The organism is Actinomadura madurae (assembly GCF_900115095.1).
Taxonomy (GTDB): Bacteria; Actinomycetota; Actinomycetes; order Streptosporangiales; family Streptosporangiaceae; genus Spirillospora; species Spirillospora madurae.
Map to the genome: position 1 here is coordinate 115,343 of NZ_FOVH01000015.1, position 54,887 is coordinate 170,229.

The window sequence follows — 54,887 nt, forward strand, 5'->3', positions numbered from 1 at the left end:
CCGCGGCACCCCGCTCCGCTCGATCAAGGGCGGCCCGCCCGACCTGCGCTCGATCCCGGAGGGCTGCGTGTTCCAGGCGCGCTGCCCGAAGGCGCAGGACGTCTGCCGCACCGCGCGCCCCGGCCTCGTCCAGGCGGGGGAGCGCGCCGCGGCCTGCCACTTCCCGGAGGAGCCCGCCGATGACTGAGACCGACGACGCGGCGACGACCACCGAGGCCGCACCGATCATCGAGGCGGCGGGGCTGGCCAAGACCTTCCGGGTGCCGAAGAACGCCGACGGCAAGGACCGGCTGCGCGCCCTCGACGGCGTCGACCTCACCCTCGGCCGCGGCGAGACGCTCGGCCTGGTCGGCGAGTCCGGCTGCGGGAAGTCGACCCTCGCCCGCGTGCTGCTCACGCTGGAGCGCCCGGACGAGGGCACGCTGCGGTTCGACGGCGTCGACCCGTTCGGGCTCAAGGGGAAGGAGCTGCTGGCCTGGCGGCGGCGCGTCCAGATGGTCTTCCAGGACCCGTTCGGGTCGCTCAACCCGCGGATGACCGCGGGGGAGATCATCGCCGAGCCGTGGCGGACGCACCGCGACGTCGTGCCGTCCCGGTCCGGCCGGGAGAAGCGGGTCCGCGAGCTGCTGGACATGGTCGGCCTGCGCGCCTCCGACGCGTCCCGCCACCCGCAGGAGTTCTCCGGCGGCCAGCGGCAGCGCATCGGCATCGCCCGCGCCCTGGCGCTCGGCCCCGAGGTCATCGTGTGCGACGAGCCGGTCTCGGCACTCGACCTGTCGGTGCAGGCGCAGGTGCTCAACCTGCTGGACGAGCTGCAGCAGCGCCTCGGGGTGTCGTACGTGTTCATCTCGCACGACCTGTCGGTCGTCCGGCACGTCGCGGACCGGGTGGCGGTGATGTATCTGGGCAGGATCGCCGAGTCGGGCCCGGCCGAGGAGGTCTTCGAGCACCCCCGGCACCCCTACACGGCGGCTCTGCTCTCCGCCGCCCCGGAGCCGGACACGCGGGAACGCGAGCGGTCCGGCCGGATCATCCTGGAGGGCGAGGTGCCCTCACCGCTCGACCCGCCGTCGGGCTGCCGCTTCCGCACCCGCTGCTGGAAGGCCGCCGACACCTGCGCGACCGAGCCCCCCGAGCTCGCCGCGGGCCCCGTCCCGGCGCACCGGGCCGCCTGCCACTTCCCGCTGAGCCCGGCCACCTCACCGTCCTGACAGGTGCGGGCGCCTCCACGCCCGGAGGCGCCCGCGCCTCGGTCAGCGGGCGGACCGGACGACGTTGCGCAGAGGGCGGCCCTCGGCCAGGGCCGCGACGTTCGCGGCGATGTCGCGGGCGCGGTTCTCGAAGGTGTCGCGGGTGTGCCCCGAGTTGTGCGGGGTCAGGACGGTGTTCTCCAGGTCCTCGAACGGGAGCGCGGCACCCCCTCGGCCGGCACCGGCGGTCGGCCACCACACGTCGATGCCGGCGCCCGCGATCCGGCCGTCCGCAAGGGCGTCGTAGAGGGCGCGCTCGTCCACGACCGGGCCCCGGGCGACATTGACCAGGAACGCCGAGGACCGCATCGCGGCCAGTTCGGCGGCCCCGATCATGCCGCGGGTGCGGTCGCTCAGCGGCACCGTCACGACGACGACGTCCGAGGTCGCGAGCAGCTCCGGCAGGTCTTCGGGAGGCAGCACGCGGTCCAGCGCCACACCGGGGTCGAGCGGCGCCGCGGGATCGCGCCGCACCGCCTGGACGCGCATCCCGAGCGCGGACGTCAGCCGGGCGACCTCCAGGCCGGTCTCCCCGAGCCCGAGCAGCCCGGCCGTCCGCCCCGCCAGCGTGCCGGCCAGCGGCAGGCCCGGGTCGACGGCGACCGACTCCCAGACCCCGCGCCGGACCAGCCGGTCCGACCGCAGGACCTTGCGGGACAGCATGAGCGTGACCATCACCACGTGCTCGGCGATGGAGCGCCCGTGGTGGAAGGTGTTGGCCACCGCCGTGCCGGGCGGCAGCTCGTCGATCGGGATGCGGTCGTAGCCGGCGCCGGTCACCTGGACGAGCCTGAGCGCGGACCCCGCGCGCGCCATGGCGGGGGTCAGCCGGGAGCCGACCAGCACGTCGGCCCCGTCGAGCGCCCGGACGACCTCCTCGTCCGGACGTCCGGGGATGATCTGCCAGTCGCCGCCCGCGGCGGTGAGGAGATCGGCGAACCGCGCCGTGATGGGGTCGATGTGGACGATCTTCATTGAACCCACGAGGTCTCGTCGTGCGGGGGCGCCGTGCGCTCGATCCGCTCGCGGGCCTGCCGCAGCGCGTCGACGATCTCCCGTTCCCGCTCGGGCGTCAGCCGGGCCAGGGGCACCGAGCAGCTGATCGCGTCGCGCGGCGGGGAGCCGTAGCGCAGCGCGAGCGCGAAGCAGTGCAGGCCGAGGCTGTTCTCCTCCCGGTCGACGGCGTAGCCGCGCTCGCGCGTCAGGGCGAGGTCGGCGTCCAGCTCCGCCCGGCCGGTGAGGGTGTGGGGGGTGGCCGCCTGCCGCTCGGCGGGGATGTGCCGGTCGGCGTCCTCATCCGCCCGCTCCGCGAGCAGCGCCTTGCCGAGCGAGGTGCAGTACGCGGGGAGCCTCCGCCCCACCCGGCTGAACGGGCGCAGGTACTGGGTCGACTCCCTGGTCGCGAGGTAGACCACGTCGAAGCCGTCCAGACGCCCGAAGTGGAAGGTCTCGTCCAGCGTCTCCCCGAGCTGGTCGAGCGCCGGCTTGACGATCCGAAGGTGCGGGTCGGCGTCGAGGTAGCTGGTACCGGCCAGCAGCGCCCGGATGCCGATCCCGTAGAGCGTCCCGGACGCGTCCGTGCGGACCCAGCCGTGCTTGGTCAGCGTCCGGAGCAGCGCGTACAGGCTGCTCCGCGGGACGTTCATCGCCTCGGTCAGCTCCCGCAACCGGGCCGGGCGGTTCTGCCGGGAGGCCAGCAGCTCCAGCAGCTCCAGCGTGCGCGCTGCCGACTTGACCTCCCGCACACCCGAGACCTTGCCGTCCAACGACGGTCCCTCCAAGGGTGCGGCCATCCGGTGCCTCCTGAACGCGGTGAGACGACCACCAAGCCTAATAGATGGGGAGGCAACGGCTACATAGTGAGAAGCCGGGCGTGAGGTCGGACACGAAATGGGCATGACCGATGACACACGGTAATCGAGATCATCTGAGGAAGCCCAGGATGGACGTCGACTCACCACCGCTGGAAGGCCGGTCCGAGGCCCGGACGGTCGTGCTCACCGTCAACGGCCGGAAGCGCGAGCCGCGGATCGAGCCGCGCGTGAGCCTGCTGGACGCGCTGCGCGAACACCTCGCGCTGACCGGCTCGAAGAAGGGCTGCGACCAGGGCACCTGCGGGGCCTGCACGGTCTGGGTGGACGGCCGGCGGGTGCTGGCCTGCCTGACGCTCGCGGTCACCTGCCAGGGGCGGGAGGTCACCACGATCGAGGGCCTCCCGGACGGCGGCGGCCTGCACCCCATGCAGACCGCCTTCATCGCCCGCGACGCGTTCCAGTGCGGGTACTGCACACCGGGCCAGATCATGTCGGCGGTCGCGCTGCTGGACGAGGGGCACGCCGCCGACGACGGCGAGATCGCCGAGTGGATGAGCGGCAACCTCTGCCGATGCGCGGCCTACCCGAACATCAGGGCCGCGATCCGCGAGGTCCGCGACGCGAAGGACGGTGCCCGGCGATGAGGCCGTTCGGTTACGCGCGGGCGGCCGACGTCGGCACGGCGATCGCGACGGTCCGGGAGCACCCGGGCGGGGCGTTCCTCGCGGGCGGCACCACCGAGGTCGACCTCGTCCGGCAGAACGTGCTGCGCCCCGACGTGCTGGTGGACATCAACGACCTGCCGTTCCACCAGGTCGAGGACCTGCCGGACGGCGGCCTGCGCATCGGCGCGCTGGCGCGGATGAGCGACGTCGCCGAGGCGCCGGGGGTGGTGGAGCGGTTCCCTGTCGTCTCCCAGGCGCTGCTGCTGGGCGCCTCGGCGCAACTGCGCAACATGGCCTCGATGGGCGGCAACCTGTGCCAGCGCGTCCGGTGCGTCTACTACCGCGACGCGACCTCGCCGTGCAACAAGCGCGATCCGGGCAGCGGCTGCGCGGCCATGGACGGCTTCCACCGCGGGCACGCCGTCCTCGGGACCAGTGACGCGTGCATCGCCGCTCATCCGTCCGATGTGGCGGTCGCGCTGGTCGCCCTGGACGCGGTGGTGCACACGCGGGGCCCGGCCGGTGAGCGGACCATCGCGATCGACGACTTCTTCCTGCTCCCGGGACGGACCCCGGAGCGCGAGCACCCGCTGGAGCACGGCGAACTGATCACCTCGATCGAGGTCCCCGCGCTGCCGATGGCCCGCCGGTCGGCCTACCTGAAGGTCCGCGACCGCGCGTCGTACGAGTTCGCGCTCGTGTCCGTCGCGGCGGCGGTGGACGTCCGGGACGGGATCCTCACCGCGGTCCGCTTGGCGCTGGGCGGGGTCGCGACCAAGCCGTGGCGGGCGCGGGCGGCCGAGCGGAGCCTCACCGGCGGGCCGGTCGCGCGCGAGGCGTTCGCCACGGCCGCCGCGCACGAGATGGCGGCGGCCGTGCCGCGGCCCCTGAACTCCTTCAAGGTCGAGCTGGCGCGCCGGACGATCGTCCGCGCGCTCGCGGCGCTCACGGACGGGGACGAGCGATGAGCGGATCCATCGGGCAGGAGGCCGTCCGCGTCGACGGCCCGGAGAAGGTCACCGGCACCGCCCGGTACACGGGGGAGATCTCGCCGCCGGGCCTGGCACACGCCCGGATCGTCGGCGCCCGCGTGCCCAGCGGGCGGGTCGCCTCGATCGACACCGTGGCGGCGGAACGCGCCGGGGGCGTCCTGGCGGTCCTGACCCACCACGACCTCCCGAAGGTCGGCCACGTGCCGCTGGTGCCGTCCCTGATGGGCGGGCCGGCGCCGGGTGAGACGTTCTTCCCGATGCAGGACGACACGGTGCACTACGCGGGCCAGCCGGTGGCGATCGTGGTGGCCGGCACGCTGGAGCAGGCCCAGCACGCCGCCGCGCTCGTCGAGGTCGCGTACGCCGAGGCGCCGTCGGTGACCACCATCGAGCAGGGCCGCGCGGACGCCTACGAGCCGGAGAAGATCTTCGGGGGCTTCCTGCCCGCCCGGTCGCGGCGCGGGGACGTCGAGGCCGGGCTGGCCGAGGCGGATCTGCACGTCGACGCCGAGTTCCGGTTCGCCGCCAACCACCACAACGCGCTGGAGGCGCTGACCACCACCGCCGTCTGGGAGGGCGACCGCCTGACGCTGTACGACTCCTGCCAGGGCATCAAGGCCGTGCAGCTGACCGTCGCCGCCCTCCTGGGCATGTCCCCGTCCAAGATCAGGGTGCTGACGCGGTTCGTGGGCGGGGCGTTCGGGTCCAAGGCGATGGTCTGGCCGCACGTGACCCTCACCGCGCTGGCCGCCCGGCACGTGCGGCGGCCGGTGCGCCTGGTGGTGCCGCGGGAGCAGATGTTCACCTCGTGCGGGCACCGCGAGGAGCAGGAGCAGCACGTCCGGCTCGGGGCGCGGCGCGACGGCACGCTCACCGCGATCCGGCACCGGAAGATCTCCGTGACGTCGCCGTTCGACGACTGGGCCGAGCCCGCGTTCGGCGTGTCCTCCCGGCTGTACGCGTGCCCCGCGTTCGAGGGCGCGCACCGGCTGGTGCGCGGCAACACGATGACGCCCACGTTCACCCGCGGGCCGGGCGAGGCGGCCGGGGTCTTCAGCCTCGAATGCGCGATGGACGAACTCGCCGCCCGGCTCGGCATCGACCCGGTCGAGCTCCGGCTGCGCAACCTCACCGACGTGGACCCCGAGACCGGCCATCCCTGGTCCAGCGGCGGCCTCGCCGACTGCCTGCGGCGGGGAGCGGAGCGGTTCGGCTGGGCGGGACGCGATCCCGCGCCCGGGGCCCGCCGCGAAGGGAACCTGCTGATCGGGACCGGCATGGCCGCCGCCGGGTACCCCGTGGCGTTCTTCATGCGCACCCAGCGGGCCCGCGCCCGCCTGTACTCCGACTGCACCGCCGTCGTGTCCACCGCCGTCCAGGAGTTCGGCACCGGCATGACCACGGTGCTGACCCAGGTCGCCGCCGACGGGCTCGGCGTCGACCCGCACGACGTGCGCCTGGAGTTCGGCGACACCGACCTGCCGACCGCCGGGTCCCCGGTGGGGTCCAACGGCGCGATGATGGTCGGCGCCGCGGTGCACAACGCGGCCGCGGCCGTCCGCGACCAGATGATCGCCATGGCCGCAGGCGACCCGGAGTCGCCGCTGCACGGCGCTGATCCGCGCCGCGTCACCGTCACCGGAGGACGCATGACGCTCGCCGGGGACCCCGCGGCGCACGAGACCTACGGCGACCTGATGTCCCGGCACCTCATGAACGACGCCGAGGCCATCGGCAGCTGGGACCCGCCGCCGCTGGACACCCCGTACGGGCTGCTCACCTTCGGCGCCCAGTTCGCCGAGGTCGCGGTCGACGCCGACCTCGGCCTGGTCAGGGTGCGGCGCATGACGGGGGTGTTCGCGCCCGGCCGCGTCCTCAACCCGAGGACCGCCCGCGGCCAGCTCGTGGGGGGCATGCTGTGGGGCATGAGCCAGGCGCTGCTCGAAGGCACCCGCATGGACCCCGGCCTCGGCCGCTGGGCCAATGCGAGCCTCGGCGACTACCTCGTCCCGGTCAATGCCGACGCGCCCGACGTCGACGTCGAGCTGATCGAGGTCGAGGACCGCGTCACCGGCCCGCTCGGCGTCAAGGGCGTCGGCGAGATCGGCCAGGTGGGCTCGGCCGCGGCCGTCGCCAACGCCGTCCGCCACGCGACCGGCCACCGCGTCCGGGAGCTGCCGATCGCCCCCGAGCACCTGCTGACCCACCTGCCCGCACCCGCCTGACCGTCCCCGTTTGCTCGCACCCGCCTGACCGCCCCGAGTCCGGAGGATCCCATGCTGATCGGTGACATCGACGTCCATCCCCTGACCGACGGCACCTTCCGCGCGTCGCCCGCCTACTTCGGCGAGCACGTCCGGGCCGAGGGCCACGAGGACCTGTTCTCCCGCGACTCGATGGCCTGGCTGCCCATCGGGTGCTTCCTGGTCCGGACCGGCGACCGGACGATCCTCGTCGACGCCGGCATCGGCCCCGAGATGCGCGACGACGGCCCCCGCAGGTTCCTCGTCGGCGGGCAGCTGCTGCTCGGCCTGCGCGCCGTGGGCGTCACCCCCGCCGACGTCACCGACGTCGTGTGCACCCACCTGCACGCCGACCACTGCGGCTGGCTCTTCGACAGGAACGCCGATCCGGTCTTCACCCGCGCCGCCGTCTGGTTCGGCGCCCGCGACTGGGACCACTTCGTCGCCAACCCCGAGGTGCTGATGTTCGATCACATCCGGCGCGGGTTCCGCGCCGCGTCCGAGCGGCAGGGCGACCGCCTGCGGCCCGTCGCCGACGACACCACCATCGCGCCCGGCGTCACGGTGACCATGACACCGGGGCACACCCCCGGGCATCTCAGCGTCATCGTCGCCTCCGGCGGCCGCCGGGCGCTGCTCCTCGGCGACGCGATCATCTGCCCGGTCCAGCTCGACGAGCCCACCTGGCAGTCGATCGGCGACGTCGACCCCGAGCTCGCGCGACGGATCCGCGAACGGCTGTTCCGCGAGCTCGAGGACGAGGCGACCGTCGGCGCCGGGGCGCACTTCCCGGAGCTTCGGTTCGGCCGCGTCCTGGCCGGTGAGGGAAGACGCTGGTTCACCTGACACGTCACGATCGGACACGGTCCGGTCCCGCGCCGGTCCAGGCGCGCCACGCGGTCTGCCAGCCGCCGGCGCCGGTGACGCGGGTGCTCGGCCCCGCCCAGGCGATGTAGCCGTCGGGGCGGATGAGGAGCGCGGGCCCGTCGTCGGTGCGGCGGGCCTGCGTGAGCGTGGTGTGGAGGGGCCCGGCGTCCTGCTCGCGGACGAGGACGAACCCCGGGGTGTCGCGCTGGATCGCGGTCAGCGGTCCCTCGGCGAGCGGGACCTCGGTGGCGCGGGTGCCGACCAGGCGGTTCTGGCCCCGGCCGCGCGGGTAGCGGAGGGTCACCCCGGAGAAGCCGCCGGCGACGGCGTCGCGGACGGGACCGATGCCGAGCACCGCGGGCGCCAGCAGGTTGCGGAGCAGCCGGGCCGGGGGCGGCCTGAGCGTGACGGCGCGCATCATGGCGCCGCTCTGGCGCAGGACGCGGCGGCCGATCGGATGCCGTTCGCGGTGGTAGGAGTCCAGGATGGCCGGATCCGCGCCGCCGAGGACGGCGTCGAGTTTCCAGGACAGGTTGGCGGCGTCCTGGATCCCGGTGTTCATGCCCTGGCCGCCCATGGGCGAGTGCACGTGGGCGGCGTCCCCGGCGAGCAGGACGCGGCCGTGCCGGTAGGAGCGGACCTGGCGCTCGTCGCAGTGGAAGCGGGAGTGCCAGCCGTACTCCAGGACGCCGACGTCGCGGCCCATGGCCGTGTTGAGGACGCGGGTGACCTCGTTCTCGTCGATGGGCGCGGTGTCGGGGACCTGGTGGCGCCGGTCCCAGGTCATCGACCGGAACCAGCCGCCCGGGCGGGCCCGTCCGTAGGGGACGAGGAAGCCGAAGCAACCGGGCCTGCTGCCGAGCGTGAGGCCCGTGCCCACGGGGCCGTCCGACAGGCGGACGTCGGCCAGGACGACCGAGGACAGCACCGTCCTGCCGGGAAAGTCGGCGCCCAGGAGGTCGCGGACCGTGCTGTGCGCGCCGTCCGCCCCGACCACGTACTCGGCGCGCCAAGTCGTGGTCTCGCCGCCGTCCTTGGGATGGGCGGTGAGGGTCACTCCGCCGTCGTCCTGGCTGAGGCCGACGACCTCCACGCCGCGCAGCACCGTCGCGCCCTGGTCGCGGGCGTAGCGTTCGAGTGCCTGGTCGACATTGGTCTGCGGTGTGATCATCCCGTACCGGTGCCGGGACGGCAGGCGGGTCAGGTCGACCGCGGCGCCGGCGAAGAGGTTGACGCGCTCGGTGGTGCTCGCCCGCGCCAGCAGGTCGTCGGCCAGGCCGCGGCTGTCGAGGACCTCCAGGGTGCGGGCCATGGTGACGAAGGCCCGGCTGGACGGGTTGACGGTGGGCCAGCGTTCGAGCACGGCGACCTCGCGCCCCGCGCGGGCCAGGTCGCCCGCGGCGGTCATGCCGGTGGGGCCGCCGCCGACCACGATCACCTCCGCGCGGCGGGTCGCCGCGGCGCCCTCCTCGCCGGTCACGACCGCTCCATCTGCGGAGTGCCGGCGCGGTTGACGTTCCCGGGGTTCGCCGCGGCGACGTCCTTCAGGTCGGCGGGGAGTGCGGCCCGCTCGGAGGACGCGGGGTCGGGGAAGGAGCGGCGGATGTCGTCCGGGGTGGTGGCGGCGGCGTGGTTGAAGACGAAGCGGGCGTCGGGCAGCGTCTCGTGCACCAGGTTGACGATGGACTCGAACAGCAGCGTGTTCGGCGGGACCAGCCGCACGCCCGCGCCGATGAGCACGGCGTCGTAGCGCTTGGCGGCCAGCCGTCCGCGGACGGTGTCGAGGGCGGTCTCGCCGAAGTCGATCTGGCAGCCGTCCGCTTCGTAGCCGGCCTCGCGCAGCAGGGCGAGGTTGCCGTCGTGGGCGGCGGCCAGGCTCTCCCGGGTCAGGCTGGCGAAGGCGGCGAACTCGGGGGCGTCGTAGTCGATGACGTCCGGGTGGAGCCCGATCTGCAGGGCGGTCACGGTCACGGTCCCAGTTCCCTTCCTCGAAAGTGATGCCTGCTCCCACCCTGGAGGCCCGGTGTCATCGTGTCCAACGATCATTTTTGCTATCTCCCATCGCGACTTGAGATAGTTCGAGATCTGGCCCGCGACCGTGTGGAGGGACCGATGGAGCTTCGGCAGCTGGAGTACTTCGTGGCCGTGGCCGAAGAACGCAGCTTCACCCGGGGCGCCCAGCGCGCCCACGTCGTCCAGTCGGCCGCGTCGGCCGCGGTGTCCCGGCTGGAGCAGCAGTTCCAGACGGCCCTGTTCGACCGCTCGCACCGCCGCCTCGAACTCACCACCGCGGGCCGCACCCTGCTCGCCCGGGCCCGCGCCATCCTCGCCGAGGCGCGGCGCGCGCACGAGGAGATGAGCCGGCTCAGCGGCGGCGTCACCGGGGCCGTCACCCTTGGCACCATCCTGTCCACGGGCGACTTCGACCTGATCGACGGCCTGAGCAGGTTCCAGCGCGAGCACCCGGACGTCGTGGTCCGCCTGCGGCGGTCCGTCGGGTCCTTCAACGACCACGCGGCGGCGCTCCGCGAGGGGCGCTACGACCTCATGCTGCTGCCCATGCCCGCCGACGGCGCCGCGCTGCTCGGCGGCGAGGTGATCACCGACCCGATCGCGCACCTGCGCCTCGGGCTGGCCTGCCGCGGCGACGACCCGCTCGCCCGCGCCCGGAACGTCGCCTACGCCGACCTCGCGGACCGCCGCTTCATCGACTTCCCCGTGGGCTGGGGCAACCGCTCCATCGTGGACAGCCTCTTCAAGGCCGCCGCCGTCGAACGCACGGTCGCCCTGGAGGTCGTCGACACGACGACCGCCATGGCCATGGTCCAGCGCCGCCTCGGCCTCGCCTTCGTCCCGCAGGAGCAGATCGCCGCGCGGCCCGGGCTCGTCCAGGTCGACCTCGCCGACCCGCCCCCGCTCATCGACCTCGCCCTCGCGCTCTCCCGCGACCACCCGCCGTCCGAGGCTGCCCGCGCCCTGCGCCGGACCCTCCTGGCCGGCGGCTGACCGCGGGCGGGCATCCCGGAGGTCAGACGGCGCGGCCGGGCCGCGTCTCGACCGTGTTCTCCAGGGACCCGAGGCCGTCGATCGCGGTGCGGACGACGTCGCCGTGGCGCAGGAACAGGCCCCGCCCCGCGCCCACTCCCGCCGGAGTGCCGGAGATGAGCACGTCGCCGGGTTCGAGGGTGACGACCTCGCTGGCGGCCGCGATGAGCCCCGCGACCGGGGTGATCATGTCGGCGGTCGACTCGTCCTGCTGGAGCTCGCCGTTGACCCACAGGCGCACCCGCAGGTCCTGCGGGTCGGGGACCAGGAACGCCGGGGTGACGCCGGGGCCGAGCGGCAGCGTGCCGTCGGCGGACTTCGCCGCGAACCAGTCGTAGGAGAAGGCGTCGGCCGGAACTTCGTCCCGCCTGTGCCGGGCGCGGGCGGTGACGTCGTTGGCGACGCAGTAGCCGGCGACGTGGCGCAGCGCGTCCGCCACCGGTATGTCGCGGCCGGCGAGGCCGATGACGACGGCCAGCTCGGCCTCCCAGTCGTAGCGGGCCGGTTCGCGCAGGCGCGGGGCGAGGGGGTCGTTCGGGCCGATGAGCGTGGTGGTCGGCGCCCGCAGGAAGAAGAAGGGCTTCCAGCCGTCGCCGGGGGGACGGCCGCCCATCTCCACGACGTGCCGGTGGTAGTTCACGCCGGCGCAGATCACCTTCCTCGGCCACCGCAGCGGCGTGAGCAGCGCGTCGTAGGCGATCTCCGGCGCCTCCATGATGTCGATGGCGCGCAGCACCTTTTCCGCCGCCGACCAGTCCTCCAGCAGATCGAGGAGGCCGGACCAGCGCTTCAGCTCGGCCGGGCCGACGAGGAGGCCGTCTTCGCGGAGCGCGGCGAGGCCCGTGGCGGCCTGGCCGGTGTACGTCGCCAGAGACCATTTCATGCGCCTTCTTCTCCTTGGCCGGGGGAACCCTCGGGGGACGTCTGGTCGTGCACGGACGCGATGTCGAGCGGGCCCCATCCGTCCGCGACCGCCCTGTCGAAGACGGCCTTGGCCGAGGCGAAGACCGGCAGGGCCAGGCCGAACCCGGCCATCGCGTCCTCGATCTGCTCCAGGATGGGGTGCAGCGTGGCGATCGGCCCCGGCGCCGGCGTCCAGGCCCGCTCCCGCATCAGCGGGCCGCGCTGCTTGAGGATCGCGGAGCCCGCGATCGAGTCGTCGAGGACGCGCTGGAGGAGCTCCAGGTCGATGCCGCTGCGCCGGGCCATCGCCACCGCCTCCGCGGCGGCCACCGTGTGCACGGCCACCAGCAGCATCGCGATGTACTTCATCCGGGTGCCGGTGCCGAACCCCCCGGTGCGGATCCAGGGCCCGGAGATCGCGTCGAGCACCGGCCGCACGGACTCCACGGCCCGCTCGTCCCCGGAGGCGAGGGTGGTGGCCAGGCGCGGGGCGACCATCCCGGGGCTGCCGCTGATGGGGCAGTCCAGCAGATCGCCGCCGCGGGCGCGCACCTCGTCGCGGATGCGGCGCTTGTCGTCCACGTCGATGGTGCTCATCTCGATGTGGACGGTGCCGGGCCGGAGGGCGGTGAGTGTGCCGGCGGGACCGCGGACGACCTCCCGCAGCGCCGCGGCGTCGGGGAGGATCGACAGCAGCACGTCCGCCCGCTCCGCCACGCCGGCCGGCGACGCGGCCCGCGTCCCGCCGGCCTCGGTCAGCTCGGCGGACTCGCCGCGGCGGTAGCCGACGACCGGGAACCCCCGGTCCATCAGATTGCGTGCGATCGGAAGGCCCATCCGGCCCAGCCCGATCACGCCCACCGTCTGCATCCGGACCTCCCTCGGTCGCGTGCCGGCCGCCGCGTCCTAGCGCCACTCATAGCCGCCGGTCCCCAGGGAGACGCGCACGCCGACACTGCCCTCGTTGACGCGCCACCGGTACACCTCGAAGGTGCGCAGCCCCGCCCTGACGAACGGGTCCTCCGCGGCGATGCGGCGGGCGGTCTCCTCGTCGCCCGCGCGGAGCACCGTCACGCCCGAGCCGGGCCCGGTGCCCGGCCCCGACAGCAGGGGGCCGGACATGAGGACGACGTCGTCGCGCTCCAGGCCGAGCAGCCACGCCACATGGTCGGACGCGTGCGCGGCGATGTCCGCTTCGCGGGTTCCCGGCCGCGGAGTGGAGCGGACCAGCCAGTAGTCGCGGGCGAGCAGCCGTCCTGGGGCCGCCTCGGGCGGCCGGTCGTCATCGCACATGGAGCTAAACTGTATGCAGTTTGGCTCCCGCGTCAAGATTACGGCCGGAACTGTATGCAGATTCGGCCGTGATCGGCCAGAGTGGAGGGCATGCCCCGTGTCACGCTCGTCCCGAACATCCGGCCGGTGCACCTGCCCGAGGCCCGGCAGGCGATCCCGCACGTGCACGCCTATCTGAGGGAGTGCATCCTCGACGGCACGCTCAAGCCGGGGACCAAGCTCTCCCAGGTGAGCCTGGCGCGGCAGCTGGGCATCAGCCGCACCCCGCTCCGCGAGGTGCTGCGCATGCTGCAGGAGGAGGGCCTGGTCGAGATCGAGCCGAACCAGCGGACCCGGGTGGCCGGCCTCGACCCGCAGGAACTCGACGACATCTACGCCACCCGCATCCTCCAGGAGACCCTCGCCCTCTCCATGACGATCGGCGGGTTCGGCTCCGGCCTGCGCGACGAGGCCGAACGGCTGCTGGCCACCCTGCGGGCGGCCGCGAAGGACGGGGACTTCACCGCCTGGTTCGCCGCGCACGGCGACTACCACCGGCTGCTCACCTCGGGTGCCGGCGAGGCGATGCAGCGGCGGTTGCGGGTCCTCGCCGACCGGACCATCCGCTACATCCGCATCTACCAGCTGTCGGAGCCGGACGACTGGCAGACGGTGGGCGACGAGGAGCACGCGCGGATTCTGGAGGCGCTGGTCGCGGGCGACGAGCGGGCGGCGCTCTCCGGGATGGGGCGCCACCTCGCCCGCACGGCGCTGCGCGTGCTGGGCGACTGCGCGCCGGACTACGCGCCGGTCGCGGTGCCGCACGCGCTGGCGCTCATCGACCGGGACTAGCCGAGGAAGGCGCGGACCGCCGCGAGGAAGTCCTCCGTCCGCTCGATCATCGTCCAGTGCCCGCAGCCCGACGGCACGTGCGGCCGGACGCCCGCCGCCTCGACGCTGCCGGGCACGGTCGTGGGCGAGGTCATGAGGCGTCTCCCGTTCTCTCCCGCCGCACCTGCCGCTGGCTCGACACGCGCTGGACCGGGCCCAGCCACATGTCGATGGACCCGGGCTCGGCCGGGTCGAAGGTGCGGGGCCGCCAGGCGGCCTCGTCCTCGATGCGCCGCACGCCGTAGGAGTACTCGTAGGTGAATCCCTCGGGGCCGAGGAAGTAGAGGAAGACCGCGGTCGACTGCGGATGCCGGCCGGGACCCATCTCGATCCGGACGTCGTTCTCCACCAGGAAGTGCCAGTTGCGGAACACGTCGTCGAGCGAGCCGACCTGGAAGTTCACATGGCACAGCCCGGGGCCGTCCCCGCGGAACACGGCGAGCTTGTGGTGCACCGGATCGATCCGCATCAGGCAGGCCGCGTCGCCGATCCAGTCGGACACCCGGGCGTTGAAGCGGCCGCTCCAGAACCGGTAGGCCTCGTGGACGTCGGGGGCGTCCAGGCACAGATGACCGAACTCGGTGATCCCGGCGGGCCTGGTGAAGGCCACCGGACGGGTCACGGTCTCCTGCCCGGCCACCAGCTCCAGCCGGTTGCCGAACGGGTCGTCGAAGGCGATGAACTCCGCGACCCTGCGCGATCGCGCCTCTTCGGCGGATCCGCGCCGGACGGAGATCCCCGACCGCTCCAGCTCGGTCTCGGCCGCGCCGAGGGCGTCGGCGCCGGCGACGGCGAAGCCCGAGGCCAGCATGCCGGACGGTCCCTCGACCAGCGCGAGGCAGTGGTGGCGGTGGTCCGCCCGCAGGTGGGCGACGCCGGGCCCGGTGGGCGGCGCGAGTTCGAGGCCGACGACTCCGGTCGCGAACCGCACCGCGGCGGCGAGGTCGGCGACGCCCGAGCGTACGTAGGCGATGTCGGTGAGGGTGATCACGGGCGTCTCCTAGGCGCGCGGCTCGCGGTTCTCCAGGAAGGTCTCGGGCGGCGGGGCGCCCCACAGGTGCGGGGGCACGTCCCAGTCGCGGGCGACCCAGCCGTCGTCGACCTGGTCGATGTCGGAGAACCACTCGATCCACGAGCCCCACGGGTCGAGGGTGTAGTGGAAGAAGTTGGAGCCGATGGTGTGCCGGCCGAGGCCCCATCCCGCGTCGCGGCCCCGGGCGCGCATCCGGTCGGCGCCGAGCGCGATCGCGTCGATCGACGGCACCTCGAAGCTCGCGTGGTGGAAGCCGCGGTGGGTGCTGCGGATGAACCCGAAGATGTGGTGGTCGCCCCGGCCGGCGCTGAGGAAGGTCACCGCGCCGCCGTGGATGGTGTCGCTGACCCGCAGCCCGAGCGCCCCGGTGTAGAAGGCCGTCATCCGCTCCGGCTGCGCGGTGAACAGCAGGGCGTGCCCGAGCCGGCGCGGCATGACGTCCTCCGTGGCCCGCCGCCACTGCGCGACGCCGATCCTGCGGTGGCCTTCTCCGATGTTGGTGAGGACCTCGGCGACCGCGCGGGCGGGGGCGGGCGGCTCGTCGAGCAGCTGGACGGCGTTCCCGTCCGGGTCCCGCGTCCAGAGCCCGGACTCCGGGGCGCCCGGCGGCGGGTCGAGGACGGGTGCGCCGCCGCGCTCCAGTGCCTCGCGCGCGGCGTCGAGGCCACCGGGGCGCAGGGTGAACGACACGTGGTGGAGCCGCTTGGCGGGCGCCTCCACCATCCGTACCTGTTCCTGCGCGCGGCCCCGGCATCGGGCGATCAGCGAACCGTCCTTCTCCGCGGTCTCCAGCCCGAAGTCCTGGAGGAAGCCGTCCGCCACCTCCAGATCGGGGACGGTGAGCGCGTAGTGGTGCAGTGCAGAGATCACGGCTCGTTCCCTTCCTTCACGAAACTGCATACAGTTTAGGGATGAGTGAGGATTCTGGGAAGGCACCCGAGGCTGTGGCCGCGTCGGTGGTGGAGGCGGGACGTGCCCTGGCCCGCCTGGGACTGGTCACCGCCTTCGGGCACGTCTCCGTCCGCACGGGCGCCTCGATGCTGATCACCCCGGCCGCCGACCTGTCCGGCGTCACGGCGGACGCCCTGGTGGAGGTGCCCCTCGGCGCCGCGGACCTGCCGTCCGGTGCCCCGGCCGAGAGCTGGGCCCACCTCGCCCTCTACCGCGCCCGCCCGGACGCGGCGGCCGTCGCCCGTGCCCAGCCGCCCGCCGCCTTCGCCGCGGCGGCGGCCGCCGACGCGCTGCCCGCGCTGTACGGCCAGGCCGCGTGGCTCGGCCCGGTGGTGCCGGTCCATCCCAGTGGTCGGCTGCTGCGCTCGGCCGCGCCGGCCGAGAGCGCCGCCCGCAGCCTGCCGGAGGGCGAGGCCCTGCTGCTCCGCGGCAACGGCGCCCTCACGCTCGGCGCCACGCCGGGCCTCGCCGTGGCGCGGATGTGGCTGCTGTCCGCGCTGTGCACGGCATGGCTCGCGGCCGAAGCCGCGGGCCGGGTCACCGCGCTGACCGGCGAGGAGATCGGCGCATGGCGCTCCGTCCAGGACGAGCTCCTGCCGCGCCTCTGGCGGCACCTGGCCCGCGGCGTCCCCGCGGATCAGCCGGCGACGAGCGTCGACGGCGTGTAGGGGATGAGGGTCTCCGACCACGCCTCGCGGGCGAACGCGGGGTCGCCCCAGCGGCTCGTGGGGGACTTCGCCGTCCAGGCGGCGTACTCGTACATCGACGCCACCATCCCGTCCCGCACCTCGAAGGCGAACACGAAGTGGTTGGCGACCACCTCGCCGTCCAGCGCGCCCTCGACGCGGGCCTCCAGCACGACGAGCGGGCCGTTGGCCGCGACCCGCTTGGCCTCCAGCACGACCCCCGCGACCATCTCCTCGTGGTGCCCGGCGAACATCCGCCGGGCGACGTCCTTGCCGACGAGCACGCCCTCCGGCGGTTCCTGCTCGCCCGCCGGCACGGGGATCATGATCCGGACGTCCTCGGCGAGCACGTCGACGAAGCCGCTCCAGTCCCCGGTCGCGCCGCCGCGCTGCAGCCCCTCGAAGGCGGCCCGCGCGACCTCGACCGCGCCCGGCTCGGCGGGCCGCAGCCCGAGCGGTGCGCCGAGCGCGGGACCGATGTCCATGTGCACCCGGTAGTCGGCCACCGTGTCGCCCGCCATCTCGATCACGGTGACGCAGGGCAGCGCCACCGGCGTGCCGGCGGGCGTCTCGGTCTCGATCGTGAACCGGCAGAACAGCCGGTCCCCGACCTCGGCGACCTGGTCGACGGTGTGCCTGACCCGCGGCAGGGTGCCGGCCGCCGCGGCGGTCGCGGCGATCACCGCGGTCCGGCCGGTCAGCGGCTCCTCGTTGCCGAACCGGTACGTCGCGTCGTCGGCGAACCACGCCCCGAACGCCTCGGCGTCGCCGGCGTCCACCGCCGCGCACATGGCGTGCACCATCCGCTCTCGCGCGTTCATCGGCTCCCCTCCTTCAGCGACAGCCCGTGGCGGGCCATCACCCCGGCGATCAGCTCCATGTCGCGGGGGCCGGGCGGCAGCTCGCTGAGCTCCCGGTAGTAGTCCTCCAGGCCGGGCGGGGAGACGACCGCCACGACCCGGGTCTCGTCCTGGAACGGGTTGTCGAACGTGTGCGGCACCCGGCGCGGCAGGAGAAGCGAGTCCCCGGCGCGGAGGAGATGGTGCTCGCCGTCCAGCTCGATCCTCACCCTGCCGCGCGTGCAGGTGAACATCTCGTCCTCGCGGCTGTGGACGTGCGTGGGCGGTCCGCCGAGGCCGGGCGGGACGATGTACTCGAACAGGGAGTAGGCGCCCGCGGTGTCGGCCCCGGTCAACCTGACGTGGATGCCCAGCCCTATCGCACCGACGTCCGTCCCCTCCCCGGAGCGCACCACCCGGTGTTCCTGCTGGGCGTTCCCTATGGTCATGGTCCTCTCCTTTGCCTCCCCGGGAGTCCCGGCGTGCTGTGCGTCACAGCGTGCGCGGGGGCGGGATCAGGGACCAAAGGCATGTCCCGGCGGCTGGGACTCGGTCGCGGACCGTGTCCGCGGCGTCTCCCAGCGGCGCGTGGAGTAGGCGCGGCCGGCCGCCGCGGCCGCCATGCGCACGGCCGGCACCATGTACTCCTCGCGCACGGCGCGGCCGGGCCCGGTGACCGAAAGGGCGGCGGCCACCCCGCCGCCGGGGCCGAAGATCGGCGCCGCGACGCAGCAGACGCCGATGTTGCCCTCCTCCCGGTCGTGCGCCCAGCCCCGCTCCGCGACGGTGGCGAGCTCCCGCCGCAGCGCGTCCGGGCTGGTGATCGTCCGCGGGGTGCGGCGCTCCAGCCCGGCCGCGAGGACGGTGTCCAGCGCGCCCGCGTCCGACCAGGCCAGGATCGCCCTCCCCAGCGCGGAGCAGTGCGCCGGGATCGTCCCGCCGACCTGGGCGAGCATCGGCATCCGCCGGTGCCCGGTGATCTTCTCGACCACCAGCACCTGGGCCCCTTCGAGGACGCCGAGCTGCACGGTGGTCCGGGCCGCGGCGTACAGGTCCTGCAGGAACGGCAGCACCGCCTCGCGGAGCTCGTGGCGCACCGGGACCAGCCCGGACAGCTCGAACAGCCGGTTGCCGATGCGGTAGCGGTCGCGCGGCTTGTCCAGCCAGCCGAGCTCGATCATCCGGGTGGCGGTGCGGTGCACGGTGGAGCGCGGCAGGCCGGACCGCTGCACCAGCTCCGCCAGGCTGAGCTCGCGGTGCCCCTCCCCGAAGGCGCCCAGCAGCGCCGCGGCGCGCTCCAGCGAACCGATCGGGCGGCCGGAATCAGGATCCCGGCCAGCGGGACGCATGTTTGGGGTGGAGAGCGTCATGGTCCGAATCTAGGCGCCATCATGAGAACCAGCCATACGGGCTCTACCAGCACAAGCACCGGAACTCGCGCGGATTCCGGCGCGGACCCCGGGATCCGGACGGCGCTCGTCGGCGGCGGGGCGGGCGGCATCGGCGCGGCGGCCGCCGCCGCGCTGCTGCGGTCCGGCCACCGGGTCGTCCTCGCCGGCCGGACCCGCTCCGCCCTCGCCGAGGCCGGCTCCCGGCTCGGCGGCGACCGCGTCGACCACCTCGTCTGCGACCTGGCCGAGCCGGCCGAGGCCGCCGCCGCGGCGGACGAGGTGCGCGCCCGGCACGGCGCGCTCGACGTGCTCGTCCTCAGCGCCGGCGGCCCCGCGCCGGGCCGGGTGCTGGAGGTGTCGGACGCGCAGTGGCGCACGGCGATGGACCTGCTCCTGCTCGGCCCGCTCGCGCTCATGCGCGCGGCCCTGCCCGGCATGGCCGCGCGCGGCTTCGGACGGGTCGTCCTGATCACGTCCACGGCCGTCCGGCAACCGCAGCCGGAACTCGCCGCGTCGACCGTGCTGCGGTCGGCGGTGACGGCCGCGGCGAAGCTCGCCTCCCACGAGTACGCCGACCGCGGGGTCACCGTGAACTGCGTCGCGCCCGGCGCCACCCTCACGCCGCGGCGGCTCCAGATCCTCCAGAGCCGTGCCGACGCCGCCGGAACCGACCTCGCCACCGCGGCGGCAGAGGATCAGGCCGAGATCCCCGCCGGCCGGTCCGGCGACCCGGACGAGGTGGCGGCGGCGATCGCGTTCCTGGCCTCGGCGGAGGCGAGCTACATCAACGGCACCGTCCTCGCGGTCGACGGCGGCCGGACCGAGACGGTGTGAACGGAGGACCTCTGCATGGCCGTATCCGGACCCGACTTCACGATGGCCGACTTCCTCGCCGGTTTCGCGCACGTCGTGCGGCCCGGCGGGCAGCGCCCGCTCGTGGTCCACGACGACGACCTCGAAACGATCCCGGCCGGATCGGTGCCGAACCCGACCACGCTCCGGATCGCCGGAACCCTGCCGACCACGACCTTCGAGCTGTTCCGCCAGGTCATCCCGCCCGGCGCCAGCTCGGACATGCAGCGGCACTACCACGAGACCGTCCACTTCGTGATCAGCGGTGAAGGCCACAGCCTGATCGAAGGGGACGGCGGCGCCGACGGCGAGACCGTGGCCTGGACGGCCGGGTCCTTCGTCTACACGCCGCCGTGGGCCTGGCACCGGCACTACAACGACTCGTCCGAGCATCCCGTGGAGTTCCTGACCATCGAGAACTCCCGCCTTCTCGGCCTCTTCGGTCTCGTCCGCCGGGAAAGCGCCGGCCTGGCGACCCTCCAGGAGGCCCGCGACCGTTTCGACCAGACGGAGGAGACATGAGCGAGACACTCCCGGCCGGTCCGCCGATTCCCCGGCACATCAGCATCTGGGGGGAACTGGCCGACCTCGACCACACCCTGCGGCACGTCGACGTCCCGCTGGGCGAGGCCACGGTGCGCACCAGGGTCCTCCAGGCCGGGTCCGGTCCCGACCTGGTCCTGCTGCACGGCACCGGCGGCCACCTGGAGGCCTACGCCCGCGACCTCGCCGGGCTGGCCGCCGACTTCCGCGTCACGGCCTACGACATGGTCGGCCACGGCTGGTCGGAGCTGCCCGACCGCCCCTACACGATCGACGTGCTCTGCGACCACCTGGTGGGCCTGCTCGACTCGCTCGGCATCGGCAGGGCGCACCTGTCCGGCGAGTCGCTCGGCGGCTGGGTCGCCGCCTGGGCGGGCGCGTACCACGCCGACCGCGTGGACCGGCTGGTCCTCAACACGCCCGGCAACATCGCCAACAAGCCCGACGTGATGGCGCGGTTGCGCGACAGCACCATGGCGGCGGTCCAGGACCCCAGCGACGCGACCGTGCGGCGGCGGGTGGAGTTCCTCTTCCACCACAAGGAGATGGTCACCGACGAACTGGTGAACCTGCGGCGCAGCGTGTACTCCCGGCCGGGCTTCGTCCAGGCGATCACCAACACGCTCGTCCTCCAGGACCCCCGGGTCCGCGAGGACTTCGCCTGGGACCCCTCCTGGGTGTCGCGGATCACCGCGCCGACCCTGCTGCTCTGGACGGACCACGACCCGACCGGCGGGCTCGACGAGGCCGAGATGCTCCTCGGCTGGCTTCCCGACGCCCGCCTGCACGTCATCGAGGACGCCGGCCACTGGCCCCAGTGGGAGCAGGCCGACGACTACCTCCGGGTCCACCGCGACTGGCTCGTCCACGGCAAGGACCCGGTCTGATGGCCGAGATCGCGGGCTTCGTCGGGATGTCCCACAGCCCCTTCGCGACGCTGCTTCCCCCCGACGGCCCGGAGGGGCCGGGCGGACGGTTCCTCCACGACGCCGGCCGGGTGCGGCGCGCCGTGGACCGGCTCGCTCCGGACGCGATCGTCGTCATCGGCCCCGACCACTTCCACGCGAACTTCTACGACGTGATGCCGCCGTTCGTCCTCGGGGTGGAGGAGGCCGTCGGGTTCGGCGACTTCGGCAGCGCGGCCGGTCCCCTCCCGGTGGCCGAGGGGCTCGCGTGGTCGGTGCGGGAGGGCCTCGCGGACGCCGGCTTCGACATCGCGCTGTCGTACGCCCTCACCGTCGACCACGGCACGGTGCAGAGCTACGAGATGATCAGCGGCCGCGCGGGGGTGCCGATCGTGCCGCTCGTGGTGAACACCGCGGCGCCCCCGCTGCCCGCGCTGGACCGCTGCGTCTCGCTCGGCCGGGCGCTCGGCGCCGCGCTGCGCTCGTCCGGCCACCCGGGACGGGTGCTGGTCGCCGCCAGCGGCGGGCTCTCCCACTGGCTGCCGTCGAACGACCCCCGGGACCCGTCGGTGGCCGGCGACCGCCGGACGGCCCTGATCCACGGCCGCGCCGACGCGCAGTCCGTCGCCGCGGTCCGCGAGCGGCGGGTGCGGGAGATGGGCGGCGACCCGCACGCCCGCGTGAACGCGGAATGGGACGCCTGGTTCCTGGACCGGCTGACCGCCGGCGACGCGGCATCGATCGCCGCACTCGGCCACGAGGGGCTGGAGGAACGCGCGGGCACCGGAGGGCACGAGGTGCGCTGCTGGCTGATCGGCCAGGTCGCGGTCGGCCTGTCGCTGGCCTGGACGAGCTACGAGCCGGTCCCCGAGTGGATCACCGGAATGGGCATCGGCACGACCTTCGAGATCGCCTGACGCGCCTGACCGGTCAGGGTTTGACCGCGACGCCGCCGTACATGGCGATGTCCTTGTCCGAGACGGGCCGGGAAAGGGTCCCGTCGGGACGCCACTTGTGGATCTGCACCACGCCGGGCTCTTCCAGTTCCAGCCCGTCGAAGAAGCGCAGGGCCTGCTCGTGGGTGCGCCAGCGCAGGGACTCGCCGTGCGCGTGGTAGGTCCGCTGGACCTCGGCCAGCACGTCGCGGTCGAAGTCGTCGGTGGCGATGGCGAGCCCGACCCAGCTTCCCGACGGGAGCCTGTCCACCAGGTCGCGCACGACGCGGTACGCCTCGTCGTCGTCCTCGACGAAGTGGACCACGGCGATCACGGTCAGCCCGATCGGGCGGGTGAGGTCGAGGGTGGAGTGCAGTTCGGGGGCGGTGAAGATGCGCTCCGGCTCGCGCATGTCCGCCTGGACGTAGGCGGTCCGGCCCTCGGGCGTGCTCTGCATCAGCGCCCGGGCGTGGACCAGGACGATCGGATCGTTGTCGACGTACACCACCCGGGAGTCGGGCGCCTTCTCTTGGACGACCTCGTGGAGATTGGGGGAGGTCGGGATACCGGTGCCGATGTCGAGGAACTGCCGGATGCCTTTCTCGACCGCCATGTAGCGCGCGACGCGATGCATGAACGACCGGTTGGCCTGCATGTGCACCCGGAGCGCGGGCCACACCCGCAGCGTCTCGTCCCCCGCCGCGCGGTCGGCCTCGTAGTGGTCCTTGCCACCGAGGATGTAGTCGTAGATCCGCGCGCCGTGGGCCCGGCCGGTCTCCAGGTCCACCGAACTCCGGTCCACTCCGCCGGTGTCAGCCACTCCGCAGCCTCGATCCCGTTGTCTGTACGGACTTGTCTTTTCAACAAGTAGAACCGTGAATCATCGTACATTTCGCATCACGAAAACGACGGCGAACCACCGATGACAATGGAATTGGGCGCGGGCTCGGCCCTTGGCGATAACGGTTCGAGGTCACGAGAGCACGCGGCGGGTCGGTGTGAAGCGGACGGGCATGGATTCGTAGCCGGAGACGAAGTTGGCGGGCCGGTGGGCGGGCTCGGCGGAATCGACCGGCTCCAGATCGGGCAGGCGGGCCAGGAGCCTGCCGAACATGACCTGCATTTCCAGACGGGCGAGGCTGTTGCCCAGGCAGAAGTGCGGGCCGTTGCCGAAGGCCAGGTGCTCGTTCGGGTGCCGAGTGATGTCGAAGGCGTCGGGATCGGTGAACACCGCGCGGTCCCGGTTGGCGGACGGATACAGCAGCAGGAGGGTGTCGCCCTCCGCTATGGCCCTGCCGTCGAGCATGGTGTCGCGGGTGGCGGTGCGGGCCATGTTCTTGATCGGGGACACCCAGCGCAGCATCTCCTCCACGGCGGCGGGGATACCGGACGGGTCCTCGGCCAGGGCGCGGCGCTGCTCCGGGTGCCGGAACAGCTGCCACATCCCGCCGGAGATGACGTGCCGGGTCGTCTCGTCCCCGCCGATGAGGATCAGGAGGGATTCCTGCAGCAGCGACTCGTGGTCCAGCCGCTGCCCGTCGACGGTGGCGTGGGTGAGCGCGCTGATGAGGTCGTCGCGCGGGCAGGCCCGGCGGTCGGCCACAACGGCGGAGGCGTGGTCGTTGAAGCCCGCGAACGCCTCGGCGGCCCGGGAGAGCAGGGCGGGATCGTCGCCGCCGGTCAGCGCCCTGAGCATGTCGTCGGACCAGGCCAGCAGCGTCTGGCGGTCCCGCGCCGCGAACCCGAGGGCGTCGCCGATCACGATCAGCGGGAGCTGGGCGGCCAGGTCGGCGACGAAGTCGCATTCGCCGCGCTCGCAGACCCGGTCGATGATCTCGTCGCAGAGCCGTTCGAGGTAGGCCCGCCTGTCGGCGACCCGCCGCGGGGTGAACCCGGCGCTGACCAGCTTGCGGCGCAGCTTGTGCTCGGGATCGTCCATGTCGATCATCATCGGCAGCGGGCCGTTGTCGGGGCGGATGCCCTGGCCGTTGCAGAACAGCCCGGGATGCCGGGAGACGTACTTGACGGTCGCGTAGGTCGAGATCCCCCAGACCTCGCCGCGGGGGTCCCAGTAGACGGGCGCGTTGTCCCTGATCCAGCGGAGCTCGGCGTGGGGGTCGCGGCCCCAGAACTCACCGCTGATCAGGTTGATCGTGTCGTTGACCGGCTGGTCGGACCGGGATGCGGGCGCGGGGCGCATGGGCGGTTCCCTTCCTCCGGAGGCCCGTGCGTTGACGGGTCGGAGGCCGACGTCGCGCCGCATCGGCCGTCCGGATGCCGGGCCGGCATCCGGGCCTACGACAGTACATAATCACTTACCTCCCTCGGGAGGCCTACGCCGGCGTCCAGGATCGGCGCCGGAGGGCCTCGCTCACGATGTGCTCGGCGATGGCGAGCGCCGACGTGGCGCCCGGGGACGGCGCGTTGCGCACGTGCACGATGTGCTCCGTTCCCGAGATGACGAAGTCGTCGACCAGGCCGCCGCGCGCGTCCATCGCCTGCGCGCGGATGCCCCGCGGCCCGCGGACGACGGCGCCGGAGGGGATGGCGGGGACGTACCTGCGCGCCTCGGCGACGAACCGCCGCGAGCTGAGGGCGGTCCGCGCCTCGCGGGCGGCCGCCGGAAGGTTGCGGGCCGCGAACCTCCAGAAGCCCGGGAACCCGAGGGCGTCGCGCACGTCCCGGGGGACGGGCCGCCGGCCCTCGTAGGACTCCCGGCCCAGCGACAGGAAGGCGTTCGGGCCGAGCATGACGGCTCCGTCGATCCGCTTGGTGAGGTGCACTCCGAGGAACGGGTACCGGGGGTCGGGGACGGGATAGATGAGACCGTTGACGAGGTGGCGCGTGCTCGCGTCCAGCAGGAAGTAGTCGCCGTAGAACGGGACGATCCGCGGCTCGGCGGATTCCCCGGCGGCCCGCGCCAGCCGGTCGGACGCGAGGCCCGCGCACGCGATCACGAGGTCGAACTCCTCGGTGCCCCGTCCCGTCGTGAGGCGGACCGCCCGCCCGCGGTGCTCCAGCCCGGTCACCTTCTCGCCCAGCCGGACCGAACCGCCGGCCGCGCGGAAGTCCTCCGCCAGCGCGGCCGTCAGCGCCACGTAGTCGACGATCGCGGTGCGCGGCGAGTGCAGCGCCCGGATCCCGCGGGCGTGCGGCTCCAGCTCGGTGATCTCGTCGCGGCCGATCAGGCGGACCCCGGGGACGCCGTTGGCGACGGCGCGGGCGTGGACGGCGTCCAGGCGGGGCAGCTCCCGCTCGCCGAGCGCGACGACGATCTTGCCGCACTCCTCGTAGGGGACGCCGTGGTCCCGGACGGCCTCGCGCAGCAGCTCGACTCCGCGCAGGCACAGGGTGGCCTTGAGGCTCCCGGGTTCGTAGTAGAGGCCGGCGTGCACGACACCGCTGTTGTGACCGGTCTGGTGCGCGGCCAGCCGGTCCTCCTTCTCGAACAGGGTGACGTCGAAGCCGTCTACCCGCCGGGCGAGATGGCGGGCGACCGACACCCCGACGATGCCGCCGCCGACGACCGCCGCGCGCTTCCTGACCCGGCTCACCGCCGTCCCATCTCCAGCGCCCCGTCCACGCGCCGCGGCACGGACCAGGGGTTGTCCGGCCGCAACGGCGGAGGCAGCGCCATGTCGGGCGTCCCCTGGTAGGTCACGGGGCGGGTGAACCGGTCGAGGGCCGCCGCGCCGACCGAGGTGGAGGCGGGCGCCGTGGTGGCCGGCCATGGCCCGCCGTGCTGCTGCCCCCACGCGGTGGCGACGCCGGTGGGCCACCCGTCCACCACGACCCGGCCGACCAGGGGAGTGAGCGCGTCGAGCAGCCGGGGGATGTCGGGGTCCTGCTCGCCGCCCGACATGATCGCGGCGGCCAGGGTTCCCTGGAGGCGGGGCAATACCGACAGCAGTCCTGCCATGTCCTGATACTCCACCACCAGTGCGACCGGTCCGAAGCACTCCTCAAGGAGGCGGTTTCCGGGACGCACCGCGCCGATCGGCGCGGAGAGCAGGACCGCCTCCACCGACCAGCCGCGGCCGGGACCGGCCACCCGGGCGACGACGGTCGCCCCGTCCTCGACCAGGCCGTCCGTTCCGGCGGCGGCCGAGGCGGCGATCTGCTCGGTCAGGCACCACGCCTGCGGCGCGGAACGTTCCAGCGCACGTCCCGCGGCGGCGGCGAACCCCGATCCGGACGGCGCGAAGAGCAGCCCCGGCTTCGTGCAGAACTGGCCGGCGCCGCCGGTGAACGCGCGGACGAACCCGGCGGCGACCTCGGCGGTGCCCGCGGCGCCGGCGGGGGTGAGGACGACCGGGTTCACCGTGCCCATCTCGGCGAACACGGGGATCACGACGTCGCGCTCGTTGGCGAGCCGCCAGAGGTGCTGGCCCCCTTGCTGCGACCCGGTGAACGCCACCGCGGCCGTGTGGGGCGATTGCACCAGCATGGCGCCCGAGTCGAAGCCGGTGACGAGCGCGAAGGCGCCGTCCGGCGCACCGGCCCGCTCCAGGGCGCTCAGGGCGAGGTCGGCGAGCCGCGCGCTGAGCGCGGGGTGTGCCGGATGGCCCTTCACCACGACGGGGCACCCGGCCGCGAGGGCGGAGGCGGTGTCGTTGCCCAGGACGCCGAAGGCCAGCGGGAAGTTGCTGGCACCGAAGACCGCGACGGGGCCGAGCGGGACCCGCACGCGGGCCAGGCTCGGCCGGGCCGGTGTCGCGCGGTCGATCGTCACTCCGAGGTAGGAGCCCTCGACGGCGGCATCACCGTAGAACCGCAGCTGGTCCGCGGTGCGCGCCAGCTCCGCGGCGAGGCGGGTCTCGCCCAGCGCCGTCTCCCGGTCGGCGAGCGCGATCAGGTCGGCGGCGGCGTCCGGTTCCTCCAGGGCGTCCGCGATCGCTCGCAGCCAGCGGGCGCGAGTGGCCGGGCTCGACGCGCCGACGGCACGTGAGGCCGCACTCGCGGCGCCGAGCGCGGCTTCCACCCCATCGGGCGGCGTCACCGCGACCGTGCAGGTCACGCGGCCCGTCCGGGGATTCTGCCCACGCTCGACCTTCTGCGCCGGAGGTCTTGTGATGTTCACCATGCTGTCGTAACGTACAGCCCCACTGCACACGTGTCCAGTGAGAGTGAAGGAGCCCGATGTCCGTCGAGAACGTCGCCGACGACCAGGACGGCCGGCACCAGGTGGGTGCCCGCCTGCAGGCCTTCCGGGAGGCGCGCCGCCTGTCCGTCAGGAAGACCGCGCTCGCCGCCGGCGTCAGCCCCAGCTTCGTGAGCCAGCTCGAACGGGGGAAGAGCAACGCCAGCGTCGCCGTCCTCCAGAAGCTGTGCGACGTGCTCGACATCCACGTGTCGGACCTCTTCGCCTCCACCGACCCCGCCGTCAAGCCGGTGCGGATGGCGACGCGCGAACCGCTCGTCACCCGCGAGGGCATCACGAAGTACCTGATCACACCGTCGAGCCACAGCCCTCTCGCGCTGTACGACGCCACGTTCGACCCGGCGGCCAACACGGGCGACCCCTACTCGCACGCCGGGCTCATCGAGACGGTCGTCGTCCTCCACCACGAGGTCACCATCCAGCTCGGAGACGACCCCTACATCCTCAAGGCCGGCGACAGCATCTCCTACGTCTCGGAGACCCCCCACCGGATCTCCAACCACACCAGCGAGCGCTCGCGCATCCACTGGCTGTGCGCGCCCGTTCTCGCCGCCGGCGACCGCAACGAGGCGGCCCGGGACGCGGCCCCACGTCGCTCCGGCGACGGATCCGCCACCCTCGGAAAGGAACAGCCGTCATGACCACAGACGAGACCCGCGCGGACGGACCCGCCGCCGTGCCGGCGGAACAGGACACCGGCCACGCGCGCAAGGGGGAGACGACGCGCGTCCTCTCCGCGACCAGCATCGGCAACTTCCTGGAGTGGTACGACTTCGCGATCTACGGCTTCCTGGCGCCCCAGATCGGGGCGGCCTTCTTCGCCAGCGGCGACCAGGTCACGGACCTGCTCGGCACCTTCGCGGTGCTGGGGGTCGCGTTCGTCTCCCGGCCCTTCGGCGGCGTCCTGTTCGGCCACTTCGGCGACCGGCTGGGCCGCCGGGGCACGCTCTCCGCGATCATCCTGCTGATGACCGTGGCGACCGCCGCCGTCGGGCTGCTGCCCACGCAGGCCTCGGTCGGCCTGTGGGCGCCGGCGCTGCTGGTGGTGTGCCGGCTCGCGCAGGGCCTGTCCGCCGGCGCCGAGTTCAACGGCGCCGCGACGTTCGTCGTCGAGCACGCGCCGCTCCGGCGCCGCGGCCTCTACGCGAGCTCGATCATCTCCACCGTCGGGCTGGGCATCGCCTGCGCCGCCGGCGCCGGCGTCCTCCTCAACGCGGTCCTCAGCGAGGGCGCCATGGACGCCTGGGGGTGGCGGGTGCCCTTCCTGATCTCGCTGCCGCTGGGGCTGTCGGGCCTCTACATGAGACTGCGGCTGAGCGAGACCAGGGCGTTCAAGCGCGCCGAGGAGTCGAACCAGATCAGCCGGATGCCGGTCTTCGAGGCGCTCCGCACCCACTGGAAGGCCGCGACGATCCTCTTCTTCGCCGCCGCGGCGAACGGCGTGAACTACTACATGATGCTCTCCTACATCCCCAACCACCTGCAGGTGCACGTCGGCCTGTCGGGCAGCGCGGCGCTCGGCACGGCGGCCGCCGCCGAACTGGTGCTCGCCGCGTTCGCCCCGGTCGTGGGCATCTACCTCTACCGGGTCGGCCCGCCGCGCGTGCTGCTGGCCGGCATGGCCGGGTTCCTGCTGATGAACATCCCGGCGTTCATGCTCTTCGAGTTCGGCACCTGGACGGCCGCCCTGGTCGGCCAGTCGCTGCTGGCGCTGTGCGAGGGCATGCTGGTGGTCGCCTACACGCTCATCCAGGTCGAGCTGTTCCCCGCCCGGGTCCGGTTCAGCGGCTCGGCCGTCGCGTACGGCCTCGCCTACGTCGTGTTCGCCGGGACGGCCGCGTTCGTCGCCACGTTCCTCGTCGACAGGTCCGGCACCCCCTACGCGGCGCCGGTGTACGCCATGGTCGTCACGCTGGTCGCGATCGGCGTCGTCGCGGCATGGCTCCCCCGGGAGTACCGCGCCGCGCGGCTTCGCGACGGCGCGTCCCTCACCGCTCCGGAGGCACTCCGATGACGGCGATCCCGGTGAACGGCGGGCGAGGCGTCACCCTCCGGGCGGCACGAGCCTTCGACGGCGTCCACGTCCTCGACGGGCCCGTGGCCGTCACCGTCGAGGACGGCATGATCGTGAGCGTCGAGACCGGGCCGGGCGCGGCGGCGCGGCCGGCCGACGTCGACCTCGGCGACTGCACGCTGCTGCCGGGGCTCATCGACACCCACACGCATCTGGTGTGGGACGCCTCCGCGGCTCCCCAGGACCGGGTCGCGCTGGACGCGCCGGAGCGGACGGTCCTGCGCGCCGCCGCCCACGCCATGCGGCACCTGCGGGCGGGCGAGACCACCGTCCGGGACCTGGGCGCGACCGGCGCCCTCTCCGTGCCGCTGGCCCAGGCCATCGCGGACGGGGACGTGCCGGGGCCGCGCGTCGTCCCCGCCGGCCGCGCGATCGCCATGACCGGTGGGCACGGCTGGTCCCTCTGCCACGAGGCCGACGGCCCGGACGCGGTGCGCGCCGCCGTCCGGTCCGAGATCAAGGGCGGTGCCCGCGCCATCAAGCTCATCGCGTCCGGCGGGGTGTACGGGGAGCACGAGCGGCCCGAGGAGCCCCAGCTGTCGCGCGCCGAGGTGGAGGTCGCCGTCGAGGAGGCGCACAAGGCGGGGTGCCGCGTGGCGGCGCACGCCTACTCGCCCGAGGTGATCGGCATGCTGCTCGACGTGGGCGTCGACAGCATCGAGCACGGATCGCTGCTGGACGCGCCCACCGCGGAGCGGATGCGGGAGCAGGGGGTCGCCCTCGTCCCGACGCTGTGCGTCTTCGACGCGATCCACGGCGCCTACGCGGACCGGCCCGGCTCGCCCATCGCGGCCAAGGCCGCGGAGATCCGGTCGAAGGCGCTGGCGGCCTGCCGCGTCGCCGCCGAGAACGGCGTCACGATCGCGGTGGGCACCGACTCCGGCGCCCCGGGGAACCCGCACGGATCCGTGGCCCAGGAGATGCGGCTGATGGTCGAGGCCGGCCTGTCACCGGCCGAGGCCCTGCACGCGGCGACGGGCGCCGCCGCCGAGGTGGTCGGGCTCGCCGGCACCGCCGGCCGGCTGGCCAAGGGACGTCCCGCCGACCTCGTGGCCTACCGGGGCGACCCGGCGGCGGAGGTCGACGCCGTCCGCGACGTGGCGCTGGTGATGCTCGGCGGACGGGTCGTCGACGATGCGTGACCTTCGAGAAGGGCGTGGACATGGACGCTGAGGTCGCGGTGATCGGCGTCGGGACGATGGGGAGCATGGCCATGTGGCGGCTCGCCGAGCGGGGCGTGGAGGCCATCGGGTTCGAGCGGTACGCGCCCGGGCACGACCTGGGCGCCGCCGGCGGGAACACCCGGCTGTTCCGCCTCGCCTACATGGAGGGCGCCCATTACGTCCCGCTGCTGAAGCAGGCCCTCGGGTTGTGGGGGGAGCTGTCGGAGGTGTCGGCGACCAACCTTCTGGTCCAGTGCGGCGGCCTGAACATCGGCCGCCGCGAGGACCCGTCGATGCGGCAGGTCGCCGAGTCGGCGAGGGTGCACGGTCTGAAGCTGCTGCCTCTCGGGCGGGCGGAGATGGCCGACAGGTACCCCCAGCACGTCCTGGCCGAGGACGATATGGCCTACTTCGATCCCGAGGCGGGATTCCTCCGGAGCGAGCAGGCGGTGGTCGCGGCGGCGGACCGGGCGGAGTCGCTGGGCGCGCGGATCCTCCGCCGCCACCGGGTGGAGCGCGTCGAGCCGCGGCGCGACGGCGTCGTGATCGAGGCGGCGGGATCGACCTGGAAGGTCCGCACCGCGATCCTCGCCATGGGCTCGTGGGCTCCGTCTTGGTTGCCGCCGGAGCTGGCACGCCACCTGCGTCCGAAAAGGGTCCTGCTGTCCTGGTTCGCTCCGGCGTACGTCCAGGACTTCGAGCCCGAGGTGTTCCCCGTCTTCACCCGCCAGAGCGGGGGCGACTTCCTCTACGGCGCTCCGACCGCGGATCACGCGTCCGTGAAGGTGTGCGGGATCAGGCCGTCGGACATCGACGATCCGGACACCTTCGAACGGCGCCACGACCCGGACGAGCTCACGAGCATGGCGGAGTTGCTGACCAGCCACGTGACGGGCCTGCATCCGTACCCGGTGAGGTCCGCAGGCTTCACCGACCTCTACTCCAGTGACGGCCACGGCATCACCGGTCGCCACCCGCGGCTCCCGAACGTCGTGCTCGCCGGAGGCTACTCCGGACGCGGCTTCAAGCTCGCCCCGGCCGTCGGGGACGCCGTCGCGCGCCTCGCCACCGGCGAGACCGTCCCGGACATCGCGTTCATGGCGCCCGACCGGTTCGCCGGGGGCCGGCGGTGACCGACGCGACCGGAGAGATCGCCCGGTTCGTCGCCGCGACGCGATTCCAGGACCTCGACACCGCCACCGTCGAGCACCTGAAACGGCTCGTCCTGGACGGGATCGCCAATGCCGTGGGCGGCCTGCGGACGGCGGCGTCCCGGATCCAGGACGGCGCCGTCACCGGTCTCGGCTCCGAGCGGGTCGCCCGCGTCCTCGGATCGGGCGAGCGCGCCTCGCTGCTGGCCGCCACCTACATGAACGCGGCGTGCGCGAACGCGCTCGACTTCGACGACACCTACAGGACCTTCCTCCATCCCGGGGCCACGGCCATCGCACCGTCGCTGGCACTGGGGGAGAAGCTGTCGGCCCACGGACGCGACGTCCTGGCGGCGGTGGCGGTCGGGTACGAGGTTCCGATCCGGGTGGCCGAGGCCGCCTTCCCGAGTCCGGAACGGCTCGGCGAGGTCTGGGGGTTCGCGCCCTGGCAGACCCTGGGGTCCGCAGGCTGCTGCCATGGACGCTGCTGGTGCTGGGCAGCGCCGCGAGCCTGGCGGCCAACGTCGCCGTCGCCGAGCCTTCCCTGGTCGGACGGCTGATTGCCGCCTGGCCGAGATGTGCTCTGATCGGTGCGTATGAGCCTCTTGATGCGCCAGGTCAGGAGCGGTTCGCAGCGGAAGAGGTTGGTTCATACGAAGCTCTTACGACCCAAGGGAATTCTCCGGACGGTTTCTACGACGCTCAGACGAGTGGCGCTGCAAACTTTCTACGGGGCGCAGAAAAGTTCCCAGCGGGTGAGGATTCCGGAGAAGCGAAAGGGGCCTTCCGCGACACGGCCGGCCGGTCTCGGGGCTGCAACGCCAGGCATGACAGTGGGCGCTGGCCAACCGCACAGCGGCGTGGGATCTTCCTTCGGAAAAGACGCTCGCGGAGCGTTTCGGGCGCCGCGAACGTTGGGGCGACTGGTCAAACAGGCCGGAGCAACCGGCCGCCTTGATCCCATAGCCAGCCCATAGCCACATCGAGCCGATCGGTGCCACCTGCAAACCGCCTCCCCGGGCACCTGGTGAATCGCGGCCGATCCGCGCGAGGGATGCCGTCGCGTCCGGCACCGGGCCGCCGGTGCCGGACGGCTCCAGGCCATTCCGGCCACGTTGGCCGAGGCCCAATCACCCATTAAAATGAATTTCCGCCGCCCAGATCCCCGACAGAGTCCACCAGCGAGCACGGTTCGGCGGGCGCGATGTGGATGGGACCTACGTGCTTGAGATCAGCGACTGAGCGCTCTGCAGTATGCATGTGTGGCGACCAGAATTGCGAGAATCAGGATTGCTGTGAGCGAGACCGCTGCGACCAGGTCTGCATTCCGGGCCGGAAAGCTCGTGGTATCAGTGACTGGGTTTCCCCATAATTGGCGACAAAGATTGACAACGGCACTCACCGGATTCCATTCCGCGATGAAGCGTGCCCACGCCGGCATCTCCTGAACGGCCAAAAAACTGTTGGAGAGAAAGGAGAAGAATATCAGTATGAGCACACACAGCGGGCTGAGACTTTCAGGATTACGCACCAGCAGCCCCATGGCAACACCCACCCAGACCATTGTGTAGGTGAACGCCATTATCAGGAGGAGACCTCCGACTGTGGACAGGAAACCTTCGTGAGATCGCCATCCCATGAGCAGGCCAACGGTCATGACGATTGACAGACCCAGCGCTGCGAGGATTGATTCAGCGAGCGCGTATCCAAAAAGGAGGGCGACCCTGGATGCAGGTAGGGTGCGCATCCGCTCGGTCACTCCTCGGTCGAGATCGAGTGCTACGCCTAGGGACGCCGGAGAGACACTCGACAGGCCTACCTGGACCGCTATTCCTGCCATGATGAACTCTGAATAGTTACCGCTGCCGGGGACCGTGATAGAGTCCCGGAAGAGATATCCGACAGAGAAGATCATGATTAGCGGATTCAGTGAGACGCTAAGGACTGTTCCCGGAGCTCTCTGCAAGTGGTGGACACGACGGCCGACTACGGCGGTTACGTCACCCATCGCGGCCAAGAGTCGGTCGTCCCACTGGAGTCGGGCAGGCTTGGGGGTCATGAACGGCAGTCCTGTTCGGTGAGGTCGAAGAAGGCCTCCTCTAGCGAGGGACTTCGCAGCGCGAACTGAGATACCTCGACATGGACTGTGGCCAGGGCATGGATAGCCGCCGCGGCAGTCTTGACGCCGCCGTCGAGTCCCACGGAGATGCGACTACGGGAGGCGTCGATATTCGGTCGTCCGACGGTATAAGGGAAGACGGCCTTCAGCGCTGTGGAGATGTCTGCCGGATGGACCAGTGTTACTTCAAGCCGTTCCCCGCCTACTTGTCTTTTGAGCCCGTCCGGGGTGCCCTCCGCGATGACCCTGCCGCGATCGATGACGGCGACCTGGTGCGCGAGCGCGTCGATCTCTCCGAGGTATTGGCTGGTCAGCAGAACGGTCACGCCGTCGGCGACAAGTTCGCGGACGAACGCCCACAACAGCAGGCGGCCACGCGGGTCCAGGCCCGCCGTCGGTTCATCGAGGAACAGCACCTGCGGCTGGGCGATGGTGCAGATGGCCAGGTCGAGCCTGCGACGCGTACCGCCTGAATAGGTACGGACCCGGTGGTCGGCGATAGGGCCGAGTTCGAATCTCTCCAACAGTTGCCCAGCACGCTCAACCAGTTCTCTTCGACCCACACGCGCGAGCCTGCCGAACAACTCCACGTTTTCCCTGCCGGTGAGCTGGTCGTCGAGCGCAGTGTATTGACCGGACACACCGATCCGGCGGCGGATCTCGTGCGGCTGACGGATGATGTCAAATCCGGCCACGGTCGCGCGTCCCGAATCGGGCGTTAGCTGTGTCGTCAGCACACGCATAAGAGTTGTCTTTCCGGCACCGTTCGATCCGAGCAGCCCCATCACCGTTCCCCTCGGAATGGAAAGGCTTACTCCGGCGAGCGCGTCCGGCGTCGTCCGGTAGTCCTTGCAGAGGCCCTCGGCAACGACCATCGATTCCTGGCTGAGCTCCATCGGCGCCACTCAGCGATCCCGGTGACTGGCATAGGAGGCGAGGCTCAGCAAGGCGTCGTGTACGGACGGCGTGAGTGGGATGTCATTGAGCCGCTGCTTCGCCGTCCTGGTCAGCTCGCCAATCCGTTCCTCGGTGGCGGCCACGGCGCCGGTCTCAGTAAGCAACCGGCGGAGGCCCTGTATCCCGGCATCGTCAACATTCGGGCACCGGAGCAGATCTTGTAGCTCCTTCGCTTGAGCGGCGGACGCGCGCTCCTGCGCCAGGCACAACAGCACCGTGGCCTTGCCTAGACGGAGATCGTCGGCCGCTGGTTTGCCAGTAAGCGCGGGATCCCCGAAAGCACCCAGCAGATCGTCGCGAAGCTGGAACGCCTCGCCTAGCGGAAGTGCGTAGGCGCTGTAGCCACGGAGGAGCGCAGGACCTGCCCCAGCGAGGATGCCGCCCAAGTGCAGCGGCCTTTCAACGGTGTATTTAGTCGTCTTGTAGAGAACAATCCTCCGGGCCTCATGCACCGAGCACGACCAGCCAGCTTGCGCCAGGACGTCAAGGTACTGGCCAGCGAACAGTTCCGTGAACATCTCTGCCATCAGCCGTCTGGCGAAGGCCGCACGGCTTCTCGACTCAGTAGCCTCGTCCAGGAGTTCATGGAACCAGCCTAGACACAGATCACCCAGAAGGATCGCTACGGCGACTCCGAACTCATCCGACGAACCGCGGCAACCGGACGAAGCATGCAGGTCCACATAACTTCGATGCATGGTTGGGGAACCGCGTCGTATCTGGCTGCCATCCATGATGTCATCGTGGATGAGAGCAAAGGCGTGCAATAACTCCAATGCCGCCCCGGCCCTGACGATCCCGTCGTCCTCCGGCGCGCCACCGGCGCCACACCAGCCCCAGTGGCAGAAGGCAGCCCTCAGTCTCTTGCCGCCTTGAAGGAAGTCCTCAAGATTTGCTATCACCTTTGGCCAGAGCGAGCCTGCGTCGCCGTCGCCCACCATGTCGTGTATCCGCGCTCCTCGCTCCAGCACAAAGTTGTTGATGACCTCGGCCGTGCGGAGCCGCAGCCCACTCAGGGTTGAGGCGAACGGTTCCTCCAACATGCGCACTCCTTTCAGGAAGCGGACATCGCTTGGAGCCCTTGGAGGGATCGCCTGATCCCGCCGCGGACCACCCTGCGGCGGTAGAGGTAGTGACCCGTCCAGGCGACCACTTGGATCAGCGTGAATGTGGCCAGGGATACGTCAGGGGCGAGCGCAGCCAGGACCGCCGCGTGTCGGAGTTGATCGCTGATCTTGATTGGACCGAGGTCATCGATGCGCCGGAGGCGGCCTCTGTCCTGCTCGGCCAGGGTTTTCAGGACACTCTGATACGACACGGCGAGAAGGGCCAGGCTGGCGAACGCAAAGGGAAGCCCGTAGATCGCCTGGTCGGCGAGGGCGAAGATGATGAGGACAAGGAGCCAGCTGGACAGCACCATTCTGATCATGAACCGGAAGGCCGCAGGCGCGCCAACGCGTACGGGGTAGGACCGGTTGCCGGCTTGTTCGTCCAAGTCGACGTCGTGCAGGGCGGTGATGATGTTGCCGCTGACAAAGGTGATCGTCGTGTAGGCCAGCAGTACGGCGAACAGCCCGGTGTCATGGTGACCAGCGACCAGCCATGCCCAGATCAGCGGGAAACCCATGGGGAAGGCGATGATGACCGAAGTGATCACTCCCAGAGGCTTCACCGCGGAGTAGAGCCGAAAGGCAGCCAGGGACGCCGCGACCATGGCGAGCACAGCGACAAACCATCGCCAGTGCGGGAGGGTCCACCACAGAACGAAAGACCCCGCACCCAGATAGCCGCAGGCGGCGAGCCCTGCCGCCCGCTGAGTCAGCAGGCCTGCTGGCAGCGGTAGGTACGGGGCCGTGACTCGATCGCCCTCAATATCACCGAGGTCGTTCACGATCTGCATGGCGGCGGATCCGAGGACGACGAAGGCGCACAACCCGGCTAGCGGCACAAGGCTGGCGGACTCACCAGGTGCCGCTCCGGCCCACCAGCCCATGAAGATGAACATGAGCAGACCTTGCAGGTGAACGCGGCCCATCCATAGCGACGCTTCCAGTTGCAGTGCTTTGACATGCAACCAGCGGACGGTATCAGGCATCGACACAGGCCGACTTCGAGTTGTCAGCCGGTTGGTGTCCCGGCCGAGCTTCTTCCACAGCTCGCAGCCATACCGCGAGTTGGGGAAGGGAAGCCGTCACGTCTGCGGGCAGCCGCCGGTAGACGTCGACGACGACTTCGGGTATATGGAGGAGCACGTCGCGCGCCGTACCGTGGTGCGTGCGGGCTTCGGAAAGAACGAGACCAGCCCACGCGCCGAAGTCGTCCGCTCGGTCCGTCACCTTGTGCCGATAACCAGCGGAAGCTGCCCGAAAGTCGCCGTTCACATAACAGGTGTCAGGCTCGGTTCCCCCTTGGCCGTCGGGAGATCCCTTCAACCGGTCATAAAGAAGTCTGAGGCGTGTTGAAGGATCGGCGGTGCGGGGCGGGTTCACCTCTTCGATGTCGACGTGCCTTACTGTCGGTGCATCGAATCTCGCGATCCACTCAGCAGCTAGCTTAGCCGCGATATCCGCACTCAGCCGCCTATTGCGTAGCCGCCACGACACTCGGTGGTCAGCGGCGGCCCATTCGGCGTGCTCCTTGGCATTCTGGTCGATAGGCTGATCCAGCAGTGTACGCAGCGCGCCCTTGATGCCGTCGACAAAGGCCCTGCCCGCCTCAGTTAGGTAAGGGTACGCATCCAGTTGGCTCACCGCCTGCCATGTCTGATCACGCCAGCGTGCGAGTTCCACGTTAGCCAAGACGGCGTCGGAAGCGCCAACGGCCCGTCGGTGTGCATTCCAGAACTGGGCCACACCGAGATGGGCGTAGATTCCGTGGAGGAAGGGGCCTAGCGGGCGGGGATCATCGCGCCACGGTGCGTAGAATAGGTCGTCTGCTCCGCCACGGTACAAGCGGGCCGCATCCAGAATCACAGAGAGCTTGGCGTGCTGGAACTCATGAACGAGCGTGACGGCCAGAACATGCGGATCCGACGGACGTGACGTGGCGATCGCGCCGAATGCGGCATCCGAGGTAAAACTCCGGGTCCCGTGACGGGGAGTTCGCAGCGGCACGATGCTCCGCAATCCGATGGCGATGGCCTCGGCATGTTCACGATGGTGGGATTCCAGAAGCTCCCATGCCGCTTCCAGGGATCTGTGCCACAACTCATAGCCTGGCTCGTCGAGCCTGCCGACCAACTCGCCCTTCGGATAGGTATCGCTGAGCAGTCCGTACTGAAACTCTTCGTCGAGTTCGACGTCTAGAATGCTCTCGCGGCCGATCCGGACTCGCCGGACCTCGATGAACGATGCGAGTTCCGACGGCGCAGAGGTCGGGATACTGACCGCGCCGCTGCCGCCCCTAATGGAAGTCTCCTCTGGCGTCACATCAACCGAGGCGGTTCCCGAGCGGTGGCTGTCGCTAAGTTGCACCCTACCTACCGAGGGCAGGCGCACGGCACCCTGACACATTGGAGCTACGACATGGGACGTCTCCCGCGCTTCGATTGCGGCTGCGGCGGCAACCGAACCCAGATACAGCCATGGGGTCGGGTTTTCCGGATCGAAGTTTCCTGGTCCCCTGTCTAACAACCGGAGGCATTGCGTCACCCAAGCACCCGTGTGCGGGCGGCTCAGATACCAGGCAACCAGCTCGGGGCTGCTCCTCTGAATCCTGGCGAGTGTCGAGTAACTCTCCCATAGGTGATCGCAGACCATCCCCTCGAGAGTGCTCGGTGCACGCTCCAGGAGTACTCGCAAGCCAAGCAGGGTCTTCGTTGCCCGAGCGGAGCGCAGCCGCTTGATCGTTCCCGGGGCAGCGAAACCACGAGCCAGCGATTCCAGGTCCCCGGAAGTTATGAGGCTTTCGTTCATTCGCTTCACCTTCTCGCAGCCACAAGGTCCCTAAGGACCCTGTCGTGGATGTGAGTAATGAGCTTCATCAAGTCCGTGCAGTAGACCGACGGATTAAGGAAGCCGACGCCCTCCCGATATCGGTGGGTGTAGAGGCCACCGCCACAAACGTCACGGAAACGACACGCTTGGCATGTATCTGCGAGACCCTCTACGCCAAGCTGCCTCGCCACGATTGCGGGATGTTCCAGCGCATCGTCGAGCGGGTTATCTCGCACATTCAAATTCGTGCTCGGCGCACCTTGAAATGCGGACTTGAGCGAATCCACCTGCTGGAGTTCCCCGTCGGTCTCGATCACGACCAGGGTCACCGGTTCAACTCCGAACGTCTCAGAACTTGCCGGGCGCTTCAGAAGCAGCCCTATCAGGCTCTGGAATGTCCTTATCCCGGGCCGGGGTGGCGGCGATTCGTACCACTTGTCAAAGATGGTGATCAGCCAGTCCGCGTACGGGGTGCCGGCGCCATCAGGCAGGTTCGGTGGTCGCTCAGTCCAATTTCCATGCGGCAACAGGAAATCGATGATCGGCGGCTCGAATGCCGCGAGTCCTTCATATGCGGCGATGGGGTCGTTACGGACGTCGATGGTGCATAGTAGACCGGAGAAGAGTTCGCGAAACTGCGACTGGTTCAGCAGTTCCAACCCTCGGGATACGGCCTGATAGCTACCCTGGCCATTGCGATATCTCCGGTGACGGTCGTTAGCGTCGTCGTCGCCGTCAAGGCTGACACCAACCCGTATTCGGTGGCGGCTCAAGATTCGCAGGATCTCCTCGTTGAGGAGCGTTCCGTTCGTCTGGATCCGCAGGTCGACGTCGGTGTCCGACCTCACTGCCGCGCGCAGCGTGCGAGCGGTGTAGTCCAACATGTCCGAACCGACCAGGAGAGGCTCCCCTCCGTGCAGGACCACCTGCACGGAGGGGAGTCGATGCGTCCGCGCGTGCTCAGCTATGCGGGCCGCTGTCGCGGCCAGCGTCTTCCGGCTCATGTTCACCGACCGCTGCCGCCAGCTCTGATCAGCGAGCTCGTACATGTAGCAGTAGTCGCACGCAAGATTGCATCGCTCATGCAACTTCACGATGAACTGCCGGAAGGGGACGGCCTGCCATCCTTGCGCACGTAGCGACCGAACATCTAGAAGATCGTCCGGCCAGTGGCCTGATGGTGATGGCCGCGATTCCGTGGCTGGGCCGCGCACTGGCGCACCTCCGTGGGCTGTCGATTCAGATGCAGGAGGCAAAAGTGCGCACGATCTTGTCGGCGGAGTCGTCTGGGTCCGTCTGCAGCGCTTCGATAATCGGCGTGCAGCTAAGCTCGGCGAGCTCGTCCATGGTCAGGTCACTGAAGTCGTCAATGCTCACGTTGATCTCCTCGATCATCCGTAGTGTCTTTACTCCGAGAACTCTAGGTATTCGCGGATCTCCAATGGCTGCCCCTCTCCGTGCCGGAGGTTCGATCGCATCCGTGTGGATGGACTGATCAGCACACAGACGATGGTGATCGATACCGCTCACCAGGAGCCGACCGAAATCTCACCAAACGCTTGCCGCTTCCTGGCCACTGGTGTGTGGCAACTGATCACGTGGTGGACAGTCCGCTGCGTGGCTCTACACGTCCACGGATGCGCGGTCGGCTCCGGGTGCCCTCCCTGCCTGACTGCTGCGAGACCGGGGACGAATGAGTCCTTCTGATGCGAAGCAGGGCGAGACAGGACGATCGACGCAATGACGATGCCCCTCTTCGACCAGGCCGCCATGTCGGGGCAAAATGGTCGGGTGACCAACGAGCGGCCGAGCGAGCAAACACATGGCACGCACCGAGCATGCCGACGTCGTCCTCAGCTCGGGGCTCGGCGGGTCCGTGGCCGCCTTCCGGCTGGCCGAGGCGGGACCGTCCGTCGTGGTGCTGGAGCGCGGCCCCGCGGCGACAGAACGCTCACATCCCAGCTCACCCAAGTACTTCAAGAAGAACCGCACCTGTGAGGAATCGAGGCATGGCCGGCGACTCGCAATTAACTTTTGGTGTGTTAGGTCCCCTCCGCGTACGGGTTGGCCACCGGCAGCTGCTGTTGTCGCGGATCAGCATTCGACGGCTGCTGGGCGTGCTGCTACTGACCCCCGGGCAACAGGTGGACAGGCAGCAGATTGTAGAGGTCGTTTGGGGACCTTCAGGATGTGAACAGGGAGCGCTGTACAGCGCTGTCTGGCGACTCCGGGCATGGCTGCGGAGCAATGCGGGTATTGACGACGTCATCCACCGTGTCGGCCAGCACTATCTGATCGACGTACCGGAAGATCAAGTGGACTGTGGTCGGTTCCGCTCCCTGGTTCACACGGCGGCACAGGGCATCCCTGCGGAGCTTCGCGTGGATGCGCTGCGCTCGGCTCTGGACCTGTGGCGTGGTTCGGTCCTTTCGGACTGCCTCGGCCCGGTCGCCCCAGCCGAGGCGCCCATTCTGGAGCGCACTCGCCTGGAGGTCGCGGGGCAACTGGCCGAGGCGGCGCTGAGCTGCGGGCGTTTCGACAGCGCGCTGGAACCGCTGCAGAGATTGGCCGCCAGCCTGCCATATGACGAGGTCGTCCATGCCCATCTCATTACCTTGCTCGGCCGTAGCGGACGCCGGGCGGAGGGCCTGCGCTACTTTGAGGAGATCCGTCGGCGGCTGGTCGACGAGCTTGGTGTGGATCCGTCGGGCCTGCTCCGCTCTGCGCAGCTCGGGCTGCTCCACGAATCCGTACCGCAGGCTCCTACTGACCTGTCCGCACCGGCACCAGCACCAGCTCGCGTTCTGATCCATAGGATGCCGCCGCCCGATCTTGCGGATTTCACCGGTCGGCGGGAGGAGCTCGCTGAGCTCACCCGCTTCCTGACTAGCGACGAGGAGTTGCCGAAATCGGCGGGACCAGTGGTCGCGATCTCCGGGAGGCCCGGGGTCGGCAAGACCGCTCTGGCGGTGCGCCTTGCCAGCCGGCTGGCAACCAGGTTCCCCGACGGAGAGCTGTTTGTGGACCTGCACGGATACGAGCCACACCCTGCTGGTCCCGCAGAGGTCCTGGTCGGGTTCCTGCGCGCGCTAGGGGCCGAGCCAGCCGCCATTCCGGTGAGCCTGGAGGAACGCACGGAGACGCTTCGGGCACGGCTGTCCGCGCGCCGAGTGCTCGTGGTGTTGGACAACGCGCGGCCCGAGCAGATCCGCCCACTGCTGCCGCCCTTTGTAAGCAACGCCGTCATCGTAACCAGCCGCATCCCGGTCGGCGGCCTCTGCGGCATGCGGCAGGTTGTACTGGACATGCTCGATCCCACGTCCGCCAGCGAGCTACTCGCGCGCATCATCGGCCCGGCGCGCGCCGACGCCGAACCGGCCGCCGTACGCAGGCTCGCCGGACTGTGCGGTAACCTCCCGCTGGCGCTCCGGATCACTGGCGCGCGACTCGCCGCCCGGCCCTCGCAGCAGGTTTCTGCTTTTGCCGAGCAGCTTGCCGACGAGCATCAGCGCCTTGGACCAGCGCAGGTGGCACATGATCTGGAGATCAACGTCTACACGCTTCAAAACCGGGTGAAGAACGATCGCGAGCAGAGCCAGTTCCAGGATGGTGAGCTGGGCGAGTCCGAGCGCGAGGAGCTGGTCCGGTTGCGGGCCGAGCGGGCGCAGTGGGAGAAGGACCGGGCGGAGCTTGAGATGGAGCGTGACGTGCTCAAGCGATCGGTGGCCGTGTGGGTGAAGGACTCGATGAACCGGTGATCGTGGCGAAGTTCCAGAGGGCCAGGGCGTGTGAGGTGCCAATATCGTCCTGAGGTTCCCCCCGTAGCACGGACACCCGGCGTGAGATGGGTCAGGTCGTCGCGTTCGAGGGTCGGTGTCGTTCCTCGTAGTCCACCGGACTGAGCATTCCGAGGCTGGAATGCCTTCTGAATGGGTTATACCAGCACTCGATCCATTCAAACACCGCGGCTGCGAGTTCGGCTCTTGTTTGCCATTTCCTGGTGTCGAGGAGTTCGAGCTGCATCGAGCCCCAGAACGACTCGATCATGGCATTGTCGTAGCAGTCGCCGACCGTGCCCATCGAACCGAGGAGTCCCGCGTCCTGAAGCCGCTTCCCGAACGTCTAGGACGTGAACTGCGTGCCATGGTCTGAGTGCAGGATCGTGGCGTCTTTGGCGGGCTTTCTCCGGGCGACTGCGGCGGCCATCGCATCGACCACGAGTTCGGTGGTCTGGCGGATGTCGATGGAATGGCCGATGATGCGGCGGGAGTAGCAGTCCAGCACGGCCGCGCAGTACAGCTTCCCCTCGCCGGTCGGATGCTCGGTGATGTCGGTGACCCACAGCACGTCGGGCGCTTGCACGTCGAAGGCCCGCTTGACCAGGTCCTCCTCGGTCGGTTCGTTGACCAGGTTCCGGTGCCCCTTGCGCCGGTAGATCCCCTGGATCCCGGCCTCCCGCATGAGCCGTTCGACCCGTTTGCGGTTCACCCGTTCGCCCCGTCCGAGCACCAACTCCGCATGCACCCGCGGCGAGCCGTAGCTTCGACGTGACTCTTCATGAATCTCTTTGATCATTTTGATTAGCTCGGCATTGCGTTGCTCCCGAATCGAGGCGGGCCTGCCGAGCCAGTCGGTGTAACCGGACCGGGAAACTCCTAACACTCGGCAGGCCACCGCGACGAGAATGTTGTTGTCGGCAAGCTCACGGACCAGCGAGTACCTTATTTTGGGAGCACGTTATCGCGAGCGAAGTACGCTGCCGCCCGCTTGAGGATCTCGTTCTCCAGTTGCAGTTGCCTGGCCTTTCGGCGCAGCTCGGCCAGCTCCTTCTTCTCGCCGGCGCTCAGGCCGTCGAGGTGGCCTTCTTCGATGTCGGCCTGACGGATCCAGTTACTCAGGCACGACTGGCTGATACCAAGACTCTTGGCCAGGGCGGAGACCGACTTGTCGCCGGTCCGGGCCAGCTCGACGGCGCGGCGCCGGAACTCCGGCGGGTGAGGTGGTGGCACGAGACACCTTCCTTCCCAAGTTGATCATGGTCAACTCAGATCGGGTGTCCGTGGAACGGGGGGAAGCTTATTTGGGTCCGTGAAGACGCCCTGCTGGAGGCCGTTCACTACTTCTTCGCTCAGCGGATATTCGGCCAGCACCGCCAGCGATACCTGCGAGCCAGACTCGCGGAAACGATCGGCGCCCCGGTGGAATCGCTCGCTGACGTGCATAAGACGAAGATCGCAGCCGAGATCACCGACCTTCAGCGGCGTCAGGACAACCTGCTGATGCAATTGGAGGAGTACGAGCCCACCGGTGAGACCGACATCGACCGGGAGTACCGGGCCGGCATCCAGCGCCGCTTCGCTGAACTGGTCACAAAACGCCGCGAAGCACAAGCAAGGCTGGCCCAGCTCACCACCCGGGCCCAACCGCCCGGTGACGACATCGCGCTACTCGGAGAGATCCCTCAGCCACCCCTCAAACTGGACAGCTGCCCGAGGAACTGCAGCGTCAGCTCTACGACGCCTTCCAGCCTCAGATCCGCTACAACAAGCCACGGCATGAGGCCCTGATCCGCGTCACCATCAGAGAGGACACCGTGCACACACTCAACGCCGCAACCTCAGCAACGTCGAGCCCGGCGAACCTGCGCGGGCGCCGCTCGGGCGAGGCCGGGCGGAGTTTCCCATGTTCTGTGCGCCTCCGGCAGGATTCGAACCTGCGACACCCGCTTTAGGAGAGCGGTGCTCTATCCCCTGAGCTACGGAGGCGTGTCGTCGCTCGCGGGTAGAGCGTAGCGGACGGCACCTACAGGGTAGGGGAAGGGGACCGTTGAGTGCTCCTCCTTATGGGGTGCGGGACTCTAGGCCCCGTGGGGGCGGGGTCGGTACGCTTCGGTGCCGTGACCGGACGGCATCGTGGGCAGCCGAAGGATGTTGCTGCCGAGGGCGAGGTGGACGCGGGCGCGTCTCGTGGCAGGCGGGTCGCGGTCGTCGTGGCGGTGTGCGCGGTGCCCGTGCTGGTGGCGTCCGTGGTCGCGTTCGGGCTGCGGGACGGCCCGGTGCGCGAGCGGCCCGAGACGGCGGGGACGCCCGCGGGGGACGTGCGGACGACGCCGCAGGGGGAGCCGACGTTCGGGACGTACGTGCCGCCCGAGTCGGAGCCGCAGGCCGCGACGAAGCCGCCGAAGCGGGCGCCGGCGCCGGTGGTGAGGCCGCGGCGGACGGCCAAGCCCACGCCGTCGCCGACGCCGACGCGGGCGCGGCGGCCGTGCCCGGCGGGGTGGGAGGACGTCTGGTGGATGCGCCGGTGGTGTGAACGGCAAGGTCACGGAGGCCGCTGAACCAGTTACGCACGGGTCATCGTAGAACCTGTAGTAGCGTTCTGCCGCTGTTCCGCATTCGGGCATCAGGAGGAATACCACCGTGCCGAACCCCCGGTCGGCGGCGCTGACCGCGGTCTTCCTGGTGACGGCGCTGATCTTTCCGCACGGCGTCGCACACGCGGCCGCGGGCCGGGCCGACTCGCTGGAGTCGCTGCGGCGCGAGGCGTCGAAGGCGCGTGCCGAGCTGGAGAAGGCCACGAAGTCGATGGAAGGCCGGCAGAAGGACCTGGCCGCCTCCCAGGAGAAGCTGCGCGCCACGCTGAAGGACCTCGCCGGGGCCGAGGCGGAGCTGAACCGGATCCGGCAGCCGCTCGCCAGGCTCGCGAACACCTCCTACCAGCAGAGCGGCGCGGCCGGATCCATGTCGATCTTCGGTGGCGGGGATCCGAGCCAGGCGCTGCGGTCGACGGCGGACGTGACGCTGATCGCCAAGTCGCAGCAGGAACTCGTGGAACGTGCCGACGAGCTGCAGGACCGGCGGAAGCGGCTGGCCTCCACGGCGCAGGAGCTGCAGTCGAAGAACGCGGTGGAGCAGACCCGCCTCCAGCAGGAGGTGGACGGGCTGAAGACCAAGTCGGCGCAGCTGACCAAGCAGCTCAACGCGATGCTGGACAAGTTCGCGGTGTCGCGGCAGCGGCGGCTGGAGCTCGGCTGCGACAAGGGCCTCGCCGCGGACGCCAAGAAGTTCCCCAACGGGCTCATCCCCGCGAAGTACCTGTGCGCGCTGCCGCAGAAGGGCGGGCACAAGCTGCGCGCGGACGCGGCGCTCACGTTCTACAAGCTGAACGCCGCCTACAAGCGCCGGTTCGGGCGCGACATGTGCGTGACGGACGCGTACCGGAGCCTGTCGGAGCAGCATGCCGTGTACGCGCGGCGCCCCGGTTTCGCGGCCGTTCCCGGGACGAGCAACCACGGCAAGGGGCAGGCGCTCGACCTGTGCGGCGGGGTGCAGACGTCGGGGTCCGTCCAGTTCAACTGGTTGGAGAGCCATGCCGGGAAGTACGGCTGGATCCATCCCTCGTGGGCCTACAGCAACCCGTTCGAGCCCTGGCACTGGGAGTACGGGACGGAGAAGTACTCCTAGGAGGGGACCTCGGTGGCGGGGACGACCTCGGCCGTGCAGTGGCGGCAGCGGCGCGCCTTGATCGGGATCTCGCTGAGGCACTCCGGGCAATCGCGCTCGGTGGCCTCCTTGCCGCGGTCCATCCGCTCGATCAGCTTGGTGGTGGGCAGCACGACCAGGAAGTAGACGATCACCGCCGTGATGAAGAACGCGATCGCGGACGTCACGAAGATCCCGTAGGGGAACGCGGTGCCGTTGACCGTGACGGACAGCTTGGTGTAGTCGGGCTTGCCGCCGATCAGCGCGATCAGCGGGGTGATGAAGGAGCTCGCGAAGTCCTTCACCAGGCTCGCGAACGCCGCTCCGACGACGAACGCGACGGCCAGCTCGACCAGGTTTCCGCGGATGAGGAACTTCTTGAACCCGCTCATGGCTGCTCCAGGGGGTCGTCGGGGGTGCGCCCCTGGCTGGTGGGGCGCCGGAACGGCTACGGATCGTAATGAAGAGGTGCCGGATTCGCCAAGCCGGGGCGCGGGGGTCAGTGCCCGGTGATCGTGAGCGCCAGGGGAGCGCCGGCGCCCGCGAGCGTGACGGCCTGGGCCCGGTCGGTGGCCAGCACCACCAGCGCTCCCTCCTGGCCGCCGCGGTCGTCCGGTCTCGGCACCGCGACGACCGGCACGCCGGACACCACGACGCGCGCCTCGCGCCCCCACCGCTCTGTGCCGTCCGGTTCCGCGGAGCCGGACGGGACGGTCAGGACGTCGATGCGGTCGCCGGGCCGCAGGAGCCGGACGGCGCCGGCGTCGGCCATGCGGACCGGGGTGGCGACCGTGCCGGGACCCTGGCCGCGCAGCAGCCCGTCGCCGACGACGCGGGCGTCGGTGAGGGGCTCGCCCTCGCGCATGGGGCCGGCGAGGACGCGCCCGGCACCGCCGGAGCGGAGGGCGCCGGCCGGGACGGCGCCCGGCGGAAGCGCGACCGGCCGCAGGTCGGACGCGGTGAGCGCCTTCCCGGCGGGGAGGTCGCGGGCGGCGCCGAGGACCCGGACGGACGGCGGCGGCCCGGGACGCAGCGCCGTGAGGGCCAGCCCGGCGGCGGCCGCGGCGAACAGGGCCGCCAGTGGTCGCCGCAGCCGGGCCGAGCGGACGCTCACGGCAGTTCTAGCGGGAGCTTGATGCCGTCCAGGACGTCGGGGCAGGGGCAGGAGCGCTCGGCGGGCAGCGCCTTCACGACGTCGGCGACGAGGCCGCGGAGCCGGTCGATGTTCTCGCCGAAGACGCGGAGCACCTCCTCCATCGTGACGCCCTCGCCCTCCTCGATGCCCGCGTCGAGGTCGGTGACGAGGCAGAGGGAGGTGTAGCAGAGCGCCAGTTCGCGGGCGAGGACCGCCTCGGGGTGGCCGGTCATCCCGATCAGCGTCCAGCCCTGGGACGCGAACCACTGCGACTCGGCCCGGGTGGAGAACCGGGGGCCCTCGATGACGACGAGCGTGCCGCGGTCGACCGGATCCCACCCCGACGCCCGCGCGGACGCCACGGCGGCGCGGCGCCCCGCCGGGCAGTACGGGTCGGCGAACGAGACGTGGACGGCGGCGCCCTCGTCGTAGTAGGTCTGCTCGCGGCCGGACGTCCGGTCGGCGAGCTGGTCGGGGACGGCGAGCGTGCCGGGCCCGTACTCGGGGGTGAGGGACCCGACCGCGCACGGCGCCAGCACCTGCCGGACGCCGAGGGCGCGCAGCGCCCAAATGTTGGCCCGGTAGGGGATCCGGTGCGGAGGGAACCGGTGGTCGCGGCCGTGCCGGGGGACGAACGCGACGCGGCGGCCCGCCAGCTCGCCGATCGCGATGGGGTCGCTCGGCGGGCCGTAGGGGGTCTCGACCCGCACCTCCTCGATGTCGTCGAGGAAGGAGTAGAACCCGGAGCCGCCGATGACCCCGATCTCGGCGGCGGGCTGGGAGGCAGAAGGCTGAGTGGACATGCCGCCGACACTAGCCACCCGGGGGCCGCCCCCAGCAGCCCGTCCGCCGATTGTGGATAACTCCGGGGGACGGCGAAGGGAGACGGCGAAGGGAGACGGCGAAGGGAGACGGCGAAGGGGCCCGGCGCGGAGCCGGACCCCTTCCCTTCCCCGTCCCGGCCGGAGCCGGGGGCCTGCGGTGCGTCAGCCGACGGGATCGAGCACCTTGGGCTCGTTCGCGGGCGCCTCCTTGGCGAGCCGTCCCGGCGTCCAGATCCGCCGCCCGATGTCGTACGACAGGGCGGGCAGCAGCAGCGACCGGACGACGAGCGTGTCGAGCAGGACGCCGAACGCCACCGCGAAGCCCATCTCGACCATGAACGTCAGCGGAAGCGTGACCATGGAGGCGAACGTGGCCGCCAGGACCAGCCCGGCCGAGGTGATCACGCCGCCGGTGACGGTGAGGCCCCGCTGGATGCCGCGGCGGGTGCCGAGGGACTGCGACTCCTCCCGGACGCGGTGCATCAGGAAGATGTTGTAGTCGACGCCCAGCGCGACCAGGAAGATGAAGGCCAGCAGCGGGAAGCCCGAGTCGGTCCCCTCGAAACCGAAGCCGTGCTCGAAGATCACCGCGCAGGCGCCGAGCGAGGCGAGGAACGACAGCACCACGGTGCCCATCATCAGCAGCGGCGCCACGACGGCGCGCAGCAGCGCGATGAGGATCAGGAACACCACGGCCAGCACGATCGGGATGATCACCTTGTTGTCGCGGGTGGAGGCGCGCTTGATGTCGAGCTGGGTCGCGGTCATGCCGCCGACCTTGGCCTCCGCGGACGGGACTCCGTGCGCCGCGGTCCGCAGCCGGTCGATGGTGTCGCGCGCGGCCTCGCTGTCGGCCGCGTCCTTCAGCGTCGCCTCGTACTTGACCAGGCCGTTCGCGGTGACCGGCGGGCTGACTTCGGCGATGCCCGCCGTCCCGCGGACGGTCTGCGCGAGCTGTTCGGAGGCGGCGGCCTTGCCGATGACGACGGCTGGGGCGCCCGATCCGGCGGGGTAGTGGCGCGCGACGACCTCGGAGCCCTTCACCGAGTCGGGCTTGCCGGTGAACTGGCCCGCGTCCGAGATGCCGTCCGCCTTCAGCGAGGTGAGGCCGAGCGTGAGGACGATCAGGCCGAGCATGCTCGCGGCCCAGATCACGCGCGGGCGCCTGCCGACCAGGCCGGCCACGCGGTTCCACACACCGTGCTCGGCCTCGTAGGACTCGGGTTCGAGGTACTTCTCGTCGTACCGGGGGATCAGCGGCCAGAACAGCCAGCGGCCGAAGATGACGAGGAGGGCCGGCAGGAGGGTCGTCATGGCGGCGAGGGCGGTGATGACGCCCGCGGCGGCCACGGGCCCCATGCCCGCGGTGGAGTTCATCTCGGCGAGCAGCAGGCACAGCAGCCCGACGGCGACGGTGGCGGCGGAGGCGATGATGGCGGGCGCGGCGCGGTGCAGCGCGTAGGCCATGGCCTCGTGCCGGTCCTCGTGCCGGTGCAGTTCCTCCCGGTAGCGGGCGACGAGCAGCAGCGCGTAGTCGGTGGCGACGCCGAAGACGAGGACGGTCAGGATGCCGGCGCTCTGCCCGTTGACGGTGAGGTCCGCGTACTTGGCGAGCAGGTACACCGTCGACTGGGCGAGGCCCAGGGCGAAGACGGCGCTCAGTACCGGGACGAACCAGAGGATGGGGCTGCGGTAGATGAAGAGCAACAGGACGATGACGACGAGGCCGGCGGCCATGAGCAGGAAGCCGTCGAGGCTCTCGAAGACCTTGAACTGGTCGGCGCCGCCGCCGGCGGGGCCGGTGACGTGGGAGGTCAGGCCAGGAGGTCCGCGGTCGGCGAGGTCACGCGCGTCGTCGACCGCGGCGATCAGGTCGACGTCCGTCAGCGGCACCAGCGTCTGGAGGGCCTTGCCGTCCTTGGACGGGAACGGGCCCTGAACCTGCTGGGCGCCCGGCAGCTTCTGGAAGGCGGCGGCGTCCGAGGAGGCCTTCGCCTTGTCCGCCGGGGTGATGCCGCCGGACCGCTCGTAGACGACGACGGCGAGCATCGTCTCGTCCTTGCGGAACTGTTCCTCCAGCTCCACGACCTGGGTCGATTCGGCGCCGGACGGCAGCCAGGCCGCCGCGTCGTTCTCCTCGACGTCGCCGAGCTTGCCGGCGAGGGGGCCGAGGGCGGCCAGCAGGACGACCCACAGGGCAAGGACGGCCCATTTGGTACGCCGTCCGGCGATCAGTCCGGCCAGGCGGTGTGACCGTGGCCTGGGGGGAGCCGGGCTAGGTGCGCTCATGGTTCCTCTCCTGTGTGCACCGGGCGATATCGGGAAGTCGAGATATGTCGCGTCTGCTCAGAATTTCTCGACTCCCGAGACATGTCAAGTACTATCGCGAAATCTCGAGGAGAGAACCGTGAGGGCCCCCGGGTCGTCTCCCATCACCTCAATGGTCGCGAAACCGCACCTCTCGCGCCTCCAGCGAGAGGAGGGAACCCGGCTACCCCCTTCGGGTCACAAGAAAGCCGCCGTCTACACCGGAAGATGTAGGCGGCGGCGTCAGCACCACGGAAGCCGGGGGATCCTCGAACGGATCCCCCGGTGGGCGTACGGGAACCCGGCGTACGGGAACCGGGTGTACGGGAACCGGGAAGCGGGAAGGTCAGGCGACCTTCTCGGACGAGGAGGAGGACGACGTGCTGGAGGACGAGGCGCCTCCAGACGACGACGCGGAGGAGTCGGAGGACGACGAGGACGAGTCCGACTTGGCGGAGTCGCCGCCCGAGTCGCCGCCCGAGTCGCCGCCCGAGGAGCCGTTGGACGAGCCGTTCGCGGACGCCCCGGCGGTCGAGGACGACTTGCCGGAGCCGCGGCTGTCGGTGCGGTAGAAGCCCGACCCCTTGAAGATGATCCCCGCCGCGGAGAAGACCTTGCGGAGCCTGCCGGTGCACGCCGGGCATTCGGTCAGCGCGTCGTCGCTGAACTTCTGCACGACCTCCAGAGGCTCGCCGCACTCGGTGCAAACGTACTGATACGTCGGCACGGTTCCTCCTAGCTGACGCAACCCGGCCGAGACCGGACTGGCACTCACTCTGAACGACTGCTAATGGTACCGGTGTCTCGAACAGGATTCGTCCCGGGGATGTTCCCTGGCCGTCCCGGGGTGTGTCCCGGCCGTCCCGCACGGCCCGAGCGCCCGTTCAGGCCCCCGTCTCGCCGAACCAGCCCGCCAGCCTGCCCTTACGGCTGACCGCGCGCAGCCGCCGCTCCGTGGTCTCGCGCACGGCGGCGGTGGTCACGACCAGGAGCGTGTCACCCGCCTGCAAGGGGGTGGAGGGCTCGGGGACGAAGCTCGTCCCGTCCCGCACGATGAGCGTGACCGACGCGCCGGGAGGCAGCCGCAGCTCGAAGATCTCCACGCCGCTCAGCAGCGAGTCGGCGGGGATCCGGACCTCCAGCAGGTCGGCGTGCAGTTCCTCAAGCGGCGCCGCCTCGACGCCGAGCTCGCGGGTCTGCTCGTCGCTCCTGAGCCGGCACCAGCGCGCCACCAGCGGCAGCGTCGGCCCCTGGAGAAGGGTGAACACGACGACGATGTTGAAGACGATCGCGAACAGCCGGTCGGCGTGCTCGACCTCCGCCACCATCGGGATGGTGGCGAGGACGATCGGGACGGCGCCCCGCAGGCCGGCCCAGGACGCGAAGAGCTTCTCGCCCCACGTCAGCCTGAACCCGATCGTGGACAGCACGACCGACACCGGCCGGGCGATGAGCAGCAGCACGAAGCCGACCACGAGCGCCGGCAGGATCTGCGCGGGGAGGTCGCCGGGGTCGGCCAGCAGGCCGAGCATCACGAACAGCCCGATCTGCGCGAGCCAGCCGACGCCCTCGGCGAAGCCGCGGGTCGCCGGGCGGTGCGGGAGCCGCGAGTTCCCGAGGACGAGCGCGCTGACGTAGACGGCGAGGAACCCGCTGGCGTGGAGCAGCGAGGTGGCCCCGTAGGCGACGATCGCCAGCGACATGACGGCGATGGGGTAGAGGCCCGACGCGGGCAGCGCGATGCGGCGCAGGGCCTGCGCGCCCAGCCAGCCGATGGCGACGCCCATGATGGCGCCCGCGACCAGCTCGTACACCATCACGCCGAGCAGCTCGGCGAGGTTGGGCGCGCCGTTGTGGGCGCTGAGCGCGATCACGATGATGACGACGGGCGCGTCGTTGAAGCCGGACTCGGCCTCCAGCAGGCCGGTCAGCCGGGACGGCAGCGGCAGCCGCCGCAGCACCGAGAACACGGCCGCCGCGTCGGTCGGCGCGAGCACCGCGGCCAGCAGGAACGCGGGGCGCCAGTCCATCCCGAGGATCCACATGGCGGCGAGGGCCACCACCACGATGCTGATCAGGGTGCCGAGGGTGGAGACGCTGACCGCGGCGGGTACCGAGGGCCGGACGTGCCGCCAGCTGGTGGTGATGCCGCCTTCGGCAAGGATCAGGACGAGGGCGGCGAAGCCGAGCGTCTCGGCCAGTTCCGCGTTGTCGAAGTGGATGTGGAGGGGGCCGGACTCGCCGATGAAAAGGCCGAGGCCCATGTACGCCAGCAGGGTCGGCAGTCCCGCCCTGTGGGACAGCCTGACCGCGATGATGGCGCTGAGTACGAGCGTGGCCCCGAGGAGTAGCCAGATGTCGAGGTGCACATCCCACCCTTCGGGGTCGTCAAAGTTGATCGTTTAGGAATCCTACAGATTCACCGGCAAATCGCATATTTAAGGTTGAGGGATGGCGTGGCGCGGAGCGTGGTTAACGGCGTTTGACCTGCGGATTTACCCCGTTGACCACGTTCTGCACGTTTCGTCCCTGGATGGCCGCGGTGACGTTGTCCTGCACCATCGCGACCAGTGCGAACTGGGACTGGACGGACGTCCCGGCGGCGTGCGGCGACAGGAGCACGTCCTCGTGGGAGCGCAGCGGATGCCCCTGCGGGAGGGGCTCCTCGTCGAACACGTCCAGGGCCGCCCCCGCCAGGCGTCCCGAGTCCAGAGCGGCCAGGACCGCGTCGTCGGGCGCGATCCCTCCGCGCCCCACGTTCACCAGCAGCGCCTTGTCGGGCAGGAGGGCGAGACGGTCCGGGCCTACGAGCCCCCTGGTCTCGTCCGTCAGCGGCAGGGCCAGGACGAGGATGTCGGACGTCGCGAGGAGGTCGTCCAGCTCGCGGTACGCGGCCACCGCCTCGGCGCGCTTCCGCCGCGTCCAGTACGAGACGGCGCAGCCCAGCGCGGTGAACAGCCGCGCCGCCTCGGCGCCGATCGCGCCGTACCCCACGATGCCGACGCGCTGCGCGTGGATCTCGCGAGGGCGGCGCCCGGCCATCTCCATCTGCGGCCACCCGCCCGCGCGCATGGCCCGGTCGCCCCAGGCCAGGCCGCGGCACAGCGCGAACGCCGCGCCGACCGCCCATTCGGCGACCCCCCGCGCGTTGAAGCCGGCCGCGTTCGCCACCGGCACGCCCGCGGCGGCCAGCGCGGCGACGTCGATGCTGTCGGTCCCGACGGCGGGCATCTGGACGAACGACACCCGGCGCGCGGCGGCCACGGCCTCGGCGTCCAGCGCCAGCCGGCCGGCGAAGTCGCCGATCACGATGTCGGCGCCCGGGAGCGCGGCGAGGAGGGCGGCGCGGTCCCTGGACTCGGGGAACACCACCTCGGCGGCGTCGCCCAGCGGGGCGAACAGGCCGCGGACGATCTCCTCCGCGATCGGGGGCAGGGAGAGGATCCGCCACGGCGCCGTCATCTCGAACCTCCTGTCAGGCCGTCCGCGACCGCGGCCCCGCCCGCGATCTTGCCTCCCTCACTCTACGAGCAGGTCACGGCAGCCGGACCAGCCCCCCGGACGGCGTCACCGCGGCCCGGACGCGCTGGTCGTGCGGCTCGGCGGGCAGGCGGGGCACCAGCTCGCCGTCGTACAGCAGCGCCACGGTCAGGATCGCCGGGCCGACCCGCGCCAGCGCCCGGTCGTAGGAGCCGCCGCCGCGCCCGAGGCGCAGGCCCGTCCGGTCGACGGCCACCGCGGGCACCAGCACGACGTCCGCGCTGGCCACGGCCCCGGGACCGCGCGGCGGCTCGGAGGGCTCCAGGCACCCGCGCGCCCCGGGGACGAGCGAGTCCGGCCCCTCGTAGGACGCCCAGTCGAGGTCGCCGTCCGGGAGCAGGCGGGGGAGCAGCACGTACGTGCCGCGCTTCCACAGCGCGAACAGCAGGCTGCGGGTGTCCGGTTCGGTGCCGATCGACACGTATGCCGCGACGGTCCCGGCCATCTCCAGTTCCGGGACCTCCAGCAGCGCGTCGCGGATCGGCCGCGCCGCCGCCGCGCGCTGTTCGGGCGGCATCGCCGCACGTCGGCCGAGCAGTTCGGCCCGCAGGCCGTTCTTCGAATCGATGTCGTGCACGCTGAGGTCCTCGCGGATGACTAGGGTCTGTACATGGCCGACTCTGCACCAGTGCTCAAGGCGGTCGTCCCCGCGGCCGGCCTCGGTACCCGATTCTTGCCCGCGACCAAGGCGACTCCCAAGGAAATGCTGCCGATCGTCGACAAACCGGCGATCCAGTACGTCGTCGAGGAAGCGGTGGACGCCGGACTCTCCGACGTCCTCATGGTCACCGGACGCAGCAAACGGTCGATCGAGGACCACTTCGACCGGGCGTACGAGCTGGAGGAGGCGCTCCGCGCGAAGGGCGACGACGAGCGCCTGGACGCCGTGCACGAGTCCAGCGACCTGGCGATCATGCACTACGTCCGGCAGGGCGAGCCCAAGGGCCTCGGGCACGCGGTGCA

Annotated in this window: 58 protein-coding genes, 1 tRNA gene and 1 pseudogene (2 of these 60 running past the window's edge); 23 read left to right on the forward strand and 37 right to left on the reverse strand. The window is 71.0% G+C overall.

Going from position 1 to position 54,887, the window contains the following annotated elements; genetic code table 11:
- Positions 1-187, forward strand: the final stretch of a protein-coding gene (locus BM339_RS34320) for an ABC transporter ATP-binding protein (protein WP_075023564.1). Its footprint begins 791 nt before the window's first position; only the last 187 of its 978 coding nucleotides appear in the window; its start codon lies off the left edge, out of view; it ends in the stop codon at positions 185-187.
- Entirely contained in the window at positions 180-1,211 is a 1,032-nt protein-coding gene (locus BM339_RS34325) for an ABC transporter ATP-binding protein (protein WP_075023565.1), read from the forward strand. Before BM339_RS34320 ends, BM339_RS34325 begins: the two co-directional genes overlap by 8 nt.
- Positions 1,212-1,253: 42 nt before the next feature.
- Here BM339_RS34325 and BM339_RS34330 read toward each other — a convergent pair whose 3' ends face one another.
- Both BM339_RS34330 and BM339_RS34335 read right to left on the reverse strand, forming a co-directional pair.
- On the reverse strand, positions 1,254-2,225 hold the full coding sequence (locus BM339_RS34330) for a 2-hydroxyacid dehydrogenase (protein ID WP_075023566.1): 972 nt from the start codon (positions 2,223-2,225) through the stop codon (positions 1,254-1,256).
- Entirely contained in the window at positions 2,222-3,043 is an 822-nt protein-coding gene (locus tag BM339_RS34335; protein ID WP_033331206.1) for an IclR family transcriptional regulator, read from the reverse strand. The genes BM339_RS34330 and BM339_RS34335 overlap by 4 nt, the downstream gene beginning before the upstream one ends.
- Positions 3,044-3,192: 149 nt before the next feature.
- Here BM339_RS34335 and BM339_RS34340 point away from each other — a divergent pair, with 149 nt between their 5' ends.
- Genes BM339_RS34340 through BM339_RS34355 form a run of 4 tightly spaced genes read left to right on the forward strand, consistent with a single transcriptional unit; the run spans position 3,193 to position 7,810 of the window.
- Positions 3,193-3,708 (forward strand): (2Fe-2S)-binding protein, encoded by a 516-nt coding sequence (locus tag BM339_RS34340; protein ID WP_075023567.1) that lies wholly within the window; start codon positions 3,193-3,195, stop codon positions 3,706-3,708.
- The gene (locus BM339_RS34345) at positions 3,705-4,697 is read left to right on the forward strand and encodes an FAD binding domain-containing protein (protein WP_075023568.1); all 993 of its coding nucleotides are present in this window, start codon (positions 3,705-3,707) and stop codon (positions 4,695-4,697) included. The genes BM339_RS34340 and BM339_RS34345 overlap by 4 nt, the downstream gene beginning before the upstream one ends.
- On the forward strand, positions 4,694-6,946 hold the full coding sequence (locus BM339_RS34350) for a xanthine dehydrogenase family protein molybdopterin-binding subunit (RefSeq protein ID WP_075023569.1): 2,253 nt from the start codon (positions 4,694-4,696) through the stop codon (positions 6,944-6,946). Before BM339_RS34345 ends, BM339_RS34350 begins: the two co-directional genes overlap by 4 nt.
- 51 nt (positions 6,947-6,997) lie before the next feature.
- Positions 6,998-7,810 carry an MBL fold metallo-hydrolase gene (locus BM339_RS34355; protein WP_075023570.1) on the forward strand — a complete coding sequence of 271 codons (813 nt, stop codon included), beginning with the start codon at positions 6,998-7,000 and terminating at the stop codon, positions 7,808-7,810.
- A gap of 4 nt (positions 7,811-7,814) precedes the next feature.
- Here the strand turns inward: BM339_RS34355 and BM339_RS34360 are convergent, their stop codons facing one another.
- Together BM339_RS34360 and BM339_RS34365 are read right to left on the reverse strand one after the other, a co-directional pair.
- Positions 7,815-9,311 carry an FAD-dependent monooxygenase gene (locus tag BM339_RS34360; protein WP_075023571.1) on the reverse strand — a complete coding sequence of 499 codons (1,497 nt, stop codon included), beginning with the start codon at positions 9,309-9,311 and terminating at the stop codon, positions 7,815-7,817.
- The gene (locus BM339_RS34365) at positions 9,308-9,802 is read right to left on the reverse strand and encodes a hypothetical protein (RefSeq protein ID WP_075023572.1); all 495 of its coding nucleotides are present in this window, start codon (positions 9,800-9,802) and stop codon (positions 9,308-9,310) included. The genes BM339_RS34360 and BM339_RS34365 overlap by 4 nt, the downstream gene beginning before the upstream one ends.
- Before the next feature lie 141 nt (positions 9,803-9,943).
- On the opposite strand from BM339_RS34365, the gene BM339_RS34370 reads away from it, so the two are divergent.
- Positions 9,944-10,837, forward strand: coding sequence for a LysR family transcriptional regulator (locus BM339_RS34370; RefSeq protein ID WP_021595317.1), 894 nt, complete (start codon positions 9,944-9,946; stop codon positions 10,835-10,837).
- 22 nt (positions 10,838-10,859) lie between these two features.
- On the opposite strand, the gene BM339_RS34375 is transcribed toward BM339_RS34370, so the two are convergent.
- The 4 genes and pseudogenes from BM339_RS34375 to BM339_RS34385 all read right to left on the reverse strand — a co-directional run bounded on the left by BM339_RS34375 (position 10,860) and on the right by BM339_RS34385 (position 13,072).
- Positions 10,860-11,759 (reverse strand): fumarylacetoacetate hydrolase family protein, encoded by a 900-nt coding sequence (locus BM339_RS34375; RefSeq protein ID WP_075023573.1) that lies wholly within the window; start codon positions 11,757-11,759, stop codon positions 10,860-10,862.
- Positions 11,756-12,226, reverse strand: coding sequence for an NAD-binding protein (locus BM339_RS51890; protein ID WP_256255600.1), 471 nt, complete (start codon positions 12,224-12,226; stop codon positions 11,756-11,758). The genes BM339_RS34375 and BM339_RS51890 overlap by 4 nt, the downstream gene beginning before the upstream one ends.
- Positions 12,200-12,655, reverse strand: a pseudogene (locus BM339_RS51895) (NAD(P)-dependent oxidoreductase); the annotation flags it as partial. The pseudogene BM339_RS51895 and the gene BM339_RS51890, both read right to left, overlap by 27 nt.
- Positions 12,656-12,685: 30 nt before the next feature.
- Entirely contained in the window at positions 12,686-13,072 is a 387-nt protein-coding gene (locus tag BM339_RS34385; protein ID WP_075023575.1) for a YciI family protein, read from the reverse strand.
- Between the two features lie 90 nt (positions 13,073-13,162).
- Here BM339_RS34385 and BM339_RS34390 point away from each other — a divergent pair, with 90 nt between their 5' ends.
- Positions 13,163-13,903, forward strand: coding sequence for a GntR family transcriptional regulator (locus tag BM339_RS34390; protein ID WP_075023576.1), 741 nt, complete (start codon positions 13,163-13,165; stop codon positions 13,901-13,903).
- Here BM339_RS34390 and BM339_RS50295 read toward each other — a convergent pair.
- From BM339_RS50295 to BM339_RS34400, 3 genes are read right to left on the reverse strand one after another with little or no spacing between them, the layout of a single operon-like run.
- A complete protein-coding gene (locus BM339_RS50295; protein WP_177287851.1) occupies positions 13,900-14,037 on the reverse strand; it encodes a hypothetical protein in 138 nt (45 codons plus the stop codon). The genes BM339_RS34390 and BM339_RS50295 overlap by 4 nt on opposite strands.
- Positions 14,034-14,933: a VOC family protein gene (locus BM339_RS34395; protein WP_075023577.1), complete on the reverse strand. Its 900-nt coding sequence runs from the start codon at positions 14,931-14,933 to the stop codon at positions 14,034-14,036. Before BM339_RS34395 ends, BM339_RS50295 begins: the two co-directional genes overlap by 4 nt.
- 9 nt (positions 14,934-14,942) lie before the next feature.
- Entirely contained in the window at positions 14,943-15,845 is a 903-nt protein-coding gene (locus BM339_RS34400; protein ID WP_075023578.1) for a VOC family protein, read from the reverse strand.
- Positions 15,846-15,886: 41 nt separating this feature from the next.
- Between BM339_RS34400 and BM339_RS34405 the strand changes: the two genes are divergently transcribed.
- The gene (locus tag BM339_RS34405; RefSeq protein WP_075023579.1) at positions 15,887-16,594 is read left to right on the forward strand and encodes a class II aldolase/adducin family protein; all 708 of its coding nucleotides are present in this window, start codon (positions 15,887-15,889) and stop codon (positions 16,592-16,594) included.
- Here the strand turns inward: BM339_RS34405 and BM339_RS48070 are convergent.
- The 3 genes from BM339_RS48070 to BM339_RS34425 all read right to left on the reverse strand — a co-directional run bounded on the left by BM339_RS48070 (position 16,564) and on the right by BM339_RS34425 (position 18,821).
- Positions 16,564-17,433 (reverse strand): nuclear transport factor 2 family protein, encoded by an 870-nt coding sequence (locus tag BM339_RS48070; protein ID WP_083598303.1) that lies wholly within the window; start codon positions 17,431-17,433, stop codon positions 16,564-16,566. The two genes, BM339_RS34405 and BM339_RS48070, sit on opposite strands and share 31 nt — an antisense overlap.
- Positions 17,430-17,900 carry a cupin domain-containing protein gene (locus tag BM339_RS34420; protein ID WP_083598304.1) on the reverse strand — a complete coding sequence of 157 codons (471 nt, stop codon included), beginning with the start codon at positions 17,898-17,900 and terminating at the stop codon, positions 17,430-17,432. The genes BM339_RS48070 and BM339_RS34420 overlap by 4 nt, the downstream gene beginning before the upstream one ends.
- 66 nt (positions 17,901-17,966) lie before the next feature.
- Positions 17,967-18,821 carry an IclR family transcriptional regulator gene (locus tag BM339_RS34425; RefSeq protein ID WP_200871805.1) on the reverse strand — a complete coding sequence of 285 codons (855 nt, stop codon included), beginning with the start codon at positions 18,819-18,821 and terminating at the stop codon, positions 17,967-17,969.
- 21 nt (positions 18,822-18,842) lie between these two features.
- Between BM339_RS34425 and BM339_RS34430 the strand changes: the two genes are divergently transcribed.
- Genes BM339_RS34430 through BM339_RS34445 form a run of 4 tightly spaced genes read left to right on the forward strand, consistent with a single transcriptional unit; the run spans position 18,843 to position 22,059 of the window.
- Complete coding sequence (locus BM339_RS34430) at positions 18,843-19,676, forward strand: SDR family oxidoreductase (protein ID WP_083598305.1); 834 nt, start codon at positions 18,843-18,845, stop codon at positions 19,674-19,676.
- Between the two features lie 15 nt (positions 19,677-19,691).
- Entirely contained in the window at positions 19,692-20,216 is a 525-nt protein-coding gene (locus BM339_RS34435) for a cupin domain-containing protein (protein WP_075023580.1), read from the forward strand.
- The gene (locus BM339_RS34440) at positions 20,213-21,124 is read left to right on the forward strand and encodes an alpha/beta fold hydrolase (RefSeq protein WP_083598306.1); all 912 of its coding nucleotides are present in this window, start codon (positions 20,213-20,215) and stop codon (positions 21,122-21,124) included. Before BM339_RS34435 ends, BM339_RS34440 begins: the two co-directional genes overlap by 4 nt.
- Positions 21,124-22,059, forward strand: a complete 936-nt coding sequence (locus BM339_RS34445; RefSeq protein ID WP_075023581.1) for a DODA-type extradiol aromatic ring-opening family dioxygenase — start codon at positions 21,124-21,126, stop codon at positions 22,057-22,059. The genes BM339_RS34440 and BM339_RS34445 overlap by 1 nt, the downstream gene beginning before the upstream one ends.
- Before the next feature lie 13 nt (positions 22,060-22,072).
- Here the strand turns inward: BM339_RS34445 and BM339_RS34450 are convergent, their stop codons facing one another.
- The 4 genes from BM339_RS34450 to BM339_RS34465 all read right to left on the reverse strand — a co-directional run bounded on the left by BM339_RS34450 (position 22,073) and on the right by BM339_RS34465 (position 27,160).
- Positions 22,073-22,897, reverse strand: coding sequence for an SAM-dependent methyltransferase (locus tag BM339_RS34450; protein WP_024934971.1), 825 nt, complete (start codon positions 22,895-22,897; stop codon positions 22,073-22,075).
- Positions 22,898-23,050: 153 nt separating this feature from the next.
- Positions 23,051-24,277 carry a cytochrome P450 gene (locus tag BM339_RS34455; RefSeq protein WP_075023582.1) on the reverse strand — a complete coding sequence of 409 codons (1,227 nt, stop codon included), beginning with the start codon at positions 24,275-24,277 and terminating at the stop codon, positions 23,051-23,053.
- 133 nt (positions 24,278-24,410) lie between these two features.
- Positions 24,411-25,631, reverse strand: coding sequence for an L-2-hydroxyglutarate oxidase (gene lhgO / locus BM339_RS34460; RefSeq protein WP_075023583.1), 1,221 nt, complete (start codon positions 25,629-25,631; stop codon positions 24,411-24,413).
- Entirely contained in the window at positions 25,628-27,160 is a 1,533-nt protein-coding gene (locus BM339_RS34465) for an aldehyde dehydrogenase family protein (protein ID WP_075023584.1), read from the reverse strand. The genes lhgO and BM339_RS34465 overlap by 4 nt, the downstream gene beginning before the upstream one ends.
- A 56-nt stretch (positions 27,161-27,216) precedes the next feature.
- Between BM339_RS34465 and BM339_RS34470 the strand changes: the two genes are divergently transcribed.
- The 5 genes from BM339_RS34470 to BM339_RS34490 are packed head-to-tail and all read left to right on the forward strand — an operon-like array spanning position 27,217 to position 32,186.
- On the forward strand, positions 27,217-27,879 hold the full coding sequence (locus BM339_RS34470; RefSeq protein ID WP_021597150.1) for a helix-turn-helix domain-containing protein: 663 nt from the start codon (positions 27,217-27,219) through the stop codon (positions 27,877-27,879).
- Positions 27,876-29,252: an MFS transporter gene (locus BM339_RS34475; RefSeq protein WP_021597151.1), complete on the forward strand. Its 1,377-nt coding sequence runs from the start codon at positions 27,876-27,878 to the stop codon at positions 29,250-29,252. The genes BM339_RS34470 and BM339_RS34475 overlap by 4 nt, the downstream gene beginning before the upstream one ends.
- Positions 29,249-30,454 carry a metal-dependent hydrolase family protein gene (locus BM339_RS34480; protein ID WP_075023585.1) on the forward strand — a complete coding sequence of 402 codons (1,206 nt, stop codon included), beginning with the start codon at positions 29,249-29,251 and terminating at the stop codon, positions 30,452-30,454. Before BM339_RS34475 ends, BM339_RS34480 begins: the two co-directional genes overlap by 4 nt.
- Positions 30,451-31,608 (forward strand): N-methyl-L-tryptophan oxidase, encoded by a 1,158-nt coding sequence (gene solA, locus BM339_RS34485; protein ID WP_083598308.1) that lies wholly within the window; start codon positions 30,451-30,453, stop codon positions 31,606-31,608. The genes BM339_RS34480 and solA overlap by 4 nt, the downstream gene beginning before the upstream one ends.
- Positions 31,605-32,186: an MmgE/PrpD family protein gene (locus BM339_RS34490; RefSeq protein WP_075023586.1), complete on the forward strand. Its 582-nt coding sequence runs from the start codon at positions 31,605-31,607 to the stop codon at positions 32,184-32,186. The genes solA and BM339_RS34490 overlap by 4 nt, the downstream gene beginning before the upstream one ends.
- Positions 32,187-32,857: 671 nt before the next feature.
- On the opposite strand, the gene BM339_RS34495 is transcribed toward BM339_RS34490, so the two are convergent.
- From BM339_RS34495 to BM339_RS50300, 7 genes are read right to left on the reverse strand one after another with little or no spacing between them, the layout of a single operon-like run.
- A complete protein-coding gene (locus tag BM339_RS34495) occupies positions 32,858-33,685 on the reverse strand; it encodes an ABC transporter permease (protein ID WP_075023587.1) in 828 nt (275 codons plus the stop codon).
- Complete coding sequence (locus tag BM339_RS34500) at positions 33,682-34,641, reverse strand: ATP-binding cassette domain-containing protein (protein ID WP_024934978.1); 960 nt, start codon at positions 34,639-34,641, stop codon at positions 33,682-33,684. Before BM339_RS34500 ends, BM339_RS34495 begins: the two co-directional genes overlap by 4 nt.
- 9 nt (positions 34,642-34,650) lie before the next feature.
- Complete coding sequence (locus BM339_RS34505; protein WP_075023588.1) at positions 34,651-35,745, reverse strand: polyprenyl synthetase family protein; 1,095 nt, start codon at positions 35,743-35,745, stop codon at positions 34,651-34,653.
- Between the two features lie 11 nt (positions 35,746-35,756).
- Positions 35,757-36,797 (reverse strand): UbiA family prenyltransferase, encoded by a 1,041-nt coding sequence (locus BM339_RS34510; RefSeq protein WP_143118722.1) that lies wholly within the window; start codon positions 36,795-36,797, stop codon positions 35,757-35,759.
- Entirely contained in the window at positions 36,790-38,616 is a 1,827-nt protein-coding gene (locus tag BM339_RS34515; RefSeq protein WP_075023590.1) for an HEXXH motif domain-containing protein, read from the reverse strand. Before BM339_RS34515 ends, BM339_RS34510 begins: the two co-directional genes overlap by 8 nt.
- 5 nt (positions 38,617-38,621) lie before the next feature.
- Positions 38,622-39,851, reverse strand: coding sequence for an FxsB family cyclophane-forming radical SAM/SPASM peptide maturase (locus tag BM339_RS34520; RefSeq protein ID WP_024934980.1), 1,230 nt, complete (start codon positions 39,849-39,851; stop codon positions 38,622-38,624).
- Between the two features lie 25 nt (positions 39,852-39,876).
- On the reverse strand, positions 39,877-40,032 hold the full coding sequence (locus BM339_RS50300) for a hypothetical protein (RefSeq protein WP_177287852.1): 156 nt from the start codon (positions 40,030-40,032) through the stop codon (positions 39,877-39,879).
- Between the two features lie 614 nt (positions 40,033-40,646).
- On the opposite strand from BM339_RS50300, the gene BM339_RS34525 reads away from it, so the two are divergent.
- Complete coding sequence (locus BM339_RS34525) at positions 40,647-42,395, forward strand: BTAD domain-containing putative transcriptional regulator (RefSeq protein WP_075023591.1); 1,749 nt, start codon at positions 40,647-40,649, stop codon at positions 42,393-42,395.
- Between the two features lie 91 nt (positions 42,396-42,486).
- Here the strand turns inward: BM339_RS34525 and BM339_RS48075 are convergent, their stop codons facing one another.
- Genes BM339_RS48075 through BM339_RS34535 form a run of 3 tightly spaced genes read right to left on the reverse strand, consistent with a single transcriptional unit; the run spans position 42,487 to position 43,646 of the window.
- The gene (locus BM339_RS48075; RefSeq protein WP_083598310.1) at positions 42,487-42,717 is read right to left on the reverse strand and encodes an integrase core domain-containing protein; all 231 of its coding nucleotides are present in this window, start codon (positions 42,715-42,717) and stop codon (positions 42,487-42,489) included.
- Positions 42,718-42,759: 42 nt separating this feature from the next.
- Positions 42,760-43,311 carry an IS3 family transposase gene (locus BM339_RS48080; RefSeq protein WP_337959940.1) on the reverse strand — a complete coding sequence of 184 codons (552 nt, stop codon included), beginning with the start codon at positions 43,309-43,311 and terminating at the stop codon, positions 42,760-42,762.
- A 47-nt stretch (positions 43,312-43,358) separates the two neighbouring features.
- Positions 43,359-43,646, reverse strand: a complete 288-nt coding sequence (locus tag BM339_RS34535) for a transposase (protein ID WP_075023592.1) — start codon at positions 43,644-43,646, stop codon at positions 43,359-43,361.
- Positions 43,647-43,835: 189 nt separating this feature from the next.
- Between BM339_RS34535 and BM339_RS34540 the strand changes: the two genes are divergently transcribed.
- Positions 43,836-44,204, forward strand: a complete 369-nt coding sequence (locus BM339_RS34540) for a hypothetical protein (protein ID WP_075023593.1) — start codon at positions 43,836-43,838, stop codon at positions 44,202-44,204.
- Between the two features lie 125 nt (positions 44,205-44,329).
- Here the strand turns inward: BM339_RS34540 and BM339_RS34545 are convergent.
- Positions 44,330-44,402 (reverse strand) — tRNA-Arg (locus BM339_RS34545).
- Positions 44,403-44,533: 131 nt separating this feature from the next.
- Here BM339_RS34545 and BM339_RS34550 point away from each other — a divergent pair.
- Positions 44,534-44,974 (forward strand): hypothetical protein, encoded by a 441-nt coding sequence (locus tag BM339_RS34550; RefSeq protein WP_143118725.1) that lies wholly within the window; start codon positions 44,534-44,536, stop codon positions 44,972-44,974.
- A gap of 82 nt (positions 44,975-45,056) precedes the next feature.
- The gene (locus BM339_RS34555; protein WP_083598312.1) at positions 45,057-46,100 is read left to right on the forward strand and encodes a D-alanyl-D-alanine carboxypeptidase family protein; all 1,044 of its coding nucleotides are present in this window, start codon (positions 45,057-45,059) and stop codon (positions 46,098-46,100) included.
- Here BM339_RS34555 and mscL read toward each other — a convergent pair.
- The 8 genes from mscL to BM339_RS34595 all read right to left on the reverse strand — a co-directional run bounded on the left by mscL (position 46,097) and on the right by BM339_RS34595 (position 54,501).
- Positions 46,097-46,510 (reverse strand): large conductance mechanosensitive channel protein MscL, encoded by a 414-nt coding sequence (gene mscL, locus BM339_RS34560; RefSeq protein WP_075023595.1) that lies wholly within the window; start codon positions 46,508-46,510, stop codon positions 46,097-46,099. The two genes, BM339_RS34555 and mscL, sit on opposite strands and share 4 nt — an antisense overlap.
- A gap of 107 nt (positions 46,511-46,617) precedes the next feature.
- The gene (locus BM339_RS34565; protein ID WP_024934983.1) at positions 46,618-47,232 is read right to left on the reverse strand and encodes an RcpC/CpaB family pilus assembly protein; all 615 of its coding nucleotides are present in this window, start codon (positions 47,230-47,232) and stop codon (positions 46,618-46,620) included.
- Positions 47,229-48,056 carry an S-methyl-5'-thioadenosine phosphorylase gene (locus BM339_RS34570; RefSeq protein ID WP_075023596.1) on the reverse strand — a complete coding sequence of 276 codons (828 nt, stop codon included), beginning with the start codon at positions 48,054-48,056 and terminating at the stop codon, positions 47,229-47,231. The genes BM339_RS34565 and BM339_RS34570 overlap by 4 nt, the downstream gene beginning before the upstream one ends.
- A 183-nt stretch (positions 48,057-48,239) precedes the next feature.
- Entirely contained in the window at positions 48,240-50,366 is a 2,127-nt protein-coding gene (locus BM339_RS34575) for an MMPL family transporter (protein WP_075023597.1), read from the reverse strand.
- Positions 50,367-50,730: 364 nt separating this feature from the next.
- Positions 50,731-51,111 (reverse strand): FmdB family zinc ribbon protein, encoded by a 381-nt coding sequence (locus BM339_RS34580; protein WP_075023598.1) that lies wholly within the window; start codon positions 51,109-51,111, stop codon positions 50,731-50,733.
- A 157-nt stretch (positions 51,112-51,268) separates the two neighbouring features.
- The gene (locus tag BM339_RS34585) at positions 51,269-52,753 is read right to left on the reverse strand and encodes a potassium/proton antiporter (protein WP_075023599.1); all 1,485 of its coding nucleotides are present in this window, start codon (positions 52,751-52,753) and stop codon (positions 51,269-51,271) included.
- 103 nt (positions 52,754-52,856) lie between these two features.
- Positions 52,857-53,846, reverse strand: a complete 990-nt coding sequence (locus tag BM339_RS34590) for an NAD(P)-dependent oxidoreductase (RefSeq protein WP_021594943.1) — start codon at positions 53,844-53,846, stop codon at positions 52,857-52,859.
- 73 nt (positions 53,847-53,919) lie between these two features.
- Positions 53,920-54,501: a 5-formyltetrahydrofolate cyclo-ligase gene (locus BM339_RS34595; protein ID WP_021594942.1), complete on the reverse strand. Its 582-nt coding sequence runs from the start codon at positions 54,499-54,501 to the stop codon at positions 53,920-53,922.
- Positions 54,502-54,534: 33 nt separating this feature from the next.
- Between BM339_RS34595 and galU the strand changes: the two genes are divergently transcribed.
- Positions 54,535-54,887, forward strand: the beginning of a protein-coding gene (galU, locus tag BM339_RS34600) for a UTP--glucose-1-phosphate uridylyltransferase GalU (RefSeq protein WP_075023600.1). It continues 574 nt past the right edge of the window; only the first 353 of its 927 coding nucleotides appear in the window; it begins with the start codon at positions 54,535-54,537; its stop codon lies off the right edge, out of view.

Coding starts and splice junctions, on each gene's coding strand:
- BM339_RS34325 (WP_075023565.1), top strand. CDS start 180: ATGACTGAGACCGACGACGCGGCGACGACCACCGAGGCCGCACCGATC.
- BM339_RS34330 (WP_075023566.1), bottom strand. CDS start 2,225: ATGAAGATCGTCCACATCGACCCCATCACGGCGCGGTTCGCCGATCTC.
- BM339_RS34335 (WP_033331206.1), bottom strand. CDS start 3,043: ATGGCCGCACCCTTGGAGGGACCGTCGTTGGACGGCAAGGTCTCGGGT.
- BM339_RS34340 (WP_075023567.1), top strand. CDS start 3,193: ATGGACGTCGACTCACCACCGCTGGAAGGCCGGTCCGAGGCCCGGACG.
- BM339_RS34345 (WP_075023568.1), top strand. CDS start 3,705: ATGAGGCCGTTCGGTTACGCGCGGGCGGCCGACGTCGGCACGGCGATC.
- BM339_RS34350 (WP_075023569.1), top strand. CDS start 4,694: ATGAGCGGATCCATCGGGCAGGAGGCCGTCCGCGTCGACGGCCCGGAG.
- BM339_RS34355 (WP_075023570.1), top strand. CDS start 6,998: ATGCTGATCGGTGACATCGACGTCCATCCCCTGACCGACGGCACCTTC.
- BM339_RS34370 (WP_021595317.1), top strand. CDS start 9,944: ATGGAGCTTCGGCAGCTGGAGTACTTCGTGGCCGTGGCCGAAGAACGC.
- BM339_RS34375 (WP_075023573.1), bottom strand. CDS start 11,759: ATGAAATGGTCTCTGGCGACGTACACCGGCCAGGCCGCCACGGGCCTC.
- BM339_RS34385 (WP_075023575.1), bottom strand. CDS start 13,072: ATGTGCGATGACGACCGGCCGCCCGAGGCGGCCCCAGGACGGCTGCTC.
- BM339_RS34390 (WP_075023576.1), top strand. CDS start 13,163: ATGCCCCGTGTCACGCTCGTCCCGAACATCCGGCCGGTGCACCTGCCC.
- BM339_RS50295 (WP_177287851.1), bottom strand. CDS start 14,037: ATGACCTCGCCCACGACCGTGCCCGGCAGCGTCGAGGCGGCGGGCGTC.
- BM339_RS34405 (WP_075023579.1), top strand. CDS start 15,887: ATGAGTGAGGATTCTGGGAAGGCACCCGAGGCTGTGGCCGCGTCGGTG.
- BM339_RS48070 (WP_083598303.1), bottom strand. CDS start 17,433: ATGAACGCGCGAGAGCGGATGGTGCACGCCATGTGCGCGGCGGTGGAC.
- BM339_RS34420 (WP_083598304.1), bottom strand. CDS start 17,900: ATGACCATAGGGAACGCCCAGCAGGAACACCGGGTGGTGCGCTCCGGG.
- BM339_RS34425 (WP_200871805.1), bottom strand. CDS start 18,821: ATGACGCTCTCCACCCCAAACATGCGTCCCGCTGGCCGGGATCCTGAT.
- BM339_RS34430 (WP_083598305.1), top strand. CDS start 18,843: ATGAGAACCAGCCATACGGGCTCTACCAGCACAAGCACCGGAACTCGC.
- BM339_RS34435 (WP_075023580.1), top strand. CDS start 19,692: ATGGCCGTATCCGGACCCGACTTCACGATGGCCGACTTCCTCGCCGGT.
- BM339_RS34440 (WP_083598306.1), top strand. CDS start 20,213: ATGAGCGAGACACTCCCGGCCGGTCCGCCGATTCCCCGGCACATCAGC.
- BM339_RS34445 (WP_075023581.1), top strand. CDS start 21,124: ATGGCCGAGATCGCGGGCTTCGTCGGGATGTCCCACAGCCCCTTCGCG.
- BM339_RS34455 (WP_075023582.1), bottom strand. CDS start 24,277: ATGCGCCCCGCGCCCGCATCCCGGTCCGACCAGCCGGTCAACGACACG.
- BM339_RS34465 (WP_075023584.1), bottom strand. CDS start 27,160: ATGGTGAACATCACAAGACCTCCGGCGCAGAAGGTCGAGCGTGGGCAG.
- BM339_RS34470 (WP_021597150.1), top strand. CDS start 27,217: ATGTCCGTCGAGAACGTCGCCGACGACCAGGACGGCCGGCACCAGGTG.
- BM339_RS34475 (WP_021597151.1), top strand. CDS start 27,876: ATGACCACAGACGAGACCCGCGCGGACGGACCCGCCGCCGTGCCGGCG.
- BM339_RS34480 (WP_075023585.1), top strand. CDS start 29,249: ATGACGGCGATCCCGGTGAACGGCGGGCGAGGCGTCACCCTCCGGGCG.
- BM339_RS34495 (WP_075023587.1), bottom strand. CDS start 33,685: ATGACCCCCAAGCCTGCCCGACTCCAGTGGGACGACCGACTCTTGGCC.
- BM339_RS34500 (WP_024934978.1), bottom strand. CDS start 34,641: ATGGAGCTCAGCCAGGAATCGATGGTCGTTGCCGAGGGCCTCTGCAAG.
- BM339_RS34505 (WP_075023588.1), bottom strand. CDS start 35,745: ATGTTGGAGGAACCGTTCGCCTCAACCCTGAGTGGGCTGCGGCTCCGC.
- BM339_RS34510 (WP_143118722.1), bottom strand. CDS start 36,797: ATGCCTGATACCGTCCGCTGGTTGCATGTCAAAGCACTGCAACTGGAA.
- BM339_RS34515 (WP_075023590.1), bottom strand. CDS start 38,616: ATGAACGAAAGCCTCATAACTTCCGGGGACCTGGAATCGCTGGCTCGT.
- BM339_RS50300 (WP_177287852.1), bottom strand. CDS start 40,032: ATGATCGAGGAGATCAACGTGAGCATTGACGACTTCAGTGACCTGACC.
- BM339_RS34525 (WP_075023591.1), top strand. CDS start 40,647: ATGGCCGGCGACTCGCAATTAACTTTTGGTGTGTTAGGTCCCCTCCGC.
- BM339_RS48075 (WP_083598310.1), bottom strand. CDS start 42,717: ATGGGCACGGTCGGCGACTGCTACGACAATGCCATGATCGAGTCGTTC.
- mscL (WP_075023595.1), bottom strand. CDS start 46,510: ATGAGCGGGTTCAAGAAGTTCCTCATCCGCGGAAACCTGGTCGAGCTG.
- BM339_RS34570 (WP_075023596.1), bottom strand. CDS start 48,056: ATGTCCACTCAGCCTTCTGCCTCCCAGCCCGCCGCCGAGATCGGGGTC.
- BM339_RS34575 (WP_075023597.1), bottom strand. CDS start 50,366: ATGAGCGCACCTAGCCCGGCTCCCCCCAGGCCACGGTCACACCGCCTG.
- BM339_RS34590 (WP_021594943.1), bottom strand. CDS start 53,846: ATGACGGCGCCGTGGCGGATCCTCTCCCTGCCCCCGATCGCGGAGGAG.